The 56,029-nt window shown below is 73.0% G+C and carries 51 protein-coding genes and 1 pseudogene (2 of these 52 running past the window's edge); 34 read left to right on the top strand and 18 right to left on the bottom strand.

From position 1 onward, the window contains the following. Window positions 1-291, bottom strand: partial view of an 8-amino-7-oxononanoate synthase gene (locus ACIGQF_RS00285; RefSeq protein ID WP_399703385.1) — the 5' end (the start) only. Its footprint begins 897 nt before the window's first position; only the first 291 of its 1,188 coding nucleotides appear in the window; the start codon lies at window positions 289-291; its stop codon lies off the left edge, out of view. 144 nt (window positions 292-435) lie between these two features. Between ACIGQF_RS00285 and bioB the strand changes: the two genes are divergently transcribed. Genes bioB through bioD form a run of 3 tightly spaced genes read left to right on the top strand, consistent with a single transcriptional unit; the run spans window position 436 to window position 3,698 of the window. Further along, complete coding sequence (gene bioB, locus ACIGQF_RS00290) at window positions 436-1,692, top strand: biotin synthase BioB (RefSeq protein WP_399703388.1); 1,257 nt, start codon at window positions 436-438, stop codon at window positions 1,690-1,692. Next, the gene (locus ACIGQF_RS00295; RefSeq protein ID WP_399703390.1) at window positions 1,685-2,989 is read left to right on the top strand and encodes an adenosylmethionine--8-amino-7-oxononanoate transaminase; all 1,305 of its coding nucleotides are present in this window, start codon (window positions 1,685-1,687) and stop codon (window positions 2,987-2,989) included. The genes bioB and ACIGQF_RS00295 overlap by 8 nt, the downstream gene beginning before the upstream one ends. 16 nt (window positions 2,990-3,005) lie before the next feature. Continuing rightward, window positions 3,006-3,698, top strand: coding sequence for a dethiobiotin synthase (gene bioD / locus ACIGQF_RS00300; RefSeq protein ID WP_399703393.1), 693 nt, complete (start codon window positions 3,006-3,008; stop codon window positions 3,696-3,698). Window positions 3,699-3,756: 58 nt separating this feature from the next. On the opposite strand, the gene ACIGQF_RS00305 is transcribed toward bioD, so the two are convergent. After that, complete coding sequence (locus tag ACIGQF_RS00305) at window positions 3,757-4,995, bottom strand: MFS transporter (protein WP_399703396.1); 1,239 nt, start codon at window positions 4,993-4,995, stop codon at window positions 3,757-3,759. Window positions 4,996-5,229: 234 nt separating this feature from the next. Between ACIGQF_RS00305 and ACIGQF_RS00310 the strand changes: the two genes are divergently transcribed. Continuing rightward, window positions 5,230-5,904: a class I SAM-dependent methyltransferase gene (locus ACIGQF_RS00310; protein WP_399703398.1), complete on the top strand. Its 675-nt coding sequence runs from the start codon at window positions 5,230-5,232 to the stop codon at window positions 5,902-5,904. 36 nt (window positions 5,905-5,940) lie between these two features. On the opposite strand, the gene ACIGQF_RS00315 is transcribed toward ACIGQF_RS00310, so the two are convergent. Continuing rightward, window positions 5,941-6,099 carry a hypothetical protein gene (locus tag ACIGQF_RS00315; protein WP_361561504.1) on the bottom strand — a complete coding sequence of 53 codons (159 nt, stop codon included), beginning with the start codon at window positions 6,097-6,099 and terminating at the stop codon, window positions 5,941-5,943. 695 nt (window positions 6,100-6,794) lie between these two features. Next, window positions 6,795-7,730 (bottom strand): LysR family transcriptional regulator, encoded by a 936-nt coding sequence (locus tag ACIGQF_RS00320; RefSeq protein WP_399703401.1) that lies wholly within the window; start codon window positions 7,728-7,730, stop codon window positions 6,795-6,797. 159 nt (window positions 7,731-7,889) lie between these two features. On the opposite strand from ACIGQF_RS00320, the gene ACIGQF_RS00325 reads away from it, so the two are divergent. Then, the gene (locus ACIGQF_RS00325; RefSeq protein WP_399703404.1) at window positions 7,890-8,798 is read left to right on the top strand and encodes a LysR family transcriptional regulator; all 909 of its coding nucleotides are present in this window, start codon (window positions 7,890-7,892) and stop codon (window positions 8,796-8,798) included. 25 nt (window positions 8,799-8,823) lie between these two features. Here ACIGQF_RS00325 and ACIGQF_RS00330 read toward each other — a convergent pair whose 3' ends face one another. Beyond that, entirely contained in the window at window positions 8,824-9,426 is a 603-nt protein-coding gene (locus ACIGQF_RS00330; RefSeq protein WP_399703407.1) for a TetR/AcrR family transcriptional regulator, read from the bottom strand. A gap of 126 nt (window positions 9,427-9,552) precedes the next feature. On the opposite strand from ACIGQF_RS00330, the gene ACIGQF_RS00335 reads away from it, so the two are divergent. The 4 genes from ACIGQF_RS00335 (at window position 9,553) to ACIGQF_RS00350 (ending at window position 14,543) form a co-directional block, all read left to right on the top strand. Further along, a complete protein-coding gene (locus ACIGQF_RS00335; RefSeq protein ID WP_399703410.1) occupies window positions 9,553-9,948 on the top strand; it encodes a hypothetical protein in 396 nt (131 codons plus the stop codon). A gap of 72 nt (window positions 9,949-10,020) precedes the next feature. Next, entirely contained in the window at window positions 10,021-11,508 is a 1,488-nt protein-coding gene (locus ACIGQF_RS00340; RefSeq protein ID WP_399703413.1) for an aldehyde dehydrogenase, read from the top strand. Window positions 11,509-11,671: 163 nt separating this feature from the next. Beyond that, complete coding sequence (locus ACIGQF_RS00345) at window positions 11,672-13,015, top strand: aspartate aminotransferase family protein (protein WP_399703415.1); 1,344 nt, start codon at window positions 11,672-11,674, stop codon at window positions 13,013-13,015. A gap of 43 nt (window positions 13,016-13,058) precedes the next feature. Next, a complete protein-coding gene (locus ACIGQF_RS00350) occupies window positions 13,059-14,543 on the top strand; it encodes an APC family permease (protein ID WP_399703418.1) in 1,485 nt (494 codons plus the stop codon). Here ACIGQF_RS00350 and ACIGQF_RS00355 read toward each other — a convergent pair. Then, window positions 14,540-15,763 (bottom strand): patatin-like phospholipase family protein, encoded by a 1,224-nt coding sequence (locus ACIGQF_RS00355; RefSeq protein ID WP_399703421.1) that lies wholly within the window; start codon window positions 15,761-15,763, stop codon window positions 14,540-14,542. The genes ACIGQF_RS00350 and ACIGQF_RS00355 overlap by 4 nt on opposite strands. Before the next feature lie 202 nt (window positions 15,764-15,965). Between ACIGQF_RS00355 and phnA the strand changes: the two genes are divergently transcribed. The 4 genes and pseudogenes from phnA to ACIGQF_RS00375 all read left to right on the top strand — a co-directional run. Beyond that, window positions 15,966-17,222: a phosphonoacetate hydrolase gene (gene phnA / locus ACIGQF_RS00360; protein WP_399703423.1), complete on the top strand. Its 1,257-nt coding sequence runs from the start codon at window positions 15,966-15,968 to the stop codon at window positions 17,220-17,222. 114 nt (window positions 17,223-17,336) lie between these two features. Beyond that, the gene (locus ACIGQF_RS00365) at window positions 17,337-18,674 is read left to right on the top strand and encodes an MFS transporter (protein WP_399703425.1); all 1,338 of its coding nucleotides are present in this window, start codon (window positions 17,337-17,339) and stop codon (window positions 18,672-18,674) included. 67 nt (window positions 18,675-18,741) lie between these two features. Continuing rightward, window positions 18,742-19,899, top strand: a complete 1,158-nt coding sequence (locus ACIGQF_RS00370) for a TIGR03364 family FAD-dependent oxidoreductase (RefSeq protein ID WP_399703427.1) — start codon at window positions 18,742-18,744, stop codon at window positions 19,897-19,899. A 315-nt stretch (window positions 19,900-20,214) separates the two neighbouring features. Continuing rightward, window positions 20,215-20,547 (top strand): annotated as a pseudogene (locus tag ACIGQF_RS00375) (GNAT family N-acetyltransferase); the annotation flags it as partial. Window positions 20,548-20,584: 37 nt separating this feature from the next. Here ACIGQF_RS00375 and ACIGQF_RS00380 read toward each other — a convergent pair. After that, on the bottom strand, window positions 20,585-22,063 hold the full coding sequence (locus ACIGQF_RS00380) for an aldehyde dehydrogenase family protein (protein WP_399703430.1): 1,479 nt from the start codon (window positions 22,061-22,063) through the stop codon (window positions 20,585-20,587). A gap of 246 nt (window positions 22,064-22,309) precedes the next feature. On the opposite strand from ACIGQF_RS00380, the gene ACIGQF_RS00385 reads away from it, so the two are divergent. Further along, window positions 22,310-23,200, top strand: a complete 891-nt coding sequence (locus tag ACIGQF_RS00385) for an LLM class F420-dependent oxidoreductase (RefSeq protein WP_399703433.1) — start codon at window positions 22,310-22,312, stop codon at window positions 23,198-23,200. A 9-nt stretch (window positions 23,201-23,209) separates the two neighbouring features. On the opposite strand, the gene ACIGQF_RS00390 is transcribed toward ACIGQF_RS00385, so the two are convergent. Then, entirely contained in the window at window positions 23,210-25,297 is a 2,088-nt protein-coding gene (locus ACIGQF_RS00390; RefSeq protein WP_399703436.1) for an MMPL family transporter, read from the bottom strand. An 88-nt stretch (window positions 25,298-25,385) separates the two neighbouring features. Between ACIGQF_RS00390 and ACIGQF_RS00395 the strand changes: the two genes are divergently transcribed. The 10 genes from ACIGQF_RS00395 (at window position 25,386) to mug (ending at window position 34,880) form a co-directional block, all read left to right on the top strand. Further along, the gene (locus ACIGQF_RS00395; RefSeq protein ID WP_399703439.1) at window positions 25,386-25,865 is read left to right on the top strand and encodes a MarR family winged helix-turn-helix transcriptional regulator; all 480 of its coding nucleotides are present in this window, start codon (window positions 25,386-25,388) and stop codon (window positions 25,863-25,865) included. 84 nt (window positions 25,866-25,949) lie between these two features. Next, window positions 25,950-26,429, top strand: a complete 480-nt coding sequence (locus ACIGQF_RS00400; protein WP_399703442.1) for a GNAT family N-acetyltransferase — start codon at window positions 25,950-25,952, stop codon at window positions 26,427-26,429. A 68-nt stretch (window positions 26,430-26,497) separates the two neighbouring features. Next, window positions 26,498-27,439 carry a phenylalanine 4-monooxygenase gene (locus ACIGQF_RS00405; protein ID WP_399703444.1) on the top strand — a complete coding sequence of 314 codons (942 nt, stop codon included), beginning with the start codon at window positions 26,498-26,500 and terminating at the stop codon, window positions 27,437-27,439. A gap of 180 nt (window positions 27,440-27,619) precedes the next feature. Next, complete coding sequence (locus ACIGQF_RS00410; RefSeq protein ID WP_399703446.1) at window positions 27,620-28,969, top strand: hemolysin family protein; 1,350 nt, start codon at window positions 27,620-27,622, stop codon at window positions 28,967-28,969. Further along, window positions 28,966-29,988, top strand: a complete 1,023-nt coding sequence (locus ACIGQF_RS00415; RefSeq protein ID WP_399703448.1) for a hemolysin family protein — start codon at window positions 28,966-28,968, stop codon at window positions 29,986-29,988. Before ACIGQF_RS00410 ends, ACIGQF_RS00415 begins: the two co-directional genes overlap by 4 nt. Window positions 29,989-30,061: 73 nt before the next feature. After that, on the top strand, window positions 30,062-30,838 hold the full coding sequence (locus ACIGQF_RS00420; RefSeq protein ID WP_399703450.1) for an SGNH/GDSL hydrolase family protein: 777 nt from the start codon (window positions 30,062-30,064) through the stop codon (window positions 30,836-30,838). Window positions 30,839-30,927: 89 nt separating this feature from the next. Then, on the top strand, window positions 30,928-31,980 hold the full coding sequence (locus ACIGQF_RS00425) for an NAD(P)-dependent alcohol dehydrogenase (RefSeq protein WP_399703454.1): 1,053 nt from the start codon (window positions 30,928-30,930) through the stop codon (window positions 31,978-31,980). A 35-nt stretch (window positions 31,981-32,015) separates the two neighbouring features. Next, the gene (locus tag ACIGQF_RS00430) at window positions 32,016-32,813 is read left to right on the top strand and encodes a DeoR/GlpR family DNA-binding transcription regulator (RefSeq protein ID WP_399703457.1); all 798 of its coding nucleotides are present in this window, start codon (window positions 32,016-32,018) and stop codon (window positions 32,811-32,813) included. A gap of 59 nt (window positions 32,814-32,872) precedes the next feature. After that, window positions 32,873-34,306: an adenylosuccinate lyase gene (gene purB / locus ACIGQF_RS00435; RefSeq protein WP_399703459.1), complete on the top strand. Its 1,434-nt coding sequence runs from the start codon at window positions 32,873-32,875 to the stop codon at window positions 34,304-34,306. A gap of 22 nt (window positions 34,307-34,328) precedes the next feature. Continuing rightward, window positions 34,329-34,880: a G/U mismatch-specific DNA glycosylase gene (mug, locus tag ACIGQF_RS00440; protein ID WP_399703461.1), complete on the top strand. Its 552-nt coding sequence runs from the start codon at window positions 34,329-34,331 to the stop codon at window positions 34,878-34,880. On the opposite strand, the gene ACIGQF_RS00445 is transcribed toward mug, so the two are convergent. Further along, complete coding sequence (locus ACIGQF_RS00445; RefSeq protein WP_399703463.1) at window positions 34,811-35,311, bottom strand: hypothetical protein; 501 nt, start codon at window positions 35,309-35,311, stop codon at window positions 34,811-34,813. The genes mug and ACIGQF_RS00445 overlap by 70 nt on opposite strands. A gap of 126 nt (window positions 35,312-35,437) precedes the next feature. Here ACIGQF_RS00445 and ACIGQF_RS00450 point away from each other — a divergent pair, with 126 nt between their 5' ends. Then, window positions 35,438-36,595, top strand: coding sequence for an ROK family transcriptional regulator (locus ACIGQF_RS00450; protein WP_399703465.1), 1,158 nt, complete (start codon window positions 35,438-35,440; stop codon window positions 36,593-36,595). 69 nt (window positions 36,596-36,664) lie between these two features. On the opposite strand, the gene ACIGQF_RS00455 is transcribed toward ACIGQF_RS00450, so the two are convergent. Then, the gene (locus tag ACIGQF_RS00455) at window positions 36,665-37,417 is read right to left on the bottom strand and encodes a GntR family transcriptional regulator (RefSeq protein WP_399703468.1); all 753 of its coding nucleotides are present in this window, start codon (window positions 37,415-37,417) and stop codon (window positions 36,665-36,667) included. 250 nt (window positions 37,418-37,667) lie between these two features. Between ACIGQF_RS00455 and ACIGQF_RS00460 the strand changes: the two genes are divergently transcribed. Continuing rightward, the gene (locus ACIGQF_RS00460; protein ID WP_399703472.1) at window positions 37,668-38,378 is read left to right on the top strand and encodes an arylsulfatase; all 711 of its coding nucleotides are present in this window, start codon (window positions 37,668-37,670) and stop codon (window positions 38,376-38,378) included. A gap of 13 nt (window positions 38,379-38,391) precedes the next feature. On the opposite strand, the gene ACIGQF_RS00465 is transcribed toward ACIGQF_RS00460, so the two are convergent. Then, entirely contained in the window at window positions 38,392-39,282 is an 891-nt protein-coding gene (locus tag ACIGQF_RS00465) for an RNA polymerase sigma-70 factor (RefSeq protein WP_399703475.1), read from the bottom strand. 219 nt (window positions 39,283-39,501) lie between these two features. Here ACIGQF_RS00465 and ACIGQF_RS00470 point away from each other — a divergent pair, with 219 nt between their 5' ends. The 3 genes from ACIGQF_RS00470 (at window position 39,502) to ACIGQF_RS00480 (ending at window position 43,626) form a co-directional block, all read left to right on the top strand. Then, the gene (locus ACIGQF_RS00470) at window positions 39,502-40,353 is read left to right on the top strand and encodes an alpha/beta fold hydrolase (protein ID WP_399703477.1); all 852 of its coding nucleotides are present in this window, start codon (window positions 39,502-39,504) and stop codon (window positions 40,351-40,353) included. 303 nt (window positions 40,354-40,656) lie between these two features. Beyond that, on the top strand, window positions 40,657-42,234 hold the full coding sequence (locus ACIGQF_RS00475) for an alkaline phosphatase D family protein (RefSeq protein WP_399703480.1): 1,578 nt from the start codon (window positions 40,657-40,659) through the stop codon (window positions 42,232-42,234). 141 nt (window positions 42,235-42,375) lie between these two features. After that, window positions 42,376-43,626, top strand: coding sequence for a GNAT family N-acetyltransferase (locus tag ACIGQF_RS00480; RefSeq protein ID WP_399704733.1), 1,251 nt, complete (start codon window positions 42,376-42,378; stop codon window positions 43,624-43,626). Here ACIGQF_RS00480 and ACIGQF_RS00485 read toward each other — a convergent pair. Beyond that, complete coding sequence (locus tag ACIGQF_RS00485; protein WP_399703483.1) at window positions 43,544-44,809, bottom strand: trans-sulfuration enzyme family protein; 1,266 nt, start codon at window positions 44,807-44,809, stop codon at window positions 43,544-43,546. The two genes, ACIGQF_RS00480 and ACIGQF_RS00485, sit on opposite strands and share 83 nt — an antisense overlap. A 59-nt stretch (window positions 44,810-44,868) precedes the next feature. On the opposite strand from ACIGQF_RS00485, the gene ACIGQF_RS00490 reads away from it, so the two are divergent. Beyond that, the gene (locus ACIGQF_RS00490; protein ID WP_361561539.1) at window positions 44,869-45,366 is read left to right on the top strand and encodes an Lrp/AsnC family transcriptional regulator; all 498 of its coding nucleotides are present in this window, start codon (window positions 44,869-44,871) and stop codon (window positions 45,364-45,366) included. Between the two features lie 57 nt (window positions 45,367-45,423). On the opposite strand, the gene ACIGQF_RS00495 is transcribed toward ACIGQF_RS00490, so the two are convergent. Then, a complete protein-coding gene (locus tag ACIGQF_RS00495) occupies window positions 45,424-45,786 on the bottom strand; it encodes an STAS domain-containing protein (protein WP_399703485.1) in 363 nt (120 codons plus the stop codon). A gap of 200 nt (window positions 45,787-45,986) precedes the next feature. Next, complete coding sequence (locus tag ACIGQF_RS00500) at window positions 45,987-46,430, bottom strand: hypothetical protein (protein ID WP_399703487.1); 444 nt, start codon at window positions 46,428-46,430, stop codon at window positions 45,987-45,989. A 145-nt stretch (window positions 46,431-46,575) separates the two neighbouring features. Here ACIGQF_RS00500 and ACIGQF_RS00505 point away from each other — a divergent pair, with 145 nt between their 5' ends. Beyond that, window positions 46,576-47,406, top strand: coding sequence for a DeoR/GlpR family DNA-binding transcription regulator (locus ACIGQF_RS00505; protein ID WP_399703490.1), 831 nt, complete (start codon window positions 46,576-46,578; stop codon window positions 47,404-47,406). A gap of 40 nt (window positions 47,407-47,446) precedes the next feature. Continuing rightward, the gene (locus tag ACIGQF_RS00510; protein ID WP_399703493.1) at window positions 47,447-48,445 is read left to right on the top strand and encodes a zinc-dependent alcohol dehydrogenase family protein; all 999 of its coding nucleotides are present in this window, start codon (window positions 47,447-47,449) and stop codon (window positions 48,443-48,445) included. A gap of 25 nt (window positions 48,446-48,470) precedes the next feature. On the opposite strand, the gene otr(A) is transcribed toward ACIGQF_RS00510, so the two are convergent. Further along, complete coding sequence (gene otr(A) / locus ACIGQF_RS00515; protein WP_399703496.1) at window positions 48,471-50,420, bottom strand: tetracycline resistance ribosomal protection protein Otr(A); 1,950 nt, start codon at window positions 50,418-50,420, stop codon at window positions 48,471-48,473. Between the two features lie 292 nt (window positions 50,421-50,712). On the opposite strand from otr(A), the gene ACIGQF_RS00520 reads away from it, so the two are divergent. Next, window positions 50,713-52,734 (top strand): FAD-dependent oxidoreductase, encoded by a 2,022-nt coding sequence (locus tag ACIGQF_RS00520; RefSeq protein WP_399703498.1) that lies wholly within the window; start codon window positions 50,713-50,715, stop codon window positions 52,732-52,734. 87 nt (window positions 52,735-52,821) lie between these two features. Continuing rightward, window positions 52,822-53,391: a PadR family transcriptional regulator gene (locus ACIGQF_RS00525; RefSeq protein ID WP_399703501.1), complete on the top strand. Its 570-nt coding sequence runs from the start codon at window positions 52,822-52,824 to the stop codon at window positions 53,389-53,391. Between the two features lie 43 nt (window positions 53,392-53,434). Here the strand turns inward: ACIGQF_RS00525 and ACIGQF_RS00530 are convergent, their stop codons facing one another. The 3 genes in view from ACIGQF_RS00530 to ACIGQF_RS00540 are tightly spaced (at most 32 nt apart) and all read right to left on the bottom strand, a layout consistent with a single transcriptional unit that may run on beyond the window. After that, complete coding sequence (locus ACIGQF_RS00530) at window positions 53,435-54,634, bottom strand: acyl-CoA dehydrogenase family protein (protein WP_399703503.1); 1,200 nt, start codon at window positions 54,632-54,634, stop codon at window positions 53,435-53,437. Between the two features lie 32 nt (window positions 54,635-54,666). Then, window positions 54,667-55,857: a CaiB/BaiF CoA transferase family protein gene (locus tag ACIGQF_RS00535; protein ID WP_399703505.1), complete on the bottom strand. Its 1,191-nt coding sequence runs from the start codon at window positions 55,855-55,857 to the stop codon at window positions 54,667-54,669. Beyond that, a protein-coding gene (locus tag ACIGQF_RS00540) for an MmgE/PrpD family protein (RefSeq protein ID WP_399703508.1) crosses the window boundary here: on the bottom strand, window positions 55,857-56,029 show its 3' end. Its footprint extends 1,045 nt past the window's final position; 173 of the gene's 1,218 nt are visible here — the last part of the coding sequence; its start codon lies off the right edge, out of view; it ends in the stop codon at window positions 55,857-55,859. Before ACIGQF_RS00540 ends, ACIGQF_RS00535 begins: the two co-directional genes overlap by 1 nt.

Below are 56,029 nucleotides of genomic sequence, written 5' to 3' on the forward strand. Positions count from 1 at the left end.
TTCGGCCAGTTCGGCTTCGAGCCGGGCATGAAGTTCCGTGGTACCGGTGACCAGCCGGGAGCCGGTCGCGCCGGCGCCCCAGCGGTGCGCGGCGGCCGCGGCGGCCCGGGTGACCTCGGGGTGCCGGGCGAGGCCGAGGTAGTCGTTGCTCGCCAGATCCAGCAGGGCCGAGTCGGCCGGGCGGGGCTTCAGAGTCCGTACGAGCCCCGCTCTGCGGCGCTTCTCGCGCGCCTCGTCGATCCAGTCGAAGGGGTCGTCACCGGACGGGACGGCGGCGGGGTCGGCAGGCATCGGCATCCTCGGGTTTGTTGGCTGTCGATAGACGTTAGCGGTCGTTACGCCTGTCTACGGTGTGGCAATACACACACCCCCAACCTGCGGCGTTGTCGGAATCCTCCTTGGCCGGGGCCGGTGCCGTAAGCCAGGATCTTCGCCATGGACCTGCTGAACGCTCTGGTGGAGAAGGGACTGCGGCGCGAGTCGCCGTCCCGCGAAGAGGCACTCGCCGTACTGGCGACATCCGATGACGAGCTGCTCGACGTCGTGGCGGCGGCGGGCAAGGTCCGCCGCCAGTGGTTCGGGCGGCGGGTGAAGCTCAACTACCTGGTCAACCTGAAGTCGGGCCTGTGCCCGGAGGACTGCTCGTACTGCTCCCAGCGGCTGGGCTCGAAGGCCGAGATCCTCAAGTACACCTGGCTCAAGCCCGACGAGGCCTCCAAGGCGGCCGCCGCCGGCGTCGCGGGCGGCGCCAAGCGGGTGTGCCTCGTGGCGAGCGGTCGCGGGCCGACGGACAAGGACGTGGACCGGGTCTCGGAGACGATCTCGGCCATCAAGGAGCAGAACGAGGGTGTGGAGGTCTGCGCCTGTCTGGGCCTGCTCTCCGACGGCCAGGCGTCGCGCCTGCGGGACGCGGGCGCCGACGCGTACAACCACAACCTCAACACGTCCGAGGCGCAGTACGGACAGATCACCACAACCCATACGTACGCGGACCGGGTCTCGACCGTGCAGCAGGCCCAGGCGGCCGGCATGTCGGCGTGTTCCGGCCTGATCGCGGGCATGGGCGAGACCGACGAGGACCTGGTCGACGTGGTCTTCTCGCTGCGCGAGCTGGACCCGGACTCGGTACCGGTCAACTTCCTGATCCCCTTCGAGGGAACTCCGCTGGCCAAGGAGTGGCACCTCACCCCGCAGCGCGCCCTGCGCATCCTGGCCATGGTCCGCTTCGTCTGCCCGGACGTGGAGGTACGGCTGGCCGGCGGGCGCGAGGTGCACCTGCGGACGCTCCAGCCGCTGGCGCTGCACCTGGCCAACTCCATCTTCCTGGGCGACTACCTCACCAGTGAGGGCCAGGCAGGCAAGGACGACCTGGCGATGATCGAGGACGCCGGGTTCGAGGTCGAGGGCGCCGGCACCACCACGCTGCCCGCGCACCGCGCCGACGCGCTCGCCGCGGCCGGCTGCGGCAGCCACACCGAGGAGCCCGCCGCCGGCGGCTGCGGCGGACACGGTGGCGGCGGTGGCTGCGGGCCGTGCGGTGACGGCGACGCGGAGCCGGAGCCGGTGGCCACCGAGCCCGAGCCGGTACCCGCCGGCGCGGTCGCGGAGGCGCGGGACACCGACGGCGTCCGTACCGACCTGGTCTCGGTACGCCGCCGGGGCGCCGGCACCGACCTGCCGCCCAATGCCTGAGCCGATGAACGTGCGCGACCTGCTGGCCCTGGACCGGCAGCACGTGTGGCATCCGTACGGCCCGATGCCCGGCACGGACGATCCGCTGGTGATCGAGTCCGCCGCCGGGGTCCGGCTGCGCACCGCCGAACCGGTGCAGGGCCACACCGAGCTGGTCGACGGGATGTCGTCCTGGTGGTCGGCGATCCACGGCTACAACCACCCGGTACTGAACGAGGCCGCGCGCGGTCAGCTGGACCGGATGAGCCATGTGATGTTCGGCGGGCTCACCCACGAGCCCGCCGTCCGGCTCGCGAAGCGGCTCGCCGACATCGCGCCGGGCGACCTGGAGCACGTCTTCCTGTGCGACTCCGGGTCCGTCTCGGTCGAGGTGGCCGCCAAGATGTGCCTGCAGTACTGGCGTTCGCTGGGCCGTCCGGCCAAGCAGCGGCTGCTGACCTGGCGCGGCGGCTACCACGGTGACACCTGGCAGCCGATGTCGGTGTGCGACCCGGACGGCGGGATGCACGACCTGTGGTCCGGGGTACTGCCCCGGCAGGTCTTCGCCGACGAGCCGCCGGCCGGCTTCGACGCGCCCCTGGACGAGGCGTACGCCGACCACCTGCGGGAGCTGATCGGCGCGCACGCCGACGAACTGGCCGCGGTGATCGTCGAGCCGGTCGTGCAGGGCGCGGGCGGCATGCGCTTCCACTCCCCCGCCTACCTGCGGGTGCTGCGGGAGGCGTGCGACGCGCACGACGTGCTGCTGGTCTTCGACGAGATCGCCACCGGCTTCGGCCGGACCGGCGAACTCTTCGCCGCCGGACACGCGGACGTCGCGCCGGACGTGATGTGCGTCGGCAAGGCGCTGACCGGCGGCTATCTGACGATGGCGGCAACCCTGTGCACACCGAGGGTGGCCGACGGGATCTCCCGCGGCGAGGTGCCGGTGCTCGCGCACGGGCCTACGTTCATGGCCAACCCGCTGGCCGCCGCGGTCGCCAACGCCTCGCTGGACGTCCTGCTCACGCAGGACTGGCGCCAGGAGATCAAGCGGATCGAGGCCGGGCTGCGCGACGGACTGGAACAGGCCAGGATAATCCCGGGCGTTCGGGACGTACGGGTACTGGGCGCCATCGGCGTCGTCCAGCTCGACCATCCCGTCGACATGACGGCCGCCTCCCGGGCCGCGGTCGGCGAGGGCGTCTGGCTGCGCCCCTTCCGCGACATGATCTACACGATGCCGCCGTACATCACCGGCGACGAGGACATCGCCCGTATCTGTGCCGCGGTGTGCGCTGCCGCGCGCGAGGGCTGAGAGGAACACGGTTCACATGTCGGTGCTGTTCATCACGGGCACGGGCACGGAGATCGGCAAGACGGTCACCACCGCCGCGATCGCCGCCGCCGAGTCGGCCCGCGGCCGGTCGGTCGCGGTGCTCAAGCCCGCCCAGACCGGGGTCGCGCCGGGCGAGCCGGGCGACGTGGCCGAAGTCGCGCGACTGGCGGGCTCCGGCGTCACCACCGCCGAACTCGCCCGTTATCCCGAACCGCTGGCGCCCGATACGGCGGCCCGACGGGCCGGGATGCCGACGCTGCGGCCGTACGAGATCGCCGAGGCCGCGGCCAAGCTGGCCACCGAGCACGACCTCGTGCTGGTCGAGGGCGCGGGCGGGCTGCTGGTCCGCTTCGACGAGGCGGGCGCGACGCTCGCCGACGCGGCGCGGGCAGCCGGTGCGCCGATGCTGGTCGTGGCCCAGGCGGGCCTGGGCACGCTCAACTCCACAGCGCTGACGGCCCTCGCACTGCGCACGATGGACATCGCGTGCGCGGGCGTGGTCGTCGGCAGCTGGCCCGCTGAGCCGGATCTGGCCTCGCGGTGCAACCTGGAGGACCTGCCGCGGTCGGCGGGGGCGCCGTTGCTCGGCCTTGTGCCGGCCGGGTCCGGCGCGTTGCCGCCTGCCCGGTTCCGGGCGGAGGCGGCGTCATGGCTGGCGCCGCGGCTCGGGGGGACCTGGCAGGGCTAGCGGTACGACGAAGGGGGCACCGGCTGCGAGCCGGTGCCCCCTTCGTCGCGGGCGCGGATCACTCCAGTTCCGCCCCCTTCCGCTCCGGAATCAGCAGCATCGCCGCCATGTCCAGGACGTAGATGACGGCGAGCAGGCCGATGGCCTTCTGGAAACCGTAGGTGGTGGCGACCAGGGCGACCACGAGCGGGGCCAGGCCGCCGATGCCGCGGCCGACGTTGAAGAGGACGTTCTGCGCGGTGGCACGGGCGTGCGTCGGGTACAGCTCGGCGATGAGCGCGCCGTAGCCGCCGGTCATGCCGTTGACGAACGCGCCCATGACCGCGCCGCCTATGAGGAGCGCGGTGGGCGTGGACAGCGTGGCGTACGCGAGGACCGTGACGACCGAACCGGCCTGGAATATCCAGAAGGTGGGGCGGCGGCCGATGCGGTCGGCGAGGTGCCCGAAGGCGAGGATGCCGCAGGCCATGCCGACGACCGTCACCGCGGTCCAGGCGCCGGACTTGGTGAGGCTGTAGCCGAACTGCTGCGAGAGGTAGCTCGGCAGCCAGGTCATGATGCCGTAGTAGCCGAAGTTCTGTACCGAGGTCAGGACGAGGACGCCGAGGGTGGCGCGGCGCGCGGCCGGGGTGGCGACCAGGGAGCGCAGCGGCGCGGTGGCCGGGCGTTCGGCGGTCTTCGCCTCGGTGAAGGCGGCGGGCTCGTGCATGGTGCGGCGGAAGAGGAAGGCCGCGACGGCGGGCAGCACGCCGAGCGCGAAGAGGGCGCGCCAGCCCCAGGCTTCGATGACGGGGGCGGAGACCAGGGCGGCGGCGAGGACGCCGGTCTGCCAGCCGAGGCCGACGTACGAGGTGCCGCGGGCGCGCTTGCGGCTGGGGAAGGCCTCGGCGGCGAGCGCCATGCCGATGCCGAACTCGCCGCCGATGCCCATGCCCGCGACGAAGCGGGCGAGGGAGAGCTGGGTGAAGTCCTGGGCGAGCGCGGTGAGCCCGGTGAAGACGGCGAAGAGGATGATCGACCAGGTCAGGACGCGGATGCGGCCGAGACGGTCGGAGAGCACGCCGAAGAGGAGGCCGCCCGCGACGCAGCCGATGAGGGTGATCGTGGTGAGCGAGCCCGCCTGGGCGGGGCCCAAGTGCAGTCCGGCGGTGATCGCGGAGAGGGCGAAGCTGAGGATGAGGAGGTCGAAACCCTCCAGGCCGTAGCCGACGGCGGAGGCGAGTACCGCTTTGCGGGCGTAGGCGTCGGTGCGGGTGGCGGTCGGTTCCGTGGCCACGTCCGCGGGTGGGTTCGGCATGCGTCCTGGTCCTGCTCTTCCGTCCGTACGGGTTGGTGCTGGGCGTACGTCGGAGTGGGCAGGCGTGCGGCAAGGGGGACTCGGCCGCGGGCCCGCGCCGACGCGGCCGAGACGCCATTCTAGGCCGGGACCTTTGATGTCAGGTACACGCGGTAGTGACGGGCGACGGACGGGCGCCCCGGCGGCACAATCGGAATCGGGAGCCGTTGTCGTGTCGTACGGGAAGGGCGAGGCATGTCGCTGCGCAACAGAGGACACCGGACCGCTGTGCACCATCCGCTCTTCGCCCGCGCCTATGCGCGGCTCGGGCCGCTCGCCGATGTGCACGGCGGGGTGCGGCCACTCCGTCGCGAGCTGCTGGCGGGGCTGTCGGGGCGGGTCATCGAGATCGGCGCGGGCGGCGGGCTGAACTTCGCGCACTATCCGGGGACCGTCTCGGAGGTGGTGGCGATCGAGCCGGAGGCGACGCTGCGGCGGGCGGCGCGTACCGAGGCCGCGCGTGCCGAGGTGCCGGTGGACGTGGTGCCGGCGGTCGCCGAGGCGCTGCCGGTCAAGAGCGAGGCGTTCGACGCCGCGGTGGTGGCGCTGGTGTTGTGTTCCGTGCGGGACGTGGAGCGTGCACTGGCGGAGCTGCGGCGGGTGCTGCGGCCCGGTGCGGAGCTGCGGTTCTTCGAGCACGTACGGGCCGAGGGGCGCGGGCTGCGCGCGGTGCAGCGGGCTGTGGACCGTACGGTGTGGCCGCTGCTGAACGGCGGCTGTCACACGTCGCGGGACTCGCTGGCGGCGCTGCGGGACGCCGGTTTCACCGTGGAGCGGCACCGGCGGCTGCGCGTACCGCCGGGCGGTGTGACGCTGCCGTCGTCGCCGGCCGTGCTGGGTACGGCGCGGCGTCCGGAGACGGTGGCGTAGGGCCGTCTCCGGACGCCGGCCGCGTCCGCGGGACGGTCAGCGGGCCTCACCGGCCGCGCCGACGCGTCGTGCGGCGGGGGTACGTACGGTCGTGCACGCCACCTGCGCCCGCGAGGGCTTGGTGCCGCGCTGTACGGCGAGCGCGTCGGCGGCGCGGACCCGCGCCGCCGAGCCCCGCTGGAAGACCAGCACCACTGCCGGCCCTCCCCCTGCCCGCACATCCGCTCTAACGGACTGGACTTGCCGCCACTGGCCCTGAATGAGTACCAGGTCGCCCTGCCTCACCTGCAGCGCCCTCACCGCACCATCACAGCCCACACTTCTCTTCCCACCCCATCCGTGTGCGGCAGTCCGTTCAGTGCGCCCCCTCCCCCGGGAGCGTCCTTCGGTCCTGCCTGATTCGGTCCGGTTACTGTGGCGGCTCGTTCGCTTTCGCGCACACTCCGATCCGGTCACGTTGCCGACCCTTGGGTATACGCGCGTTGCGGGCGTCCGGGCGTTTGCTGAGCCGGTAGGGACGACCGGGTGGACCGCATTCAAGTGGCACTGGGTGCCATATACCGTCCGAGCAGGGCATGCGCTCCGCCCTGCCAGGCAAAAGTGCAATATTGCATTCGTCAGGACGGGTGCATGGATGCACCTTCGCGCGGGCGCACGCCGCCTTGATGGCAGTGCGTGCCACCCTGATCACGCCCCGCTACGAGCCGGTCGCCGCCCCGCTGACCTCGGCCGCTGAAATGGTTCGGCGGAATCACCTCGAACCGCCCTCGGCGCCGCACTTGGGCTGATCACGGGCCTGTCCGGGTGCAAACGGCCACCCGGACGGAAGGCACGGGGTGACGGCCGGATCAGGGCGGTACGTGGCGTACGACACTGCCCTTGACGAGCCGTTACTCGTCCGTACCTGCGGCTTCCGCGGCCGACAGTTCCCCCGGCCAGTGACGCAGTTCACGCAGCAGCGTGAGAAAGGCGCGCTCCGCTGGGGACAGCAGCCGGTCCCTGCGGTGCACCAGGCTGACCGGCCGGGGCAGCGGCGCGGGCTCGACGGGCAGTACGGCCAGCCGTCCGGCCCGTACGTCCTCCCCCACCGCGTGTTCGGAGATCAGGGCGAGGCCCAGGCCGGCGGCCACGCACTGCTTCACCGCCTCGGGCCCCCATATGTCGGCGCGCGGCACGTCCTCCAGCGCCCAGTCGGCCAGCACCTGTTCCTGGAGGCTGCGGGTCTGCGAGCCCGGTTCGCGGAGCAGGAACCGGGCACCGGCCAGCTCTGCGGGCGTCACCTCGGCCGCGCCCGCGAGCCGGTGGCCGGGGGCCGCGACCAGCACCAGCCGCTCGTCCAGCACGGTCTCCACGACGAGCCGGTCGCCGTACGGACTGCCGGCCACCACCGCGATGCCGATGCCGCCGCCGAGCAGCTGTTCCTGCACCGCCTCGCCGTTGCCGACGAAGATGTCGCACTCGATGGCGGGGTGCCGCTCCCGGTACCGGGCCAGCAGCGCGGGCAGCAGGTAGGTGCCGACGGTGGTGGAGCCGCCGACCAGCAGCCGGCCGGTGGCCAGCCCGCTGACCTGCTGCACGGCGGCCACCGCCTCCTCCGCCAGCAGGAAGACCCGCTTGCCGTACTCGGCGAGGACCTCGCCCTCGGCGGTCGGCCGGGCCCGGGTCCCCGAGCGGTCCACCAGGGTGACGCGCAGCGACTGTTCGAGCCTGCGTACCTGGTTGGAGACGGAGGGCTGGCTCATGTAGAGCTTCTGGGCCGCGGCGGAGAAGCCCTGGTGCTCGACGACCTGCATGAAGATCCAGAGCCGGTGGAGGTTGAGTTCCATGACACCCCCGAGGGCTTGCGACATCCGAAGATCACCTGGCGGCGGGCAGCCTAGCCTTCCGGCCGTCCGCCGGACAGGGCCACGACGTCCCGGTCGGCGGAGAAAACCCGTGCTCCGGCATCCGATGAATTGATGCAGCGGGGGTGCAAGGATCACGCCATGCCCAAGGACGCCAACTTCACCCTCGTACAGCTCCGCTATTTCCTGGCCGCAGCGGAGCTCGGCAGCATGACGGCCGCCGCGCAGCGCGTCAGTGTGTCGCAGTCGGCGGTCTCCACCGCGGTGACGCATCTGGAGCGGGAGCTGGGCGTGCAGCTGCTGATCCGGCACCACGCCAGGGGGCTGTCGCTGACCCGGGCCGGCGAGCGGTTCCTGCACGAGCTGCGGGGCTTCCTCACGCACGCCGAGGAGCTGACGGAGACGGCCCGCAGCATGGGGACGGAGCTGGTGGGCGAGCTGGCGGTGGGCTGTTTCCAGACCCTGGCGCCGTTCTCCCTGCCGCGGCTGCTGCGGGAGTTCGGGGAGGCGCACCCGGCGGTGCGGGTGCAGGTCACGGAGGGCGACATCCGGGCGGTGCAGCAGGATCTGCGCGGCGGCAGATGCGAGCTGGCGCTCCTGTACGACCTGGGGCTCGACCCGGACATCGAGCGGGAGGTGCTGGCGGAGGCGCCGCCGTACGCGCTGGTGCCGCCGGACCATGCGCTGGCGGGCGCGGAGGCGGTGCGACTGTCGGACCTGGCGGCGGAGCCGATGATCCTGCTCGATCTGCCGCTGAGCCGGGACTACTTCCGTTCGCTGTTCCTCAAGACGGGGGTCGAACCGAAGGTGCGGCACCGCAGTACGAGTTACGAGACGGTGCGCGCGATGGTGGCGGCGGGGCACGGGTTCGCGCTGCTGAACCAGCGGCCGGTGCACGACGCGACGTACGACGGCGGGCGGGCGGTGGCACTGCGGCTGACCGATCCGCTGCCGGCCCTGCCGGTGGTCCTGGCGCGGCTCTCTGGGGTCCGGCCGACCGCCCGCGCCCAGGCCTTCGCGGCGGTCTGCCGGACGGCGCTGGGCGCCTGAGCCGCACCTCCCCGGCCGCGGCGGCTCACAGCCGCGCGCACCCCGTGACCGTACGGGCGAAGCGGAGGACCGCGTCGCACGCCGCGGCGTGGTCCACCGCCGGGTTGCGGCTGAAGATGTGCAGGCCGTACCCGTCCTCCAGCGCGACCAGGTCGCGTGCCACCTCGGCCGCTGTCGCGGTGAGCGTGAACTCCCCCGCTGCCGCGCCCAGTTCGAGCACGGTGGTGTAGAGCGCGACCTCGCGCGCGTACAGCGACGCCATCAGGGTGGCGTGCGGCCGGCTGCGGTCGGCGAGGCCGTGCAGTTCGTACAGCAGTTTGTGCACCCCGTCGTCGCTGTCGCGCGGCAGGCCGCTCCCGGCCGCCGCGCGCAGGCGCGCCACCGGGTCGGCGATCGCGTCCGTGCCGGCGTGCCGGTGGGCGAGATAGCGCTCCACGGCGGCCTGGTGGACCTCGAAGACCAGGTCGTCCAGTTCCGGGTAGTAGTAGAGCACCGAGCCGGCGGAGACCTCCGCTTCGGCCGCGATGTCCTTGATGCGCAGCCCTGCCAGGCCGCGCCCCGCGATCGCCCGGCCCGCCGCCTCGATGAGTGCCTCGCGCCGCGCGCCTTGGTTCTTGGTCCTTGCCACGGTGTGGATTCCCCGTTTCTCAGTTCAACGAAAAGCACCGTTCTCCGCTCGATCCATTGACATCCTAGCGCTCCATAGTTTGAATCTCGGTTCAAAGAATCCCTCTCCCCCTCCCAAGGAGGCGGCGTGGCACGCGCAGCGAGGACCACGGTGGAGCGGCACACCATCGACGTCATCCCCGACGGCGAACGCCATGGCCGCACCCTCGTGGTCGGCCTCGCGGTGGGCGGCGACGATCCGGTGGCCGCGCAGTCGCAGCTGCCGGGCAGCCCGCTCGCGCAGATCGCCCTGTGGTCCCTCGCCGCGGTCACCATGCTCACCAACTCCATGAACCTCTACGGCGCGACGCTGTGCGTGGTCACCGCCGTCCAGACCTCCGCCCACCGCCGGCTGCCCGGCCCGACCGTCCACGCACTCCTCTCGCCCGCCCTCTGCGCGGCCCGGCGCCGCCTTCGCAGGGCCGCGGCCCGCACCGCGCCGGGCGCAACACCGGCCGCTCCCCCGTACACCGCCGCCCCCTGACGACCCGCATCCACCGGCGACCGGCACCCACCCACGACGGCCGGCACCCCACCGATCTGGAGTTCCACCACCATGACCGCACCCACGTACCAGGACTGGCAGCAGCGGGCCGCCGCACTTCGCCCCGAGACCCGGGCGTTCCTCGGCGGCGCGCACACCGACGCCGCTGACGGCCGTACCTTCACCGACATCGACCCGGCCACCGGCAAGGCGGTCGCCGACGTCGCCCGGTGCGGCGCGGCCGACGTCGACGCTGCCGTACGCGCCGCGCGGACCGCCTTCGAGGACGGCCGCTGGTCCCGGGCCGCGCCCGCCGAGCGCAAGCGCCGGCTGCTGCGGCTCGCCGAGCTGATCACCGAGCACGGCCAGGAACTCGCGCTGCTGGACACCCTCGACATGGGCAAGCCCATCACCGAGACGCTGACCGTCGACGTACCGGGCGCTGCGGGCTGCTTCGCCTGGCACGCGGAGGCGATCGACAAGCTCTACGACGAGGTGGCGCCGACCGCGCCGGGCAGCCTCGCGGTGGTGCGCCGGGTGCCGCTCGGCGTGATCGGGGCCGTCGTGCCCTGGAACTTCCCGCTCGACATGGCCGCCTGGAAGCTGGCACCCGCGCTCGCCGCCGGCAACAGCGTGGTGCTCAAGCCCGCCGAGCAGTCGCCGCTCTCCGCACTGCTGCTGGCCCGGCTCGCGACGGAGGCCGGCATCCCCGACGGCGTACTGAACGTCGTGCCCGGCTACGGCGAGGAGGCGGGCCAGGCGCTCGGCCGCCACCCCGACGTGGACGTGCTGGCCTTCACCGGGTCGACGGCCGTCGGCAAGCTGTTCCTCTCGTACGCGGCCGAGTCCAATCTCAAGCAGGTCTGGCCCGAGTGCGGCGGCAAGAGCCCCAATGTCGTCTTCGCCGACGCCGACCTGGAAGCCGCCGCCGAGAAGGCCGCGTGGGGCTTCCTCTACAACTCCGGACAGGTGTGCTCCGCCAACACCCGCCTGCTGGTGGAGAGTTCGATCGCCGAGGAGTTCACCGACCGGGTCGTGGCGCACGTCCGGCAGTGGCACCCCGGCGACCCGCTCGACCCCGCCACCGCGCTCGGCCCGCTGGTGGACGAGGCACAGGCCAGCCGCGTACTGGCCGCCGTGTCGACCGCCCGGGCCGCGGGCGCGCGGGTGGCCTGCGGCGGCACCTGCCCGGACCGCGACGGCGCGTACGTCGACCCCACCGTGGTCACCGGCCTGGCGCCGGACGCACCGCTCGCCCGCGAGGAGCTGTTCGGCCCGGTGCTGGCCGTGCTGCCGTTCGCGGACGAGGCGGCGGCGGTGCGGCTCGCCAACGATTCGCCGTACGGGCTGGCCGCCTCCCTGTGGACCCGGGACATCGCGCGTGCCCACCGCGTGAGCGACGCACTGCACGCCGGGACGGTGTCGGTGAACACCGTGGACGCGCTCGATCCGGTGACGCCGTTCGGCGGTTTCAAACAGTCCGGCTTCGGCCGGGACCTCTCGCTGCACTCCTTCGAGAAGTACACGGGGCTGAAGACGACATGGATCCAGTACGCATGACGCATCGTCAGGACGAGGGGCGCCCGCGAAGGTACCGGCGGACCACCGCCGCCTGGTCGGAGCGCTCCATGAGGCCGCCACCGGGCTCGGCCGCACCCCGCGCGTCATCGGCGAACAACCACGACCACGACCACCGAGCCTGCCCGAACCTGAAAGGAACACCATGAATCACGCCGAACTCGCCGCCGCCGACCGCGCCCGGATCATCCACCCCTATCTCCCGTCCTCCGTCGAGGAGCGGGTGGTGATGACCGAGGGTTCCGGCTGCCGGCTCACCGACGCCGAGGGGCGCTCGTACCTGGACGCCACCGGCGGACTCTGGCTCGCGCAGATCGGGCACGGCCGCGAGGAGGTGGCGCAAGCCGCCGCCGCACAGATGAAGAAGCTGGAGTACTTCACCAGCTTCTGGGAGTTCTCCAACGACCGGGCGATCGAGCTGGCCACCCGGCTGACCTCGCTGGCGCCCGAGGGCCTGGGCCATGTCTACTTCACCTCCGGCGGCTCGGAGGGCAACGAGGCCGCGATCAAGATGGCCCGCTACTACCACCACCGGCGCGGCGAGTCCTCGCGCACCTGGATCCTGGCGCGCGACAAGGCGTACCACGGCATCGGTTACGGCGGCGGCTCGGCGACCGGCTTCCCGCTGTACCACGAGGGCTTCGCGCCGATGATGCCGCACGTCAGCCACCTCACGCCGCCGTGGCCTTACCGCACCGAGCTGTACGGCGGCGAGGACCCCTGCGACTTCCTCGTCCGGGAGCTGGAGGAGCGGATCGCGGAGATCGGGCCCGGCAACATCGCGGCGATGATCGGCGAGCCGATCATGGGCGTGGGCGGCATGCTGGTGCCGCCGGCCGACTACTGGCCGCGGGTGCGGGAGGTGCTGGACCGGCACGGCATCCTGCTGATCTTCGACGAGGTCGTGACGGCGTACGGGCGGGTCGGCGAGTGGTTCGCCGCGCAGCACTTCGGCGTCACCCCGGACATCATCGTCACCGCCAAGGGCATCACCTCCGGGTACACGCCGCTGGGCGCGCTGCTGGTCGGGGACCACGTGGCCGAGCAGCTGCTGCGCGAGCACGGCTTCCCGATGGGCTACACCTACAACGGTCACCCGGTCGCCGCCGCGGTGGCACTGGCCAACCTCGACATCATCCACCGCGAGGGGCTGCTGGCCCGCGCGGTGGCGACCGGTGGCGCGCTGCACAACGAACTCCAGGCGCAGCTCGGCGACTTGCCGGTGGTCGGCGAGGTGCGGTCGGTGGGCATGATGCTCGCCGTCGAACTGGTCGCGGACCGGACGACCCGCGAGCCGCTGCCGGTGCGGCCGGAGCGGATGCCGCACGATGTGATCCGGCGCGAGACCGGCGTGATCGTACGGGACTCCGCGCACAGCATCGTGCTGTCGCCGCCGCTGGTCATGACCGAGGCGGAGGTGAAGGAGACCGTCACCGCGATGCGCTCGGTCCTCGAACGCACCCTGCCGACCGGAGAGATCCGGGACTGATCCGTTCATCCGCAACCGGCCACGACTGGAAGGGCGCACTGCCGTGTCCGTACCACCCACCAGATCCGCACCCGCACCACCGCCGCCACCATCGCCGGAGACCGTTCCCCATCTGCACCGCAGCCTGCGCCGGTTCGACATCCTGGCGATGGGCGTGGCGGCCGTCATCTCCTTCGACGTACTGGGGCAGCTCGCCACCGGCGGCGGTGAGGCCGTCACCTGGATCGCCGTGATCGCGGTGGGCTTCCTGCTGCCGTACGCGCTGGTCTTCGCCGAGACCGGGGCCGCCTTCCCGCAGGAGGGCGGGCCGTACGTCTGGGTGAAGCTGGCGTTCGGTCGCGCGGCGGCGGCGCTGACCACGATGTTCTACTGGGTCACCAATCCGGTGTGGCTCGGCGGTTCGCTGGTGTTCGTCGCCGCCGAGGCGTGGGACGGCTTCGTCTTCCCGCTCGGCTCCGGGACGGTGGCCGACTACACGTTCAAGCTGCTGTTCATCTGGGCGGCGATCCTCACCGCGATCGTGTCGCTGCGCCGCGGCAAGTGGATCACCACGGCGGGCGCCGCGGCGAAGGTGCTCGCGCTCGCCGTGTTCTCCTGCACGGCGGTGGCGTACGGCGCGGAGCACGGCTTCCACGGCCTGGACCACGCCTCGTTCGCCCCCTCGGGAGCCGGCTTCCTGGCCCTGGTGCCGGTGCTGCTCTTCGCGTACGTCGGGTTCGAGGCGCCGAACGCTGCGGGGGACGAGATGCACGACCCGCAGCGGGACGTGCCGGTCTCCATCGGCTTCTCCGGGCTGATCGCCGCGTGCTGCTACCTGCTGCCGGTGCTGGCGATCCTGTCGGCGGCACCGGCCGGGCAGGTGACCGGCATCGGCGGGTTCATGGACGCGGCCCGGCTGGTCTTCGCGGTGTACGGGAGCTGGAGCGGGCCGCTGCTGACCACGGCCGCCGTGGCGTTCGTCTTCGCGCTGCTCACCCAGGGCAGCGCGTGGATGATCGTCAGCGACCGGATGCAGGCGATGACGGCCGCCGACGGCGGGTTCTTCAGCCGCGGGCTGGGCGCGTTCCATGCGCGGCTGGGCACCCCCGTGCGGATGAACCTGCTCTCCGGGATCACCGCGACGCTCTTCATGGTCGCCGCGATGAACCTGGCGGCCGGGGACGCCGCCGCGGTGTTCGGCGTCGTGCTGACGGTCGCCATCACCACGCTGCTGCTGTCGTACCTGGTGATCGTGCCGGCGCTGGTCCGGCTGCGGCTCCGGCGCCCCGAGGTGCCGCGCCCGTACCAGGTGCCGTTCGGCACCCGCGGCTTCGTCGTCTGCGCGGGGGTCGTCTACGCCTGGATCCTGCTGGGGTCCTGGGTGGCCCTGTTCCCCGGCACGCTGGAGCGCCTCTTCGGCCTCGGCTACGCCTTCCAGGACACCTGGGGGGTCTCCCGGACGACGTTCGAGGCCTTCACCCTCGGGACGGTCGTCCTGCTGCTGTCCGTCGGCGCCCTCGGGCTCCGGCGCCGGCGGCGCGCGGACTAGCCGGCGTCGCTCCGCCACAGAGCGTCCGGGTCGTCACCCACGCCGTCGAGGACGAGCTGGGCGTCCCGCTGCCCCAGCGCGATGGCCTCGTCGATGAACTCCGGCTCGAAGAGGAGGTAACCGAGCAGTTCACCCCGGCTGTGCCCCGGCCCGAGGAGCAGGGACAGCAGGGCCAGGTCGAGGTCGGCGAGCCGGCGGGTGCCGCGGAAGTACGTGTCGAGGACGTACGCCGCGCGCTCGCCGAGCCGGTCTCCCTGGCCGGGCGGCGGGCCGCCGAAGAGGTACTCGACGACCTCGTACGGCCGGCCGCCCGGGCTGCGGCCCCGCCCGCCGGACCGCAGCAGTTCGTCGACCTTGCCGAGCGTCCGGGTGTCCTCGATCATCCGGTCGGACAGCACGCCGTTCAGGACCTGCGCGACGACGTCCGCGACGGCCGGCGCGGGCGCGCTCCGGCCGTGGGTGCGGGGCAGATGGCGCAACGGCGTGGTGGCGACGATCACCACGCGGCGTACGCCGAGCGAGATCGCCGGTTTGATGGGTGCGTTGAGCCGTACCCCGCCGTCCATGTACCAGCCGTCGGCCTCCGCGATGTACACGGGCGGGAACGCCACCGGGATCGCGGCGGACGCCAGTACGTGTTCCTCGGTGAGCACGGTCCGGGTGTAGTCCACCGCCCGGTCGGCGTCGCTCTCGGGCAGCGTCGCGGCCCGCGGCCCCTCCACGAAGATCTCCGTGCGGCCGCTGCGGCAGTCCGTGGTGGCCACCGCGACGGCCTGCACCGCGCCGCTGCGCATGTTGGCATGCAGCCGGTGCCAGTCCGGCTTCGCGCGCAGGGTCTCCCGCAGCGGGCGGGTGTCCAGCAGGCCCGACACCGGTGGCGCGGACGGGTCGAAGAGCGTGGTGAGGTACTGCCACAGGAGGGCCGGCACCGCGGGCAGGAACGCCGCGAACACCTGGTCCTTCGTCAGTCCCCGCCAGGCCCGCAGCGCTTCGTCGGCGGCCTGCTGGGCAGGCAGATGGGCCAGCGAGGCGAAGAGCACCGCGTTCAGCGCGCCGGCGCTGGTGCCGACGAACACATCGGGCCGCTGCCGGAATTCCGCGAGCGTCGGCAGCAGCGTCGCCAGCATTCCCGCCTCGTACGCGCCCCGGGCACCGCCGCCCGCCAGGACGGCCCCCACCGCGGCGGCCTCCGGCGGATTTCCCGGATCCCGGTCGGTCATCACCACTCCCCCTCGTGCGGACGGCCGGCAGACCGATCGCACACCGGCGCGGTGCGCCGCGCAACGGCGGAACCGGCCATGCGTTCCGGGCTATGGGCGGTATAGGAATTCCGGTGGTTCTGCCCCGGGGCGCGGCGGTGTTCCCTGGTGGGCGGGGCGGCACGACCGGCCGCCGACGTCGACCTCAGAGGTGGAACCGCACATGAAGGAAGCTGGTGCCGAGCGGCTGACCGTCAACGGCCGCGGCTACGGCCGGCCCGCCCGGCCCGTCGTCGTGGTGTGCATCGACGGCAGCGAGGACGCCTATCACGAGCGGGCCATCGCCGACGGCCGGATGCCGTTCCTGGAGCGGATGCTGCGGGACGGCAGCGATCTGCGCGCGGACTGCACGATGCCGTCCTTCACCAACCCCAACAACCTGTCCATCGCGACCGGGGTGCCGCCGTCGGTGCACGGGATCTGCGGCAACTACTTCTACGACCCCGCGGCCGACGCCGAGGTCATGATGAACGACCCGGAACTGCTCCGCGCGCCCACGCTGTTCGCGGAGTTCTCCAAGACCGGCGCCAGGGTCGCGGTGATCACCGCGAAGGACAAGCTGCGCCGGCTGCTGGGCAAGGGGCTGGAGAACGGCATCTGCTTCTCGGCGGAGAAGGCCGACCGGGTCACCCAGCAGGACAACGGCATCGAGAAGGTGCTGGAGCGGGTGGGCATGGAGCTGCCGTCCGTCTACAGCGCCGAGCTGAGCGAGCTGGTGATGGCCGCGGGCACGGACGTGCTGGAGCGGGACCGTCCGGAGCTGATGTACCTGTCGCTGACGGACTACATCCAGCACAAGCACGCGCCCGGCTCCCCCGTGGCCAACGACTTCTACGCCATGCTGGACGGTTACTTCGCGCGGATCGACGCGCTCGGCGCCGTCCTGGTCGTCACCGCCGACCACGGCATGAACGCCAAGAGCGACGGCACCGGGGACGCGCAGGTGGTCTTCCTCCAGGACGAGCTGGACGCGCGGCTGGGCGCCGGCGCGGCACGTGTCGTGCTGCCGATCACCGACCCGTACACCGTGCACCACGGCGCGCTCGGCTCGTACGCCACGGTGCACCTGCCGCCGGACGCCGACGCGGACGCGCTCCGTGCCGAGCTGGCCGCGCTGGACGGGGTGGCCGAGGTGATGGGGCGGGAGCGGGCCTGCGTCCGCTTCGAACTGCCGGCCGATCGGATCGGCGAGCTGGTGGTCATCTCCGAACGCAACACGGTGCTGGGCACCACGCCCGCGCGGCACGACATCTCCGGCTTCACCGAACCGCTGCGCTCGCACGGCGGGCTCACCGAGCAGCGGGTGCCGTTCCTGGTGAACGCGCCGGTCGGACCGCTCCCGCAGGGCCACCGGCTGCGCAACTTCGACAGCTACTGGGTGGGCACGTCGGTGGCGGCGGGAGCGCCGCTCACCGGCTGACCCACCGGCACGCCACCCCCTCACACGGACGCACCACCCGGCCCCGGCGCGCCGCCGAGGCGCGCGCCGGGGCCCCGTCATGCCCGATTCCAGGCCGAGGGACAGGACACCGCCATGGCCGACCTCGCACCGCAGTCCGTACCGACATCACCGCCCGGGCCCGCGCTCGCCACGCGGGAAGCGCTGCGGCGGACGGCACGCTGGCGCCGGCAGATCTTCGCGGTCACCTGGATCGCGTACGCGGGCTTCTACTTCGTCCGCCAGGCGTTCTCCGTCGCCAAGCTGGGCATCCTGGACGACCCCCTGGTCAACGGGGTGCTCACCGAGCAGGTGCTGGGCGTGCTGGACGCGGTGTACCTCGCGGCGTACGCGGCCGGGCAGTTCCTGTGGGGCATGTGGGCGGACCGGTTCGGGCCGCGGGTGGTGGTGGCGGGCGGCATGGCCGGCGCGGTCGTCGCCGCGTGCGCGATGGGCCTGAGCAGCGCGGTACTGATGTTCGGCGGCGCGATGGTCCTCCAGGGGCTGGCGCAGTCGGCGGGCTGGGCACCGCTGTGCAAGAACATGGGCAGCTTCTTCCCGGTGCGGGAGCGCGGCCGGGTGCTCGGCGTCTGGAGCAGCAACTACGCCTTCGGCGGGCTGGCCGCGCCGCCGTTCCTCGGCTGGTGGGCGTACGAGGTGTTCGGCACCTGGCACGCGGCCTTCTTCGCGGGCGCGGTCACCCTCGCCGTCGTCCTTGCGGTGTTCCTGATCTTCCAGCGCAACACCCCGCAGGACGTGGGGCTGCCCGACCCGAACCGTACGGAGGAGGAGCCCGCCGCTGCCGGGAAGGCGGCACCGCCCCGGCGGCGCGCGCTGAGCCTGTACAAGGAGGCGTTGGGCGACCGCATGGTGCTGACGCTGGGCGCGGCGTACTTCCTGCTCAAGCCGGCCCGGTACGCGATCCTGCTGTGGGGCCCGGTGATCGTCAGCCGGCAGCTGCCGGAGGTCGGCAAGGCGGGCGCCACGCTCGTCCCGGTGGCGTTCGGCATCGCGGGCGTGCTCGCACCGGTCCTCATCGGCTGGGTCTCCGACACCGTCTTCCGGTCCCGCCGGGTGCCGCCGTGCGTCCTGGCGCTGCTCCTGCTGACCGTCGCGCTGGCGCTGTTCATGCCGCTGACGGCGACCGGCAGCGCGGTGGTGATGATCGCGGTGCTGGCGGTGATCGGCCTGGCCGTGTACGCGGCCGATGCGATGATCAGCTGCGTCGCGGCGGTCGACTTCGGCAGTGCCGGCGGCGCGGGCACGGCCGCCGGGCTGGTCAACGGCTGCGGCTCGGTCGGCGCGATACTCGGCGGCCTGCTGCCCGGCTTCCTCTCCGGCACCACCCTGTTCTACGGATTCGCCGCGGCCGCGCTGCTCGCCGGCCTGCTGATGCTGCCGCAGTGGAACCGGCTGCCGGCCGCGGCGTCCTGAGCCACGCTGTCCGCAGCTCCATCCCGAGGTCCATCCGCAGTGCACCACCACTGAGAGGGGCTCACCCATGGCGTCCCGTACCCCGCACCGCACCGAGCACCGTGCCGACACCGCCGTCGTCGGCGGCGGCATCGTCGGCCTCGCGCACGCCCTCGCGGCGGCCAAGCGCGGCGACCGCGTCGTCCTCTTCGAGCGCGACGACCACTCCGTAGGCGCCTCCATCCGCAACTTCGGCATGATCTGGGCGATCGGACAGCAGCGCGGCGCGATCTACGAGCGTGCCCTGCGCAGCCGGGAGATCTGGCTGGAGGTCGCGGCCAAGACCGGCCTGTGGGCCGTGCCGGCCGGCTCGATGCACCTGGCGCACCGTCCCGACGAGGTCGCGGTGCTGGAGGAGTTCGTGGCCACCACGCCCGCGGCCCGGGAGCGCGGTACGGAGCTGCTCTCCGCGCGGGAGACGGCGGCCCGCAGTCACGCCGCGCACCCGGACGGGCTGCTGGGCGCCATGTGGAGCCCGACGGAGCTGAACGTCGACCCGCGGCACGCAATACCGGCGGTCGCCGCGCATCTGGCGGACGAGTACGGCGTGGACGTGCGGTTCGGCGCGACGGTCCGCGGCATCGACATGCCGACCGTCTCGACGACGGCGGGCGACTGGCAGGTGGACCGGGTCTTCGTGTGCAGCGGGAACGACTTCGAGACGCTGTACCCGGAGGTCTTCGCGGACAGCGGGCTGGTCCGCTGCAAGCTGCAGATGCTGCGGACGGGGGTGCAGCCGGGCGGGTGGCAGCTGGGGCCGATGCTGTGCGGCGGGCTGACGCTGCTGCACTACGCGGCATTCGAGGGGCTGGCGGCGCGGGACGCGCTGGACCGGCGGATGCGGGCCGAGCTGCCGTTCCACCGGCACAACGGCATTCACGTACTGCTGTCGCAGACGGCGGACGGGCGGCTGACGATCGGCGACAGCCACGCGTACGCGACGACGCACGACCCGTTCGAGAGCGAGGAGATCAACGCGGCGATCATGGACTACCTGGCGGGCTTCGCGCGGCTCCCGGACACCACGGTCACCGAGCGCTGGTCGGGTTTCTACCCGTCCCTCCGGGACGGCCGTACGGAACTGGTGACCGACCCGGAGCCCGGGGTGACGGTGGTCAACGGGGTCGGCGGCGCCGGGATGACGCTGTCCTTCGGGCTCGCCGAGGAGATCGTGGCGGCGCGCTGAGCCACGGGCCGGCGCCGCGCGCACGGCACGCGACCGCACGGGCGACGTGCGGTCGCGTCGTGTGAGACAGGTCACCGATTCGCGGTGGAATGCCTGGCCCGCCCGGATTGCTGTCATAGGTGCGACTGGCGGTGGAACTGTGTCCCCGGGCCTCACCTATTGCCCGTGGGGAAGATCGTTCGGCTGAAGCCCCACGGAGCCTTTCGCCGAGAGGCGACCGCCACCGGCAGCCGCGCCAGACCGCCCCGACCGGCCTCCCCCGACCGGTCGGGGCTCTTCGTTGTGTGCGCCCGGCGGTCAAAAACCAGGAGCCGGTCCGTCCGCCGGTTCTTCGACCGGGCGGCCCCGCAGGCCCTTGCCGCCGATTGCCCGGCCCGCTATCTGGTCGGCTACGCGGCGGGCCTCCCGGTCGCCGCGGCCGAGGTCTTCCCTCACGCGGGCGTGGCCGGGGTCTACAACATCTCCACCCTGGCCACCCACCGCCGCCGCGGCTACGGCGGCGCCCTCACCCTCGCCGCCCTCCACGCGGCCCGCGACCGGGGCCACCGCATCGCGGTCCTCCAGGCCTCGGCGGAGGGCGAACCGGTCTACCGCCGGCTGGGCTTCCGCCCCTGCGGCCGATTCACCGAGTACGCCGTCACCCCGTGACCGCACACCGCCCGGGTGCGCCCGGTCCCGGCACGACTCAGTAGCTGATGCACGCCGAGTGCCACTCCGTGTAGAAGTCCCACACCTGCGGGGAGCACTCCGGCGGGCCGTACTGGGAGGCCTTCGCGCCGACGTGCGGCAGGTGGGCGTACGCGCCCACGCCCGGGCGGTTGACGTGCAGCATGCCCGCCTCGAAGCGTTCGATGGCCTCGAAGGCGCGGGACTGCGAGGCGGTGAAGATGGTGCCGGACATGCCGTACTTCACGGAGTTGGAGATCCGCATCGCATCGTCAAAACCGTCGGCGTCGACCACGGCCAGCACCGGGCCGAAGACCTCCTCCTGGGCCAGCTCGCTGTCCCAGGGCACGTCGCGGATGACGGTGGGCCGGACGTAGCAGCCGTCCGGCAGCCCGTCGCCGGTGGCACGGCCGCCGCCGCACAGCACCTTGCCGCCGTCGCGCTGCGCCCCTGCTATGGCCGCCAGCGCGGCTTCCATACGGGCCGGGTTGACCACGGGGCAGATCTGCGCGGCGGGGTCGCTGCCGGGGCCGACCTTCATGTCCGCGACCCGGGCCACCAGCCGGTCGAGAAAGGCGTCCCGTACCCGTACGTCGACGACCGCCCGGCTGGTGGCGCTGCACCGCTGCCCGGCCTGCCCGAAGGCGCCGTGCACAACAGCGTCGACCGCCCCGTCCAGGTCCGCGTCGTCCAGCACGATCACCGCGTTCTTGCCGCCCAGTTCGAGCTGCGTACGGAGCAGCCGGTGGGCGCCGCCGGCGTGGATGGCGGTGCCGACGGGCAGCGAGCCGGTGAAGCTGATGCCGGCCACGGAGGGATTGGCGACCAGCGCCTCGCCCGCCGCGACGTCGCCCTGGACGAGGTTGAGTACGCCGTCGGGCAGCCCCGCCTCGTGGAAGACCTCGGTCAGCAGGGCCGCGGTGAGCGGGGTGAGCGGCGAGGGCTTGAAGACGGCCGTGCAGCCGGAGAGCAGGGCCGGCGCGACCTTCCACATGGGGATGGCCAGCGGGAAGTTCCAGGGCGAGACCAGGCCGACGACGCCGATGGGGCGCCGGAAGGTGTACGCGAACGTACGGTCCTCCTCGGCGGGTGCGGTGACGCCGCCGAGGAGCCGGGCCTGGCCCGCGGTGAAGTCCAGCACGGCGCGGGCCCTGGCCACCTCGCCCTGTGCCTCGCGCAGCAGTTTGCCCTGCTCGCGGGTGATGGCACGGGCGAATTCCGCGGCCCGGTCGGTGAGTCCGCGGCCGGCCTCGGTGAGGATCGCGGCGCGGCGGATGGGGCCCAGCTCGCGCCAGGCGGGCAGGGCCGCCGACGCGGCGTCCACCGCGCGGTCCACGTCGACGCCGCCGGACTCGGCGAACTCGCCGATCCGGTCGGTCAGGTCGGCCGGGTCGAGGTTGGTCCTGGTCCGGCCGGACTCGGCCGGGCTCCACCGGCCGTCGATGAAATTCAGCAGGTGGTGCGCTGCCACGGGCTCCCCGGCGGAAAGGTGTGCCATGCCCCGTCCCTTCGCTGGACATCTGCGGAGACTGCTGTGACGTGCTCGGTCACAGCCAATCGCCAGGCTGTCCCAGCGAAGGTGCGGGCACCATCCGGGAATTGTGAATGGCCCCGATAGCGCTGCCCTATCTGGCACTGTGACGGCGGGCGCGCCTGGCACCTCCACGCGGCCGGCACCGGCCGGCAGGCGTACGCGACCCGCGGCACCACAGGACGGCGACAACAGAAGACACCAGGAGGCCCGATGACCCGCCCGTTCCGCTTCGGCGTCAACACGCTCGCGATCGCCTCCGCCGACGAGTGGCGGAAGAAGTGCCGGCAGGCCGAGTCGATCGGCTACGACGTCCTGCTCGTCCCCGACCATCTCGGCATGCCCGCGCCGTTCCCCGCGCTGGTGGCGGCGGCCGAGGCCACCGAACGGCCGCGGGTGGGCACCTTCGTGCTGAACACCGGCTTCTGGAACCCGGCGCTGCTGGCCCGCGAGGTGGCGACCACCGACGCGCTCACCGGCGGCCGTCTCGAACTCGGCCTGGGCACCGGGTACGTGAAGGGCGAACACGAGTCGGCCGGGCTCCCCTGGGGCAGTCCGGGACAGCGGGTGGACCATCTGGCCCGCACGATCGAGGAGCTGGACCGGCTGCTGGCCGATCCGGAGCACGTACCGCACGCCGTGCAGACGCCGCGGCCGCCGCTGCTGATCGGCGGCAACGGCCCGCGGATGATGCGGCTGACGGCGCGGCACGCGGAGATCGCGGCGTTCCAGGGCGGCCGGCAGGCGCCGGGCAAGCCGGAGGGCACGCTGGAGCTGGCCACCGCCGAAGAGCTGGACGCGACGGTCGCCGGCTACCGGGAGGCGGCGGCCGGCCGCGCCGTCCCGGCCGAGCTGAACATGCTGATCCAGCGCGTGGTGATCACCAACGACCGCCGGGCGACGGCCCGCGAGTTCGCCGCGTACTTCGAGAACCTGGACGAGGACCAGGTGCTGGACGCGCCGACGCTGCTGTTCGGCACGGTCCGGCAGCTGGCCGACCAGCTCCGGGAGCGCCGCGAGCGGTACGGCTTCTCCTACATCACGGTCCTGGACGCGGCCCTGGAGACGTTCGCGCCGGTCGTCGAGGAGCTGCGGGGCACCTGAGGCCCGGCCTCACCGGGTGGCGCCGGCCGGGGCGTCGCGGCGCAGCCGGCCGGGCCACCACACCGCGGGACCGATGTCCCGTACGAGCGCGGGGACGAGGAGGGAGCGTACGACGACGGTGTCGAGGAGCACGCCGAAGGCCACGATGAAGGCGATCTGGGCGAGGAACGCCAGCGGGATGACGACGAGCGCCGCGAAGGTCGCCGCCAGCACCACCCCGGCGGACGTGATGACGCCGCCGGTGCTCACCAGGCCGCGCAGCATGCCCTGCCGGGTGCCGTGCAGCAGGGTCTCCTCGCGTACCCGGGACATCAGGAAGATGTTGTAGTCCACGCCCAGCGCCACCAGGAAGACGAACCCGTACAGCGGGACCGAGGCGTCCGTGCCGCTGAAGCCGAAGACGTGCTGGAAGACCAGGCCGGAGATGCCCAGCGTGGCCAGGTAGTTCAGCCCGACCGTGGCGACCAGGAGCAGCGGCAGCAGCAGTGAGCGCAGCAGGAAGACCAGGATGGCCAGGATGACGGCGAGAACGACGGGGATGATCAGCGCCCGGTCCTCCTCGGCGGTGCGCTGGGTGTCGTACTGCTGGGCGGTGTAGCCGCCCACCAGGGAGCCGGGGTCGACGGTGTGCAGCCGGTCGCGCAGGGCGCCGACGGTCCGCTTGGCGGCGTCGCTGTCGGGTGTGTCGGCGAGCGTGGCGTCGATCCGTACGCGGCCGTCCACGACCAGGGGCGCGCCGCCGGGCCGGCCGGAGGCGCCGACGGCACTCGCGCCGTCGACCCCGGGGGTGGCGGCGGCAGCCTTCACGACCTGGTCGCGCCGGTCGGCCGAGGCGATGACGACGACCGGCTGTCCGGAGCCGCCGGGGAAGTGTGCGCTCAGTGTCCGCTGGGCGCTCACGGACGGCGCGTCGTTGATGAACAGCTCCTCCATCGGCACGCCACGGGAGTCGAGCGCCGGGAAGAAGGCCGCCGCCGCGGCGAGCACCGCGCAGGTGGTGATCCACAGCCGGCGGGGCCGGGTGTCCACCCAGGTCGCGACGCGCTGCCACAGGCCGTGTCCGGCCGTCCCCTCGGCGTGCGGCTTGGCGGGCCAGAGGGCTGCCCGGCCCAGGAGGGCGAGTACGGCGGGCAGGAAGGTCAGTGCGGACAGCACGGCGCACACGATGCCGATGGCACCGACGGGGCCCAGCGCGCGGTTGTTGGTCAGATCGCTGAGCAGCAGCGCCAGCAGTCCGAGCGCGACGGTGGCGGCGCTGGCGCCGATGGCGGCCGCGGAGCGGACCACCGCGGCCCGGGCGGCGGCGAAGCGGTTGCCGCGCCGGGCCAGTTCCTCGCGGAACCGTGCCGTCAGGAGCAGCGCGTAGTCGGTGGCCGCGCCGATCACCAGGATCGAGAGGATGCCCTGCACCTGGCCGTCGACGCGCACCACGTCGTGATCGGCCAGGACGTAGACGACGGCGCAGGCGACGCCGAGGGCGAAGACCGCGCTGACGATGATGACCAGCGGCAGCAGGACGCTCCGGTAGACCAGCAGCAGGATCACCAGCACGGCGGCCAGGGCGACGCCGAGCAGGATCCCGTCGATGCCCGCGAAGGCGTCGGAGAGGTCCGTCCGGCTCGCGGCGGGCCCGGCCAGCTGCACCTCGGTGCCGTCGACCTGCTCGGCGGTCTTGGTGACGTCCTGGAGGGCTTCGGAGAGCCGGTCGCCCAGGTCGGGGCGGAGCTGCACGATGCCTTCGAGCGCGCGCCGGTCCTTGGAGACGAGCGCGGGCGAGGGCCGTTCCGTCACTCCCTCGGCCTTCGCGAGGCCCTGCAGCGCGCGGGTGGCCGCCGCCTGCTGGGCGTCGGTGAACCGCCCGTCGTCGTCCCGGGTCCACACCACGATGGCGGGCAGCGTCTCGCTCTGGTCGAAGTCCTGCTGCGCGTCGATGACCCGGGTGGACTCCGCGCTCTGCGGGAGGAATGCCGCCTGGTCATTGGTGGCGACCTCGCCCAGCTTGCCGGCGTAGGACCCGAAGACTCCTCCCAGGGCCAGCCATACGAGTACGAGGACCAGCGGGACCGCCCAACGGGACGGTCGGCGTGCAGTGTTCATTCACTGTCCAAACGGAGAGGGCGCGGTACGCGGAGAACTGCCTCGACCATAAAGTATCTCAATGGTTGAGGCATCCTATCCTTGATACATGCACTCTCCCCGCCGGGAGCCCTCGGCCCCTCCCGCCACCGACCTGCAGGCCTTCGCGGTCCTGCTGCGCCGGATGAACAGCGAGTTCAACCGCATCGCCCACGACTTCGCGCAGGATCACCATCTGCACACCACCGACATCCAGGCCCTGTCCGCGATCATGGACGCGGAGGCCGAGGACGGGCAGCCCATGACACCCGGCCGGCTGCGCGAACGGCTCAACCTCACCTCGGGCGCCGTCACCGCCTGCCTGGACCGACTGGAACGCGCGGGGCACATCACCCGCATCCGCGATGCCGGCGACCGCCGCGTGGTCCATCTGCACTACAACGACAGCGCCCGCCAACTGGCCCGGCGCTACTTCCACCCCCTCGCCCGCAGCACGGACGCCGCCCGGAGCCAGTTCGACGACGAGCAGCTCGCGACCGTCACCGCCTTCCTCCAGGCCCTCAACCACGAGCTGGCTCAGGAGCGTTGACGCGCGGGACAGCGGGCCCCCACGGCCGTCTTGACTGGTGAAACCGGGTGGCCCGGGGCCATCGGCCGGTGATGGGATGCCAGCATGAGTGATCTTCGTATCCGTGCCGCACTGCCCGCAGAGATCGACGCCGTGCTGGCCTTCTGGAAGCTGGCCGCCGAGGGAACGAGCATCAGCGATGACCGGAACGGCGTGGCCCGGCTGGTCGTGCGCGACCCGGAGGCGCTGCTGCTCGCCGAGCGGGACGGCGAACTGGTCGGCACGGTGATCGCGGGCTTCGACGGCTGGCGCTGCCATCTGTACCGACTGGCGGTCCACCCCGAGCGGCGCCGGCAGGGCATCGGCCGGGCGCTGCTTGCGGCGGCCGAGGAGCGGTTCGCGGCGCTGGGCGGGCGGCGCGCCGACGCGATGGTGCTCGACCGCAACGACCTGGCGCACCAGGCGTGGCAGGCGTCCGGGTACGCGCCGGAGCCGCAGTGGAGCCGCTGGGTGCGGCACCTGGACGGCCCGAAGGCCGCCGACGGCGCGCCGAGCGCCGGGGCGCGGAGCGAGGTCGAGGCGTAGGGCGGACGGAGCGGGATGCGCGGCGCGTCGGCCGCTCCGGGCCGCCGATCCGGCCGACGATGCTGTTCATGATCGATCTGATGGCACGGACGCCGGTGTCCCACGACGGCCGGCTGGGCAGGGCCGAGGAGCACCCGGGCCACGCCGACCGCCCGTACGTCCGGCGGCGGGACCGCATCGCGGCCCTCGCGACGGGGCACCGGGTCGGCGCGCCCTCCCCGCTCGTGGAGTACACCGCGGAGGAGCACGCGACCTGGCGCACCGTGCTCGCCGCGCTGGCCGACGCCCAGCGGGGGCGGGTGTGCCGCGCGGTGGCCGCGGCCCGGGAACGGGCGCCCGTGCCGGCGGACCACATCCCCCAGCACGCGGAGGTCGGCGACCGGCTGCACGAGCTGACCGGCTTCCGCTTCACCCTGGCCGGGGGCATCGTGCCCAATGCCCGCTTCCTCGGTTCGATGGCCGACGGCTACTTCCACGCCGTGCAGTACGTACGGCATCCGGCGATGCCCCTGTACACCTTCGAGCCCGACGTCCTGCACGACATGCTCGGCCACGGCACCCATCTGTGCGATCCGTGGTTCGCCGAGCTGTACCGCACGGTGGGCCGGGCCGCGGCCCGGGTCACGTCCGACGACGCGCTGGACCTGATCAGCCGGGTGTACTGGTACACGCTGGAGTACGGCGTCGTCCACGAGGGCGGCCGGCCGAAGGCGTACGGCGCCGCGCTGCTGTCGTCGTACGGCGAGCTGCGGCGATTCGACCGTGCCGACATCCGGGCCTGGGACCTCGCCGACATCGCGGCCCGCCCGTACCAGGTCGCCGGATACCAGCCGGTCCTGTACACCGTGGAGTCACTCGACCATCTCGCCGAGACGCTGCACGGCTTCCTCGACGACTTCGACGAGTCCACCCGCGACCGCCTGGGGCTGCCACCCTTGGCGCAGCGGGGGTTCATGGGGCGTCCCGCGCCGGAACGCGCCGCCGCCCCCGCCGCCCCGCCGAACAAATGATCAACCGAGTTTTTTGCCGGTCCTTTACTATGGATACTCTCCTGGCTGTCGGATACACGGAATCCGCGGCCCCATCCCCGAAGAAAGGTGTGAGCGTCCGGCCATGGGCGACCCTCCTAGTTGCAGTCGACACCGCGCGAGCCTCCCGACCCTGTCCGACCATGGGATGGAGGTGACCCGATGACCGAGCTGCTCCTGCTGGCCGTGGCGCTTCTGCTGACCCTGGCCTGCGGCGTCTTCGTGGCGGCCGAGTTCTCGCTGACGACCGTCGAGCGCAGCGATCTGGAACGCGCCGCCGAGCGCGGTGAGCGCGGCGCGGACAGCGCTCTGAAGGCCGTACGCGGCCTGACCTTCCAGCTCTCCGGTGCCCAGCTGGGCATCACGGTGACCGGCCTGATCATCGGCATGCTGGCCAAGTCCTCGATCGCCGCGCTGCTCACCGGCCCCCTGGAAGCCATGGGGCTGCCGCGCTCGGCGGGCGAGAGCATCGCGCTGGTCCTCGGTACGGCCATCTCCACGGTCGTACTGATGGTCATCGGTGAGCTGGTCCCGAAGAACTGGGCGATCTCCAGCCCGCTGCCCGTCGCCAAGCGGGTGGCCACGCTCCAGCGGGGCTTCAGCGCCGCCTTCAAACCGCTGATCGGCCACCTCAACAACACCGCCAACCGTGTGGTGCGCCGGATGGGCCTGGAGCCGGCCGAGGAGCTGGCGTCCGCGCGCGGGCCGCAGGAGCTGATGGCGCTCGCGCGGCACTCCGCCAGGGAGGGCGCGCTGGAGCCGGACACGGCCGAGCTGTTCGTCCGCACGCTGAACCTCGCCGACCTGACGGCGGAGAACGTCATGACCCCGCGGGTGCAGGTCACAGCGCTGGACGTGCAGTGCACGGCCGAGGACGTGGCCAACGCGACCCGCGCCACCGGCCTGTCCCGCTTCCCGGTCTACCGCGGCAGCCTGGACAGCATCGTCGGCGTCGCGCACATCAAGGACGTGCTCGCGATACCGGCCGCGCGGCGGCCCCGGCACGCCGTCGCGGAGATGCTCCGCGAGCCGCTGCTGGTGCCGGAGACGCTGCCGGTCAACGAGCTGCTGGACCGGCTGTCCGGCAAGCGCACGATGGCCGTGGTGATCGACGAGTACGGCGGCACGGCCGGCGTCGCGACGCTGGAGGACATCGTCGAGGAGGTCGTCGGCGAGGTCGTCGACGAGCACGACCCGCAGGAGACCCCCGACCTGGCACCGGCCGGCGTGGACGAGGACGGCCGCACGCTCTACGACGCGGACGGCGCGGCCCGCGCCGACCAGCTGGAGCGGATCGGCCTGCGGATGCCGGAGGGCCCGTACGAGACGCTGGCGGGGCTGATCGCCACGGAGCTGGGCCGCATCCCCGGCCAGGGCGACGGGCTGACCGTCGCCGGGTGGCGGATGGACGTCGTGGACGCGTCCGGCCACCGCGCGGCGCGCGTGCTGCTGCACGCCCCCGCCGCCGGTGACGAGGACACCGCCCCGGCGCACGAGGAGGCCGCCCGATGACCGCACTGCAGCTCTTCATCGGCCTGCTCACGCTGGTCGTCAACGCCTTCTTCGTCGGCGCCGAGTTCGCGCTGATCTCGGTGCGCCGCAGCCAGATCGAGCCGTACGCCGAGCAGGGCGACCGCCGGGCGCGCAGCGTCCTGTGGGGCCTGCAGCACGTCTCGGCGCTGATGGCCGCGGCCCAGCTGGGCATCACGCTGTGCACGCTGGTCCTGGGCGCGGTCGCCGAGCCGGCCATCGCCCACCTGCTGGAGCCGCTGTTCCACGTCACCGGCGTGCCGGAGGCCCTGGTCCACCCGGTCTCCTTCGTCATCGCGCTGGCCCTGGCGACGTATCTGCACATGCTCTTCGGCGAGATGGTGCCGAAGAACATCGCGCTGGCCGAGCCGGTGCGCAGCGCGCTGGCGCTGGGTCCGCCGCTGGTGGCGATGGCGCGGGCGCTGCGCCCGGTGATCTTCACGGTCAACTCGTTCGCGAACGGGCTGCTGAAGCTGATGCGGGTGGAGGCCAAGGACGAGGTCGCCGCGACCTTCTCCGACGCCCAGCTGGCCAAGATGGTGGAGGACTCCTCCGACGCCGGACTGCTGGACGACCGGGGCGCCGAGCGGCTGCGGGACGCGCTGGAGCTGGGCCGCCGCCCGGTCCGCGACGTGGTCCTGCCGCTGGAGAAGGTGGTCTACGCCCGGCTGGGCGTCACGCCCGAGAGCCTGGAGGACCTGGCTGCCCAGTCGGGCTTCTCCCGCTTCCCCGTCGTCGACGACTCCCGCCGCATCCTCGGCTACCTGCACGTGAAGGACGCGCTGGACGCGATGCCGCGCGACCTGCCGTTCCAGGTCTCCTCGATGCGACCGATCGCCCGGGTGCGCGCCGCGACGCCGCTGGACGACGTGCTGACCGCGATGCGCGGCTCGCGCACCCACCTCGCCGCCGTGAGCGGCGACGACGGGCGGCTGGCCGGGCTGGTCACGATGGAGGACGTGCTGCGGGAGCTGGTGCTCCAGCAGCGCCCGGCGGGCTGACGGCGACACCTGAGGGCCTGATGGCACCTCCCGGCGCGGGCGGTCCTGTACTGCGTATAGGATCGCTCGCGCCATGGAGATCAGTGCTCAATACACCAGCTTTGTCGCGGTCGGGGATTCCTTCACCGAGGGAATGTCGGACGCGCTGCCGGACGGCTCGTACCGCGGCTGGGCGGACCTGCTCGCCGCCCGCCTCGCGGCCCGTACGCCGGACTTCCGGTACGCGAACCTCGCCGTGCGCGGCAAGCTCATCGGGCAGATCGCCCGCGAGCAGGCGCCCGCGGCCGCGGAGATGGACGCGGACCTGGTCACGCTGGTGGGCGGCCTGAACGACGTACTGCGCCCGAAGTGCGACGTGGCCCGGGTGTGCGCGCTCCTGGAGGAGGCCGCCGCACTGCTGGCGCCCCGGTGCAAGCAGCTGGTGCTGATGCGCAGCCCGGGCCGGCAGGGCCCGGTACTGGAACGCTTCCGGCCACGCATGGAGACGCTCTTCGACCACATCGACGAGGTCGCCGGGCGGCACGGCGCGATCGTCGTGGACCTCTACGGCTCCGCCGCCCTCGGCGATCAGCGGATGTGGGCGGACGACCGGCTGCATCTGACCGCCGAGGGCCACGAGCGGGTGGCCGAGGCGGTGTGGCAGGCGCTCGGGCTGCCGCCGGAGGCGGAGTGGGACGCGCCGCTGCCGCCGCCGGTCCCGCCGGGCTGGGTGGCCCGCCGCACCTCGGACGCCCGCTTCGCCCGCACCCATCTGCTGCCGTGGATAGGCCGCCGGCTCACGGGCCGGTCGAGCGGCGACGGCCGCCCGCCGAAGCGGCCGGAGCTCCTTCCGTACGGAGACGACGACTGACTTAACGCAAACTGCGTTAACAACGGCGGTCATTTCTGCTAAGAATGCTGTCGTCCCTGTTGGCGTCCCCTGGGAGCCGTGACCGGAGCATGACCGCCACCGCTCAGTACGACATCCCCGACACCATGCGCGCCGCCGTGCTCGTCGCACCGAAGCAGCTGGAGATCCAGGAGCGCCCCGTCCCCCGGCCGGGCCCCGGGCAGGTGCTCGTCCGCGTCGAGGCGGTCGGCGTGTGCGGCTCCGACGTGCACTACTACGAGCACGGGCGGATCGGCGACTTCGTCGTCCGCTCCCCCATGGTCCTCGGCCACGAGCCGGGCGGCACCGTCGTCGCCCTCGGGCCCGGCGCCCGGCGGCACACCCCCGGGCAGCCCGTCTCGATCGAGCCCGGCGTGCCCTGCGGCCGCTGCGCCCAGTGCCGGCACGGCCGGTACAACCTCTGCCCGGACGTGACGTTCTACGCCACACCGCCGGTGGACGGGGCGCTGTGCGAGTACGTGGCCGTCGACGAGGACTTCGCGCACCCGGTGCCCGAGTCGCTCGGCGCCGAGGGCGCGGCGCTGCTCGAACCGCTCTCCGTCGGCGTCTGGGCCTCCCGCAAGGGCCGGATCGGGCCCGGCTCGCGGGTGCTGGTGACGGGCGCCGGGCCCATCGGGCTGGTCGCGCTCCAGACGGCGCGGGCCTTCGGGGCGAGCGAGGTGGTGGTCACCGACGTCGCGTCGGAGCGCCTCACCGTCGCCCGCGAGCTGGGCGCCACGGCCACCGTCGACGCGCGCACCACCCGGCTCGCCGACACCGGGTACGCACCGGACGTCCTGCTGGAGTGCTCGGGCGCGCCTGCCGCCGCCGAGGAGGGGCTGCGGGCACTCGGCCGGGCCGGGCGCGCGGTGCTGGTCGGCATGGGCGGCGACACGATCCCGCTGCCGCTCTCGCACGTGCAGAATCACGAGATCGAGGTCACCGGCACGTTCCGGTACGCCAACACCTGGCCGACGGCCATCGCGCTGGCCGCCGCCGGCGAGGTGAACCTGTCCCGGCTGGTCACCCACCGGTACGGCTTGCGGGACAGCGTCGCGGCCCTCACAGCGGGCGCCGCCGACCCGACGGCGATCAAGGCCGTGGTGCGCCCGCAGCCGGAGTGACGGCACACCGGCCCGGACGAGGGGAGGAGCCACAGGTGCCCGCCAACGCACGGCTGTCACAGGCGGCCGTCGAGGACCGCCGGCAGGACGTCCTGCGGTACGTCGCCGAGCGGGGCGAGATCCGCATCGACGCCCTCGCGGCGCGCTTCGGCCTCAGCCTGATGACCATGCACCGCGATCTGGACGACCTCGCGGGGCGCGGTCTGCTGCGCAAGGAACGCGGGCGCGCGGTCGCCTTCCCGGCGCTGACCATGGAGACCGCCACCCGCTTCCGGGAGGGCACCAACCGCGAGGTGAAAGAGGCGCTGTGCGCCGCCGCCGCGGAGCGGATCCGGCCCGGCAGCACGCTGCTGATCGACGACTCCACCACCCTGTACCCGCTGGCCGACGCGCTCGCGGGGGTCGAGGGCGTCCGGGTCGTCACCAACTCGGTGGGGCTGGCGCAGCGGGTGTCGTCGGCCGCCGCCGCGGCCGTCACACTGCTCGGCGGGGAGTACCGGGGCGACTTCCACTCCTGCACCGGACCGGAGGTGACGCGGGCGCTGTCCCGGATCCGCGCGGACCTGGCGCTGATGTCCGCGACGGCGGTGCACGACGGCCGGCTCTACCACCCGCTGCCGGAGTTCGTCGAGGTCAAGGAGGCGATGCTGGCGGCCGCCGGGAACAGCCTGCTGCTCGCCGACCACACCAAGTTCGGCAGGACCGCGACGTACTGCTACGGGGACGCCACCCAGTACGAGGCGGTGCTCACCGACACCGGCACGGAAGAGGCGGAGACCGCGGCCGTGCGGGGACTGGGCGTGGCGGTCACGACCGTGCCCGTGCGGTTGTAGCAAGCCACAATCCGGACCGTGGCACTGGCCTGCGCAAACGAACAGTAGAATCGGCTCACGTGACTGCAAAGCCCCGCATCCCCAATGTCCTGGCCGGCCGCTACGCCTCCACGGAGCTGGCCGTCCTGTGGTCCCCCGAGTACAAGGTCAAGCTGGAGCGGAAGCTGTGGCTCGCCGTGCTCCGCGCGCAGAAGGACCTCGGCGTTGAGGTGCCCGAGCAGGCCCTCGCCGACTACGAGCGAGTCCTGGACAACGTCGACCTGGCCTCCATCGCCGAGCGCGAGAAGGTCACCCGGCACGACGTGAAGGCCCGGATCGAGGAGTTCAACGCCCTCGCCGGCCACGAGCAGGTCCACAAGGGCATGACCTCCCGCGACCTGACCGAGAACGTCGAGCAGCTCCAGGTCCGCCTCTCGCTGGAACTGATGCGGGACCGCAGCGTCGCCGTCCTCGCCCGCCTCGGCAAGCTGGCCGGCGAGCACGCCGAGCTGGTCATGGCCGGCCGCTCGCACAACGTCGCCGCCCAGGCCACCACCCTCGGCAAGCGCTTCGCCACCGCCGCCGACGAGCTGCTCGTCGCCTACGGCCGCCTGGAGGACCTCCTCTCGCGCTACCCGCTGCGCGGCATCAAGGGCCCCGTGGGCACCGCGCAGGACATGCTCGACCTGCTCGGCGGCGACGCCGGCAAGCTCGCCGAGCTGGAGCAGCGCATCGCCGGCCACCTCGGCTTCGCGCGGAACTTCACCTCCGTCGGCCAGGTCTACCCCCGCTCGCTCGACTACGACGTGGTCACCTCCCTGGTGCAGCTGGCCGCCGCGCCGTCCTCGCTCGCCAAGACCATCCGTCTGATGGCCGGCAACGAGCTGGTCACCGAGGGCTTCAAGCCCGGCCAGGTCGGCTCCTCGGCGATGCCGCACAAGATGAACACCCGCTCCTGCGAGCGCGTCAACGGCCTGATGGTCATCCTGCGGGGCTACGCCTCGATGGCCGGTGAGCTCTCCGGCGACCAGTGGAACGAGGGCGACGTGTCCTGCTCCGTGGTCCGCCGCGTCGCGCTGCCGGACGCGTTCTTCGCGCTGGACGGCCTGCTGGAGACCTTCCTGACCGTCCTGGACGAGTTCGGCGCCTTCCCCGCCGTCATCGCCCGCGAGCTGGACCGCTACCTCCCCTTCCTCGCCACCACGAAGGTCCTCATGGGCGCCGTGCGGGCCGGCGTGGGCCGCGAGGTCGCGCACGAGGCGATCAAGGAGAACGCCGTGGCCGCCGCGCTCGCCATGCGGGAGCAGGGCGCCGAGCGCAACGAGCTGCTCGACAAGCTCGCCGCCGACGAGCGGATCCCGCTGGACCGCGACCAGCTGGCCGAGTCGATGGCCGACAAGCTGTCCTTCACCGGCGCCGCCGCCGACCAGGTGGCGGCCGTGGTCGCGCGCATCGAGGAGATCGCGAAGCAGCACCCCGAGGCCGCGGCCTACACGCCCGGTTCCATCCTCTGACCCTCCGGACGATCGGAGCGCCGTGCCGCGGTACACCCCCGAAGAACTGGAAGCCGCTCGTGACCGCCTCGTCCCGGACGTGGCCGCGCCCGGACTCCGGGTCCTCTTCTGCGGTATCAACCCGGGCCTGATGTCGGCCGTCACCGGCCACCATTTCGCCCGGCCCGGCAACCGCTTCTGGCCGACGCTGCACGCCGCCGGGTTCACCCCCCGGCGGCTGCGGCCCGACGAGGAGCAGGAGCTGCTGCGGTACGGCGTCGGCATCACCAACGTCGTCCAGCGGGCCACGGCCCGCGCGGACGAGCTGGCGCCGGAGGAATTCGAGGAGGGCGGCCGCCAACTGGAGGAGAAGGTGCGCCGGCTGCGGCCGGCCTGGCTGGCGGTCGCCGGCGTCACCGCCTACCGCGCGGCCTTCGGCGACAAGCACGCCAAGGTCGGGCCGCAGGAGCGGACCATCGGCGGCGCCCGCATCTGGGTACTGCCCAACCCCAGTGGTCTGAACGCTCACTGGAACCCCACCACGCTGGCGGAGGAGTACGGCCGGCTCCGCGCGGCGGCGTTCGCCGAGGAATGACCGCCCCGGCGGGGCAGCGGCGGACCCGCGCCGCTGTCCGGCCACACCGCCACGACCAGCTCGTACGGCAGGAACTCGGCGGCCCTTCCCACACCGGTCGCCACCCGGCATTCCCCCGCCGCCCACACATGGGCCGTCCCGGTCAGCGCGGCCAGGTCCGCCAGCGGCTGCGGCACCGGTAAGCCCATCGCCGACCGCTCCAGATGGGGCGTCAGGTCCAGCACCCCGGACGGCCCCCAGCGCGCGGACAACACCCCGTCCAGCGCTTCCCGCTCCGCTGCGAACTCCTCGGCCACGACCGGCGCGTCCGCCGGGTCGGCCTCCCAGAACTCCTCGCTCACACGGAGCCGGAGAACGCGGCCGGCCTCGCCCGGCGCGGCGAGCGCGGCGTCGATCGCGGACAGGTGACAGGAAATCTGTTGCCTCGTCATGTCAACAGTAAAGACCCCGCCTCTGACAATCGGCCGTCACAGGCCGTGACCAGCGGCTTCAAGGCTCGCCGCAGGCCGTCCGACGGGCTACGATCCCGCAAACACCTGAGGCGAGGGAGGCAGAAGTTGGGGCGGCTCACCGGCGGGGACCCCTCTCTGCTGCGACGGATCAACTCCGCCGTGGTGCTGCACGCGCTGCGTGCCGCCGACTCCGCGACCCTGACCCAGCTGGTGGAGGTCACCGGCCTGTCCCGGCCCACCGTCGAGGGGGTCGTGGAGGGGCTGATCGAGTCGGGGCTGGTCGTCGAGGTGCCGGCCGACGAGGGCGTGGCGCGACGGCAGGGCAGGCCCGCGCGCCGGTTCCGCTTCCGCGCCGAGGCCGGGCACCTGCTGGGTATCGAGATCGGCCCGCACCGGGTCTCGGCGCTGCTGTCCGATCTGTGCGGGCGGGTACTGGGCTCGGTCCAGCACGACGTCGACGAGGTCACCTCCGCCGACCGGCGGCTGGCCTGCGTCCGGGACACCGTCGCCGACCTGCTGCTGCAGGCCGGCGTGGCACGCGATTCGCTGCGCGCGGTGGGCGTCGCCGGCCCCGGCATCGTGGAGGCGGACGGCCGGGTACGGCTGGGTACCGCACTGCCGGGGTGGACCGGACTGCCGCTGGGCGAACGGCTGCGCAAATGGTTCCGCTGCCCCGTCCTGGTCGAGAACGACGCCAACGCGGCGGCCGTGGCCGAGCACTGGAAGGGCGCGGCGGCGGGCTCGGACGACGTGGTGTTCGTGCTGGCCGGGCTGAGTCCGGGCGCGGGATCGCTGATCGGCGGGCGGCTGCACCGCGGTTTCGGCGGGGCGGCCGGCGAGATCGGCGCCCTGCACCTGCTCGGGCGGGAGGCGACACCCGAGACGCTGCTGTCGACGACCGGCGAACCGCTGCATCCGCTGGACGAGGCGCAGGTCGCGCAGGTCTTCACGCTCGCACGCGAGGGCGACGCACAGGCCCGGGACGCGGTGCAGCGCTTCCTCCAGCGGCTGGTCCACGACGTCGCGGCGCTGGTCCTCGCCCTCGATCCGGAACTGGTCGTCATCGGCGGCTGGGCGGCCGGTCTGGACGGCGTGCTCGGCCCGCTCCGTGAGGAGCTGTCCCGCTACTGCCTCCGCCCGCCCCATGTCGCCCTGTCCACCCTCGGCGAGGCCGTGGTGGCGACGGGCGCGCTGCGCCTGGCCCTCGATCACGTGGAGGAGCAGCTCTTCGCGGTGGACGGCACGGTCACGGCCCGGCGCTGACCGGACGCCGGGCGCCCGGAGGCGCCGAGCGGACCGGTCGCGGGCCGGGCCGGAGCGGCTGACGGCCGGTCAGCCGGCGAGTACGGCGAGGGTGTCGTGGTCGCCGAAGGTGAGGCGGCAGGTGTCCGCGCGGTAGGTGGAGACCGCGACGGCGGTGGTACGGCCGCCGGTCACGTACCGCGTGGTGACGACCAGGACGGGCGCGCCGGGCAGCCGGTCCAGCTGCTTGGCGTCCTCGGCGCGGGCCGAGCCCAGTTCCACCGCGCGCTCCTCGCCGTCCAGTTCGAGCCGCTGCAGCTCCTGCAGGACGGCACGCGCGCGGGCGACCGGCCCGGAGGCGGCGTCCGCCGCGATGCCCGGGACGGACTCGGCCGGTACGTAGAGCAGTTCGGCCGCGACCGGCTGGCCGTGGTCGACCCGCGTGCGCCGCACGACGTGCACGGTGTCCGCCGCGCCCGCGCCCAGCGCCTCGGCGACGGCCGGCGAGACCGAACCGCCGTCCACCACGGCGGCGTCCTCCGGCTGCCAGGCGTCGCCGGGCGCGCCGGGCCAGCTGTGGCCGGAACGGTCCACGGGCACGCCCATGCGGGGCGGGGCGACCGTGGTACCCACGCCGCGACGGCGCTGCAGCCGGCCTTCCAGTTCGAGCTGTTCGAGCGCCTGCCGGAGCGTGGCGCGCGCGACCCCGAAGCGCGCCGCGAGGTCCCGCTCGTTCGGCAGGATCTCGCCGACCGCGAACTCCGAGTCGAGCGCGTCACTGAGCACGGTCTTGAGGTGCCAGTACTTCGGTTCCTGCACCGTGTCGAGCTGCGTGGTCCCCACCCTGTCCTCCGCATTCGCCGGTTTCCCCGGTCCGTCTCCGGGGGTGTCCCGGGTGGCCCCGGGGTTTTGAGTACTTCTTTATTAAAGGTTGTTGAAGTATGGCTGTGACGATATGGGCGGCCCCACCCTTGGTCAAGACCAATCGGCGTTCCGATGCCGTAGCGTGACCGACTCAACACGGTTGGAGACGGTGGCCGGGGCCCGCCCTGCCTGATGGCATGGCGTCCGTTCCGGCGGGTACGGTCCCGGCATGCTTGCCGTGCTCCACACCTCTCCGGCCCATGTCCCCGTGTTCGACGCGCTGCGCGACGCCGAGGCACCCGCGCTGAAGCTGCGTCACCTCGTGCACCCCGAGCTGCTCGACCGGGCGCGCGAGGCCGGCCCCGAAGCGGTCGCCGACGACGTGCGCGGGGCCCTCGCGGCGGCCGTGGCCGAGGGCGCGACGGCCGCGTTGTGCACGTGCTCCACGATCGGCGGCGTCGCCGAGGCCGCGGCCGCGGAGTTCGACGTACCGGTGCTGCGTGCCGACCGGCCGATGGCGGAGGCCGCGGTGGCGGGCGGTGAGCGGATCACCGTACTGGCGACGGTGGCGAGCACCCTGGAACCGACGGTCGCGCTCATCGAGGAGGAGGCGGAGCGCGCCGGGCGGCGGGTCGTGGTCCGTACGCATCTGGTGCCGGACGCCTTCGCGCTCTTCGAGGCGGACGACCACGAGGGCTATCTCACCGCGGTGGCCGAGGCCGTACGGGAGGCGGACACCGACGGCAGCGCGGTGACCGTGGACGAGGCCGTGGACGGCGCGGAGGACGCCGGGACGCCCAGGAGCGCGCACGTCATCGTGCTCGCGCAGGCGTCGATGGCGCCGGCGGCGGAGCGCGCCGACGTGCGTACCGAGGTGCTGACCAGCCCGCGCAGCGGCCTGCGTGCCGCGGCACGGGCGGCGGGCGTCGTGCCGCGGTAGGCGACGGCGGGCGTCAGGCCGCGGCGGGGCCCTCCCCCACCCCGGCCAGCTTGTCCGGGTTGCGGACGACGTAGATCGTCTGGATGCGGCCGTCGACCACATCGATCTGGAAGACCGTGTCGACGCGGTCCCCGACCCGCCCGACGAGCGCGAACCCGCCGTTGAGCGCGGCGAAGTCGAACCGCAGGTCCGCCGGCTGGTTCTTGGCGATGGACACCATGAAGCGGCCGACCTTGTCGGAGGTCTCGATGACCCGCAGCGGCGCCTTGGCCTTGCCGCCGCTGTCGCCGACCAGCCGTACGTCCTCGGCGAGCAGCCCGATCAGCCCCTGCAGGTCATCACCGGCAGCGGCGGCGAGGAACCGTTCGGTCAGGTCGCGCTGCCGCTCGGGGTTCACCTCGAAGCGCGGCTTGCGCTCCTCCACGTGGCGCCGGGCGCGCCCCGCCAGTTGGCGCACGGCGGCCTCGCCGCGCTCCAGTACCGCGGCGATCTCCGGGTACGGGTAGCCGAACGCCTCGCGCAGCACGAAGACGGCACGCTCCAGCGGCGAGAGGGATTCCATGACGACGAGCACGGCGAGCGTGACGGACTCGGTGAAGACGGCCCGGTCGGCGCCGTCCGGTACAACACCGCCGAAGTCGGTCGCGACGGGCTCGGGCAGCCACGGTCCCACGTACGTCTCGTGCCGGGCCTGCGCCTGGCGGAGCCGGTCGATGGCGAGCCGGGTGGTGACGCGTACGAGGTAGGCGCGCGGTTCGCGCACCGTGTCGTGGTCGGCGGCCGACCAGCGCAGCCACGCCTCCTGCACGACGTCCTCGGCGTCGGCCACCCGGCCGAGCATGCGGTAGGCGACGCCCTGCAGGAAGGGGCGGTGTTCTTCGAAGACATCGGTCGCGGCATCCATGAGCACGCCCTCATCCCACCGGGACGGCCACGCGTTGTCCAGCCTGCGGCGTACAGTCGCGCGCCTGCGGGAGGAGCCGGTCCCCTGCGGACGGTGTACGCCGCGGAATTCGGGTCCGCCTGCTACCGCCCGGTAATGATTGCTGACATGGTGTCTATCGAGCCGCCCCCACGCGCGGCCCCTCCCCTCAACGGCTTCCCCTCCCCCGAAGGAGCCCCCATGACGACCGCCACGGCCTCCGCCCTGCACGTCTCCCCCGACGGCCGCCCGCCGTTCACGGTCGCGTACGAGCGCAAGGGCGCCGGCGAGCCGGTCGTGCTGCTGCACGGCATCGGCCACCACTACCAGGCCTGGGAGCCGGTGTTCAGCGTCCTGGCCGCCTCGCACGACGTGATCGCGCTCGATCTGCCGGGCTTCGGCGCCTCGCCCGCGCTCCCCGACGGCGTACCGTACGGGATGACGTCGGTGGTCCCGCTGCTCACGGACGCCTTCGCCGCACTGGGCATCGAACGGCCGCACGTGGTGGGCAACTCGCTCGGCGGGCTGCTCGCACTGGAGCTGGGCCTGACCGGCGCCGCGCGATCGGTGACGGCGCTGTCCCCGGCGGGCTTCTGGACGGAGGCCGAACGCCGGTACGCCTTCGGGGTGCTGATGGGCATGCGGGCCGGCGCGAAGGCGCTGCCCCAGCCCGCGGTCGAGGCGCTGGCCCGCTCTGCGGTCGGCCGTGCCGCACTGACCAGCTCCATCTACGCCCGCCCCGGTCGCCGGTCGGCAGCCGCCGTGGCGGCCGAGACGCGGGCCCTGCGGGAGGCGCCCGGCTTCTCCGCCACGCTCGCGGCGGGGCGCGGCCCCGGTGTGCTCTTCCGGCACGACCTCCCGGACATCCCCGTGACCATCGGCTGGGGAAGCCGCGACCGGCTGCTGCTTCCCCGCCAGGGCGTACGGGCCAAGCGCGTGATCCCCGGCGCCCGCCTCGTACGCCTCCCCGGCTGCGGCCACGTCCCCATGAACGACGACCCGGCGCTGGTCGCCCGCGTCATCCTGGACACGGTGGCGCCGGCAGCGGCGTAGCAACGGCGCGAGCGGGCGAGCGCGGCGGGCGGGTACGGCGGGCGGGTACGGCGGGCGCTCGCCTACGGGGCGAATCGAACGCATCCGCACCCCCACCGGGGGATTACCCGTACGGCGGGGCAGGCAAGCCCGAACCGCCGCGGCCCCCTTCCTGGCCATCCTCGCCCCCGCTTGCGACCATGGCCCGGTTCCGCGTTCCGCGCCCGCGGCATCCGGTTGTTCACCGGGTGTTGGGTTGCGGGGCACCGGACAGCGATAGGAACCGGACGTCAGCGAGGACGAGCGGACCACGGGAGGACGCACATGGCGCAGGGAGCAGCGGGCAGAGCCTTCGGGCGGCGCGAGGTGCTGCACGGGGCGGCGGCCGCGTCCGCGGCGTTCGCCCTGCCGGCGATCGGCTGCGCGGCCCCCGCCCAGGCGCGCGGCGGCCGGCCGAGCGCCGAGTGGGGCGTACAGGTCGGCGACGTGACGACGGGCTCCGGGCTGGTGTGGGTGCGCTCCGACCGGCCCGCGCGGATGACCGTGGAGACCGCCGCGACCGAGTCCTTCCGGCACGCGCGCACCTGGCGCGGCCCGGTGGTCGGCGCGGGCACGGACTTCACCGGCGTGACGTCGCTGCGCGGCCTGCCGCCCGGCGAGCAGATCCACTACCGGGTCACGCTGGCCGATCCCGACGACCCGCGGCGCGCGGGCGAGCCGGTGACGGGCACGTTCCGTACCGCGCCGGAGAAGCGCGGCGAGCGGGTGCGCTTCCACTGGTCCGGGGACCTCGCCGGGCAGGGCTGGGGCATCAACTCGGACCGCGGCGGTTACCGGATCTACGAGGAGATGCGGCGCCGCGACCCGGATTTCTTCCTGTGCAGCGGCGACAACATCTACGCCGACGGCCCGATCACGGACAGCGTGACGCTGCCGGACGGGCGGGTCTGGCGGAACATCACGACCGAGGAGAAGTCCAAGGTCGCCGAGACGCTGGCGGAGTTCCGCGGCGCCTTCCGGTACAACCTCCTGGACGAGAACCTGCGGCGGTTCAACGCGCAGGTGCCCACGATCACGCAGTGGGACGACCACGAGGTGCACAACAACTGGTATCCGGGGCAGATCCTGGACGACGACCGGTACACGGTGAAGGACGCCGACGTGCTGTCGGCGCGCTCGCTGCGGGCGTTCAGCGAGTACTTCCCCATCCGTACGCTGCGCCCGGACCGGCGCGGGCGGGTGTACCGGGTGGTCAACCACGGACCGCTGCTGGACGTGTTCGTGCTGGACATGCGGACGTACCGGAACGCCAACTCCGACGGGCGGCAGACGGAGGACGCGCAGGGCATCCTGGGCGCCGAGCAGCTGCGGTGGCTGAAGCGGGAGCTGTCGCGGTCCCGGGCCGTGTGGAAGGTGATCGCTTCCGACATGCCGCTGGGCCTGGTCGTGCCGGACGGCAAGACCCGCTTCGAGGCCGTGGCGCAGGGCGATCCGGGGCAGCCGCTGGGGCGGGAGCTGCAGCTCGCGGAGTTGCTGCGGCACATCAAGCACCAGCGGATCACAGGCACGCTGTGGCTGACGACGGACGTGCACTACACCTCGGCGCAGCACTACGACCCGTCGCGGGCGGCGTTCAAGGACTTCGAGCCCTTCTGGGAGTTCGTCTCCGGGCCGCTGAACGCGGGCGGGTTCCAGGCGCTGAAGCTGGACGGTACGTTCGGGCCCGAGCAGCGGTTCCTGAAGGCACCGAACCGGGCGAACACCTCGCCGGCCGAGACACCGCAGTACTTCGGTGAGATCGACATCGACGGCGGGAGCGGCGAACTCACGGTGCGGCTGCGGCAGGACAGCGGAGAGGTGCTGTTCAGCCAGACCTTGCAACCGGGGCGAGTCGGACAGTAGGGGCGTCCGACCCGAAGGCGAACACAGAGGCAATTGCGTCCTTTACCTGGCGGACACAAGGCGTTTGTGATCATGCAACACCGGTCGGTGATGCTGGAGTGCATGACTGAGAAAACCGAGCACTGCACTGCCCGCCGTTCGATGTGGCGGCGGGCCGCCGACCGTCTCGCCACCGGCCTGCCCCTCGGGTGGCCAGGACGCCAAGAACCGGCGCCGCCGCCGGGTGATACCGGCGCCGCGGCGTCGTCGGCACCCGTCCTCACCGAGGGCGCGGCGCTCCCCGACACGACGCTGTGGCGCATGCGCACGACCGTACGGGACGAGCCGGGCAGCCTGGCCGCGCTGTGCCAGGCACTGGCCGTGCACCGGGTGGACATTCTGAGCCTGCAGACCCACCCGCTGTCCGAGGGCACGGTGGACGAGTTCCTGCTGCGAGTGCCGGGCACGCCGGACCGGACGGCGCTGACCGGCGCCGTGGCCGCGGCGGGCGGCCGGGACACCTGGCTGGAACGCGCCGATGCGCATGATCTCGTCGACGCGCCGGCCCGTATGCTGTCCCTGGCCACCCGTACGGCCCTGGACTCCGCAGAACTCCCTTTGGCGTTGCGGCAGTTGCTCGGCCGCTGCACCATCCACTCGGTACCCGCGCGCACGCTGAAGGGCGAGCCGTTGGCCGAACGGGTGCCGGACGAAGGCGTTCTTGAGGACCACACCATGAAGTTCCGCGACCCGTCCGGGGGGTCTATCACCATCGAGCGGCCGCAGCTGCCTTTCACCCCGACCGAGTTCGCCCGCGTCCGGGCGCTGGTGGAGCTGGACGCCCGGCTCGGCCAGCGCGTGCCGGAGCGCCGGGACACCCTCACCCTCCCTGAGGGCAGTCCCATCACGGTGCGCCGCGCCGACACCTCCGACCTGGCCGCGGCCCGTGAGATGCACGACCGCTGCTCCTCGCGCACGCTGTCGCTGCGGTACCACGGACCGGTGCACGACGCCGACCGCTACCTCGACCACCTGCTGAGCCCGCGGCACGGCCGCACGCTCGCCGTGGAGGCCGCGTCCGGGCGGCTGGTGGCGCTGGGCCACCTGCTGTGGGACGGCGACGAGACCGAGGTGGCACTGCTGGTGGAGGACGCCTGGCAGCGCCGCGGCATCGGCGCCGAACTGCTGGAGCGGCTGGTCGGGATGGCGGCCGAGACGGGTTCCGAGAGCGTGTACGCCATCACGCAGGCGTCCAACACCGGGATGGTGGCGGCCATGCGCGGCCTCGGGCTGCCGCTGGACTACCAGATCGAGGAGGGCACGCTGGTGATCACGGCCCGGCCTGCGGGGCTGCGGCACCGGCCGCAGCCGGCTCCCGCCGTTCCCGCCGGACGGGAGACGGCCGGCCGCTGAGCGCCGCGTCGAGGTCCCGCCACAGGTCCTCCACGTCCTCCAGGCCCACCGACATCCGCAGCAGCCGCTCGGAGATGCCGCCGGTCGCGCGGTCGGCGGCGTCGACGATGCGGTGGCTGATCGAGGCCGGGTGCTGGAGGAGCGTGTCGACGCTGCCGAGACTGACCGCCGGGGTGATCAGACGCACCCCGGCGGTCACCTCGTGCGGGTCCCCGCACACCTCGAACGCGACCATCGCACCGCCGAGCCGCGGGTAGTGCACCCGGGAGACCCGGGGGTGCGCGGCGAGCCGCCGGGCCAGCTCCGCCGCGGTGGCCGACGCGGCCCGCACCCGTACGGGGAGCGTGGCCAGCCCGCGCAGCAGCAGGTAACCGGCGAGCGGGTGCAGTACGCCGCCGGTCGCGAAGCGCACTTGGCGCAGCCGCCGCGCGAACTCCTCGTCGCAGGCCACCACGCCGCCCAGCACGTCGCCGTGACCGCCGAGGTACTTGGTCGCGCTGTGCAGGACCAGCCGGGCACCCGCGTCGGCGGGGCGCTGCAGCACGGGAGTGGCGAAGGTGTTGTCGACGAGCAGCGGTACGGAGCCGCAGGCGTGAGCGGCGGCCGCGAGGTCGGTCTCGGCGAGCGTGGGGTTGGCCGGGCTCTCGACCATGACCAGGCCGGTGTCGGCCCGGATCGCGTCGCCGATCCCGGCCGGGTCGGTCCAGGTGACGTCCGTACCCAGCAGGCCGCCGGTCAGCAGGTGGTCGCTGCAGCCGTACAGGGGTCGTACGGCGACGACGTGCCGGAGGCCCTCGGCGTGCCGGGCGAGGAGACAGGCGGTCAGGGCCGCCATCCCGCTGGCGAAGGCGACGGCGGACTCGGTGCCTTCGAGGCGGGCGAGCGCGGCTTCGAAGCGGGCGACGGTGGGGTTGCCGAGCCGGCCGTAGACGGGCGGGCCCGCCAACTCGGCGCCGGTGGCGGCGAACGCGTCGAGGCGGGCCGCCTCGGCCCGGCTGTCCGCCGAGGGGTAGGTGGTGGACAGATCCAGCGGTGCCGCGTGCAGTCCCTGGGCCGCGAGGTCCTCGCGGCCGGCGTGCACGGCCTCGGTGGCCAGGGCACGCGGCGGCGCGGTGTCGAGGGCGGTGCGGGGGACGGTGACGGCGGGGGTGGCGCGGTCCGGGCGCGCGGGTGAGCGAGTCATGCCACGATGCTGGTCAGGCGGGCTGACCGGATGGTCAACTTCCGTGTTACGTTCGGGACATGGCCGACTCTGTGCGTCTCGATCCGGTGGACCTGGAGATTTTACGCCTGCTGCAGAACGACGCCCGGACCACATATCGCGAGCTGGCCGCGGCGGTCGGCGTCGCGCCGTCGACCTGCCTGGACCGGGTGACCCGACTGCGGCGCAGCGGCGTGATCCTCGGGCACGAACTGCGCCTGGACCCCGCGAAACTGGGCCGCGGGCTGCAGGCGCTGCTGTCGGTGCAGGTGCGTCCGCACCGCCGGGAGCTGGTCGGCCCGTTCGTGGAGCGGATCCGCTCGCTGCCCGAGGCGCTCTCCCTCTTCCATCTCACCGGGCCCGAGGACTATCTCGTCCATGTCGCCGTGCGGGACGCGGCCGACCTCCAGCGGCTGGTCCTGGACGAGTTCACCGCCCGGCGCGAGGTGGCCCGGGTCGAGACGCGGCTGGTCTTCCAGCGCTGGACGTGCGGCCCGCTGCTGCCGCCGGCGGACGCGGTCGGCGAGAAGACGCGCTAGGGGCCTCCGAACGGGCTCCATGGAGAGCCGTCGGAAAGCCCCGGGCCTGAGAGCCGGCTACATCACCGATCCGGGCGGCGCGATGACCAGCCTGAGGTGCAGGCCGGCGGCCCTGAGGCCGGAGTGGACGGGGAGGCTCGGGCGGACCAGGGTCAGGCTGCCCCTCATGGAGCGCAGCGCGCTCTGCACCCCGAGGAGGGTGTAGAGGCCGGCGTTGTCGCAGGACGTGACGCCGGCGAGGTCCAGCCGGAGATGCCGGGAGCCGCTCGCCATGACCGCCGCGGTGGCGTCGCACAGATCGCTGACGCTCTCGCCGTCCAGCACGCCCACCACGGCCAGCTTGGCCAGGGTGGGCGAGCCGTCGGGGACCGGCCACCGTTCGATGCGTACGCGCCTGTCGGTCCGGGTCTTCACATGCATCCCGGCCGCCTCCCTTCAGCCGACCCTCACCGGTCTCGCCGGCTCAAGGCCATAGTGACGCGGAAACGGGCGCCACGCGGCCCGGCGATCGAAACCGATCGAAGAATTCCGTCACAGACCGTGACCGTGGCACCGGCATGTGCCGCGGCCACGGGCACACGGCGTAGGCATGACGCGCGGCGGGCCGGAACCCGGGCCCACTACCGTCGCGGCTCCTCGCCGAGCGCGTCGCCAGTGGCCTCGATGAGCAGCCTGGCCTCGTCCTCTCGCTCGTCGTACCGGCCGGGGTGGGCGGACACCTGGACGTTCTGGGCGAGCTGACCGGGGGTCAGGTCCGGGTCTTCCTCGTTCTCCTCGATGGCCCGCTCGAAGAACCGGTGCGACGCGTGATTGACGTTCATGCACTCCTCGGCCGTGCCCCAGTCCATGCTGGGGCGCTGCTGGAACACGCCGACCGAGTCGAGGTGACCGTGGTCGAGGTTCTCCATCCCCGATTCGACGAGCCCGGCCTCGAAGGCGGCGAGCACGACCTTGTCCGGGGCGTCCAGCTCCCGCCCCACGAGGTAGACCACTTCGGCGACTTCCGGATCGGGGCGCCCCCTGGCGGGGCCGGGCGGCGGTCCTTGCGGGGCCGGCTGCGGCACGTTGCCCTCCTGCCGTTGCTCCGGTGGCGTCCGTTTCAGCGTCGGGCACACGCGGGCGCCGGGGCAAGACCGCGGCCTCTTGCCAAAACATCACAGGAAGTGTGTGATGTTGCGCGGCGGTCGCGTACGCGTCGGAGGAGGGCACATGGTGCGGCAGAGTCGTGGGTCCGAGGCCGACGTCGAGCGTCGCCGCCGCCGGGTACTCCGGCAGGTCATCGACGAGGGCTCCGTACGGATCACCGCGCTCGCCGAAACCTTGCAGGTCAGCACCATGACCGTGCACCGTGATCTGGCCAATCTGGAGTCCCGGCGGCTGCTGGAGAAGCGCCGCGGCAGGGCCGTCGCGCTGCCCACCGTCACGGTGGAGACCGCGACCCGCTTCCGGGAGGACCAGCAGGCCGGGGCGAAGGAGGCGTTCGCCGAACTGCTGGTGCGGGAGGTCAGCGCCGGCGACACGGTGCTGATGGACTGCGGCTCCACCCTCTTCCCGCTCGCCCGCCGGCTCGGCCGCATCGAGGGGCTGACGGTACTCACCAACTCCCTGCGTGTCGCCGCGCTGATCGGCGCCGCGGGGGCGCCCGGTGCGGAGGTCGTCGTGCTCGGCGGCCGCTACCGCCCCGACTTCGAGGCCTGCGCGGGCCCGGAGACCCTGCGCCACCTCGCCCGGGTCCGCGCCACGGTCGCCTTCTCCTCCCCCACCGCGGTCGACCGCGGCCGGCTGTTCCATCCGGTGCGGGAGTGGGCCGAGCTGAAGGCGGCACTGCGAGAGGCCGCCGAGCGCAGCGTGCTGGCGGTGGACCACACCAAGTTCGGCCGGACCGCCACCCACGGGTACGGTGACGCGTCCGGGTACGACCTGATGATCACCGACACCGCGACGCCGGAGGACCAGACCGCCGCCATCGAACGGCTGGGCGTACGGGTCCACGCCGTCCCGCCGGCCGCCCCCACCGGAGCCGGCACCGACACCGACTGACCGCCAGCCGCAACGCCCCCTTTTTGAAAGGCAGTTCACCATGCGTGCCGTCGTCATCCAGACCCCCGGTTCCTACTCCGTCGAGACCGTCGCCGATCCCGCGCCGGGGCCGGGCGAGGTCGTCGTCGAGGTGGCCGCCGTCGGCATCTGCGGTACCGATCTGCACATCGTGCAGGGGGAGTTCGCGCCGACGCCGTATCCGATCATTCCCGGGCACGAGTTCACCGGGGCGGTCGTGGCGTTGGGTGCCGAGGTGAGCGGGGTGCGCGAGGGCGACCGGGTCGCGGTCGATCCCTCACTGTTCTGCGGCTCCTGTCACTTCTGCAGCATCGGCCGGGGCAACCTCTGCGAGCGATGGGGCGCGATCGGCGACACGGTGGACGGCGCGATGGCGCAGTACGTCAAGGTGCCGGCGGCCAACTGCTACCGGCTGCCGGAGAGCGTGGACCTCGCGCAGGGCACCCTGATCGAGCCGCTGTCCTGCGCGGTGCACGGCTTCGACGTGCTGCCGCGCGATCTGGGCGCGCACTACCTCATCTACGGCGCGGGGACGATGGGCCTGATGATGCTGCAGCTCGCGCGGCGGGCCGGGGCCGCCTCGGTATCGGTCATCGACATCAACACCGAGCGCCTGAAGGTCGCCGAGCAGCTGGGCGCGGACGCGGTGGCGACCGGTGCGGACGCGCTGGACCGGCCGCAGGGCTGGGAGATCGTCATCGACTGCACGGGGGTGGTGCCGGTGATCGAGGACGCCATCACGCGGGTCCGGCGGGGCGGTACGTTCCAGCAGTTCGGTGTGGCGCCCTCGGACGCCATGGCGAGGATCTCGCCGTTCCGCATCTACAACGACGAGATCACCGTGGTCGGTTCGATGGCCGTGGTGCACAGCTTCGGGCGGGCCGTGGAGCTGATGGGCAAGGGCGCGCTGGACGCCGACACGATGATCACCCACTCCTACGGCCTGGGCGACTTCGGCCGGGCCCTGGAGACCTTCCAGCAGGGCACCGGCCGCAAGATCCAGCTCCGTCCGGCGTCCTGAGCGGCGCCGGCGCCCGCGCACGACGCTACGCGCCTCCCTTCCGCGGACGGTCCCCGCAGGCGCGTGACCACCAGGTGCCCTCGCCGTGCGAGAGGCCCGGCAGGCGCCGTTCGACGGTGTGCAGGTGGCGGGCCGGGAGGGTGCCCTTGATCAGCCAGCCGGCGTCCGCTTCGGCCGCCGTCTCGGCGATGTCCGCGCCGAGGCCGGCGAGGCAGGCGGTGACGGCGGGCAGCGCGTCGGCCGGCACGTCGGCCTCGAAGGCGTGGTACGGCTCGTACACCCGGGTGCCGGCCCGTTCCAGGGCGCGGGCCAGCACCAGCGGGGTCAGACCGCGGAAGTCGGCGGCCGTGCTGAGCGGGCCGACGAAGCCGGAGCGGACGAGGGTGACGGTGCAGTCGGTGACGGCCCAGCCGTGCGGGCCGCGGCGCAGCGCCGCGTGCACGCTCTCCTCGACGGCGGTGTGGAAGGCCCGCGGCAGCGCGCCGAGTTCGGTCTCGTAGCGGAAGACGGCGCCGGTGCCGTCGGCGGCCGGGTCGACGCGGAGTCCGACGGTGGCCCAGTGGCCGCTGGGGGCCGGGGCCCGGTGGCCCAGTTCCTCGACGGCCTCGCCGGTGCCGGCCGGGCGTTCGCGGCACACCACCCGGCTCGGGGTGAAGGTGGCGTCGATGCCGTACTCGTCCGCGAGCGCGGCCGCGATGATCTCCTTCTGCATCTCGCCGTGGAGCAGGACGGAGGTGGTGCCGTCCGGTTCGGCGCAGGCGTGGATGAGCGGGTCCTCCTCGGCCAGGCGCCGGAGCGCCGCGTGCAGCCGGGCCGCGGCGCCGGGGCCCGGCTCGCGGGGCCGGACGACGGTGCGGAGGGTGGGGGCCGGGAAGTGCGGCCGGTGTGCGTCGTCGTCCGGGGTGCCGAGCCGGTCGCCGACCCGGATGCCGGCCACGCCGCTGATCCTCGCGATGTTGCCGGGAGTCAGCCGGTGGCAGGTCCCGTCCGCCGCGCCGACGACTTCCAGTGCGGTGATCCGGCCGGTGTACGTGTGCGGGGTGCCGTCCGGCTCGCGGCGGTGGAGGGTGACCCGCTGCCGCGCCGCCAGTTCGCCGGAGTACAGCCGTACGTAGGCGGTCCTCGCTCCGGCGGCGGTGTGGTCGGCGGCGAAGACGGTGCCGCGCGGGTCCGGTGACCGCGCCGGGTCCGGGACGGCGGCGGGCGGCAGCAGCCCGGTGATGCCGTCGAGGAGCGCGGCGACACCCTGGCCGCTGAGCGCCGAGCCGAAGTACACGGGGTGCGCGAGCCCGCGGGCCGTGCGGTCGGCGAGGGCGGTGCGCAGCTCGGCGGGGGTGGGGTACGGGCCGTCCACGACCCGGGCCAGCAGCGCGTCGTCGGTCTCGGCGAGCGTCTCGGCCACCCGGGTGCGGAAGTCCGGGTCGTCGAGGGAGTACGGCACCGTGCGGGCGGTGCGCGTGCCGAGGCCCTGCACCGCCGTCATGGGGACGAGGTGCGGCGCGAGCTTCCGGCGGGCGTCGGCGAGCAGGCCGTCGTGGCGGGCGCCGGCCCGGTCGGTCTTGTTGACGAAGAGGAGGGTGGGCAGCCGCATCTCACGCAGGGTGCGCATCAGGAGGCGGGTGTGCGCCTGGACACCCTCGACGGCGGAGAGCACCAGGACGGCGCCGTCGAGCACCGCGAGGGCGCGTTCCACCTCGGCCACGAAGTCGGCGTGGCCGGGGGTGTCGATGATGTTGACCCGGGTGGTGCCGAGGGTGAAGGAGACGACGGCGGAGCGGACGGTGATGCCGCGCTGCCGTTCGACGGTACCGGTGTCGGTGCGGGTGGTGCCGGCGTCGACGCTGCCGAGCCGGTCGATGGTGCCGGTGTCGTGCAGCAGCCGCTCGGTGAGGCTGGTCTTACCGGCGTCGACGTGGGCCAGGATGCCGATGTTCAGGGTGCGCCGGATGGCGCTGGGGGTGTGCGGAGTGCGCATGGGTGCCGAAGTCCTCGATGACCGTCCGATGGGGGCGCTGGGTCGTGTCGAGGTATCGGCGCATCGCGTCTTCCTGTCCGTGGGTGGCCGGGGCCGCTCGGTCGAGTGGCGGGCTCATCATGCCGGTGCCGGTGCGCGGCGCGGCAACCGGTTTTTTCCGGCCGCCGGCGCTGGTGCGAGCCGTCGTCGCCGGGCGGGGTGACCGACGCCTCATTATGCAACATGTTGCATAACCGGCTCCGCTCGTCTACAAACGAAGCTCGTCGGCACTGTGCGCGCGAGGAGACTTCGGATGAGCCCGTACCCCCACCTGCTGAGCCCGCTGGACCTGGGATTCACCACCCTGCCCAACCGAGTCCTGATGGGCTCGATGCACGTCGGCCTGGAGGAGGCGCCGGGCGGGTTCGCGCGCATGGCGGCCTTCTACGCAGAGCGGGCCCGCGGCGGCGTCGGCCTCATCGTCACCGGCGGCGTCTCGCCCAACGAAGCCGGCCGCACCATGGACGGCGGCGCCAAGCTCACCACCGAGGCGGAGGCCGCGCAGCACGCCCAGGTGACCGAGGCGGTGCACCGCGAGGGCGGCAGGATCGCGATGCAGATCCTGCACACCGGGCGGTACGCGTTCAGCGAGAACCTGGTGGCGCCCAGCGCGCTCCAGGCGCCCATCAACCCCTTCACCCCGCGCGCCCTCACCGACGACGAGGTCGAGCAGACCATCGAGGACTACGTACGGGCCGCCGAGCTGGCGCGGCAGGCCGGTTACGACGGCGTGGAGATCATGGGCTCGGAGGGCTACCTCATCAACGAGTTCATCGCGGCGCCCACCAACCACCGCACCGACCGGTGGGGCGGCTCCTACGAGAACCGGATCCGCTTCCCCGTCGAGATCGTGCGGCGGACCCGCGAGCGGGTCGGCCCCGACTTCATCCTGATCTACCGGCTGTCGATGCTCGACCTGGTGCCCGGCGGCTCCACGTACGACGAGGTCGTCCAGCTGGCCAAGGAGGTCGAGGCGGCCGGCGCCACGATCATCAACACCGGTATCGGCTGGCACGAGGCTCGCATCCCCACCATCGCCACGTCCGTCCCGCGCGGCGCCTTCTCCTGGGTGACGCAGAAGGTCATGGGCGCGGTGTCCGTCCCGCTGGTCACCACCAACCGCATCAACACCCCCGAGGTCGCGGAGCAGTTGCTCGCCGAGGGCCGGGCCGACATGGTCTCGATGGCCCGCCCGTTCCTCGCCGACCCGGACTTCGTCGCCAAGGCCAGGGACGACCGCGCCGACGCCATCAACACCTGCATCGGCTGCAACCAGGCCTGCCTGGACCACATCTTCTCCGGCCAGATCACCTCCTGCCTGGTCAACCCGCGCGCCTGCCACGAGACCGAGCTGAGCCTCTCCCCCACCCGCCGCCGCAAGGAGCTGGCCGTGGTCGGCGCGGGCCCGGCGGGCCTGGCCTTCGCGGTGTCGGCGGCCGAGCGCGGCCACGGCGTGACGCTGTTCGATGCCGCCGACGAGATCGGCGGGCAGCTCAACGTCGCCCGCCGCATCCCGGGCAAGGAGGAGTTCAACGAGACGCTGCGGTACTTCCGTACGCGGCTCGAAGAGCTGAAGGTCGACGTGCGGCTGGGCACGGCCGTGACCGCCGAGGGCCTGGGCGCGGGCGGGTACGACGAGATCGTGGTCGCGGCCGGCGTCACGCCCCGCACCCCGGACATCCCCGGCATCGACCACCCCAGCGTGGTCAGCTACCTCGACGTGCTCGGCGGCCGGGTCGAGGCCGGGAAGACCGTCGCGGTGGTCGGCGCAGGCGGCATCGGCTTCGACGTGGCGGAGTTCCTGACCGACGGGGGCGAGGGGGCGAGCCTGGACCCGGCCGTCTTCTTCGGCCAGTGGGGCGTGGACACCGCGTACGGCGAGCGCGGCGGGCTCAAGGCCCCGGTGCGGACGGCCGCGCCCCGCGCCGTCCACCTGCTCCAGCGCAAGTCCAGCAAGGTCGGCAAGGGGCTGGGCAAGACCACCGGCTGGATCCACCGCACGGAGCTGCGCCACCGCGGCGTCACGATGACGGCGGGCGCCACGTACGACCGCATCGACGACGAGGGGCTGCACCTGACCGTCGACGGCGAGCAGACCGTCCTCGCGGCCGACACGATCGTGCTCTGCGCCGGCCAGGAGCCGCGCCGCGAGCTGTACGACGCGCTGGTGGCGGCCGGGCACACCGCGCACGTCATCGGCGGCGCCGACGTGGCCGCCGAGCTGGACGCCAAGCGCGCCATTCTGCAGGGCACGCGGCTGGCGGCCGACATCTGACCGCGCCCTAGGATGCGGGGTACCGGTGGTGGCGCACGCCGCCGGTACCCGCACCGCACCGGCACCACCGCCCCCTGGAAGGCCGCCATGTCCCTCCCGCACGCGATCCTCACGGCCCTGCTCGAGAAGCCGTCGTCGGGGCTGGAGCTGACGCGGCGGTTCGACCGGTCCATCCGCTACTTCTGGTCCGCCACCCATCAGCAGATCTACCGCGACCTGCGGAAGCTGGAGGAGGCCGGACTGATCCACGCCCTGCCGCAGGCGCAGCCCTCGCGCGGCCAGAAGCGGGAGTACGAAGTGCTGCCGGCGGGGCGCGAGGCACTCACCGCGTGGGTGGCCGAGCGGCAGGAACCGCGGGCCATGCGCGACCCGCTGCTGCTGCGGCTGCGGGCCGCCGCGGTCGTCGGCGCGGCCGGCCTCACCGCGGAGTTCGAGCGCCATCTGGCTCTGCACGAGCGGCAGTTGGCTGAGTATCACGAGATCGAGGCGCGCGACTTCCCGCCGACGAAGACGGCGGAGCCGGACCGGCTCCAGCATCTCGTCCTGCGGGCCGGCATCGCCCAGGAGACCTTCTGGGTGCAGTGGCTGACCGAGTCGCTCACGGAGCTGCGCGCGATCGAGGCCGGGCGGGGCCCCGGGGACGGCGGTTCCGCCTGACCGCGGGGCCGGCCACCGGCCGGCCCCCGTCCGGCACCTCCCGTCAGTCCAGTCCGCCCCGCTTGACGAGCTGGGCGGCGATGACGTTGCGCTGGATCTCGTTGGTGCCCTCCCCGACGATCATCAGCGGTGCGTCGCGGAAGTAGCGCTCGACGTCGTACTCCGTGGAGTAGCCGTAACCGCCGTGGATGCGGACCGCGTTGAGGGCGATCTCCATGGCGGTCTCGGAGGCGAAGAGCTTGGCCATGCCGGCTTCCATGTCCACCCGGCGCCCGGCGTCCGCCTCCCGGGCGGCGTGCAGGGTCAGCTGGCGGGCCGCGGTGAGCTTGGTGGCCATGTCGGCCAGGTAGTTGCCGACCGACTGGTGCTGCCAGATCGGCTTGCCGAAGGACTCGCGTTCCTGGGCGTAGGCCAGGGAGTCCTCCAGTGCGGCCCGGCCCACCCCCAGCGCGCGGGCCGCGACCTGGAGGCGGCCGGTCTCCAGCCCCTTCATCATCTGTCCAAAACCCTTGCCCTCCGCGCCGCCGAGCACGGCGTCCGGGGCCGCCCGGTAGTTCTCGAAGGACAGCTCGCAGCTCTCCACGCCCTTGTAGCCCAGCTTGGGCAGGTCCCGGGAGACGGTGAGGCCTGGGCCGTGCTCGACCAGGAGGATGGAGATGCCCTTGTGGGCGGGGGTGGCGTCGGGGTCGGTCTTGCAGAGCAGGGCGATCAGCTGGGAGCGGCGGGAATTGGTGATCCAGGTCTTGGACCCGTTGACCACGTACCCTCCCCCACGCTCGGCTTCGCTCGCGTGGGAGGTGCCCTCACCGCCCTTGCGGGCCGTGGTGCGCATGGCCTGGAGGTCGGAGCCGCCGCCCGGCTCGGTCAGCGCCATGGTGGCGCGGATCTCGCCGGTGGCCATCCTCGGCAGGTAGCGGCGCTTCTGTTCCTCGGTGCCGAAGTACAGCAGCAGCTTGGCCACCACGGTGTGGCCGCCCATCGCGCCGGCCAGGCTCATCCAGCCCCGCGCCAGTTCCTCGGTGACCAGCACGTAGCAGGGCGTGGAGACCGGCGTGCCGCCGTACTCCTCGGGCACGGCGAGCCCGTAGATGCCCAGCTCCTTCATCTTCTCGATCTGGGCCTCGGGGTAGGTGTTGGTGTGCTCCAGCTCCTGCACGACCGGCTTGACGTCCTTGTTCACGAAGTCGTGCACGGTCTCGACCACGAAGCGCTCGTCGTCGGTGAGGCTGTCCAGGGTGCTCATGCGGGGTCCTTCGGTGAGTACGGGGCGGGGCGTCAGACGACCGCGTCGGCGCGGAGCGCGGCGAGTTCGGCGGGCGTGCGGCCGAGTGCGGTGAGGATCGCTTCGGTGTGTTCGCCGACGGCCGGTACGGGGTCCATGCGGGCGGTGAGCCCGGCGAGGTCGGCGGGCGGCAGGAGGGCCTGCACGGTGGCGCCGGGCACGGCGACCTCGCGCCAGCGGTCCCGGCCTTCGAGGACGGGGTGGTCCAGGAATTCGGCGACGGAATTCACCCCGGCGTTGGCGATGCCCAGCTCGTCCAGCACCTTCATGACGTCCGCTGCGGCGGAGCGGGTGAAGCGCTCGGCGATGACGGTGTCCAGCTCGTCGCGGTGGGTGACGCGGTCCGAGCCGGTGGCGAACCGCGGGTCGTCGGTCAGCTCGGGGCGCCCGAGGAAGCCCGCGCACAGCGCGGCCCATTCGCGTTCGTTCTGGATGGAGAAGAGCACGTCCTTGCCGTCGGCGGCGGTGTAGGCGCCGTACGGGGCGATGGTGGCGTGCCGGGTGCCGACGCGCGGCGGCTGGCTGCCGCTGTGCCGGGTGTAGTACGCGGGCTGGCTCATCCACTCCGAGAGCGCTTCGAAGAGGGAGACCTCCACGGCGCGGGCGACGCCGGTGGTGGCGCGGGTGAACAGGGCGGCGAGGATGCCGCTGTAGGCGTACATGCCGGCGGAGATGTCGGCGACGGAGACCCCGACGCGGGCGGCCTCGTCGGCGCTGCCGGTGAGGGAGACCAGGCCGGTCTGGCACTGGACGAGCAGGTCGTACGCCTTGCGGTCGGCCCACGGCCCGCTGGTGCCGTACCCGGAGACGGTGCAGGGGATCAGCTTCGGGTAGCGGGCGGCGAGCGCGTCGGGGCCGAGGCCCAGGCGGGTGGCCGCGCCCGGCGCGAGGTTCTGCACGAAAACATCGGCCTCGGCGAGGAGTTCGTGCAGGATCTCCCGGCCGCGCTCGTCCTTGAGGTCGAGGGTGAGGGATTCCTTGGAGCGGTTGAGCCAGACGAAGTAGCTGGAGTGGCCGTGGACGGTGGTGTCGTAGCGGCGGGCGAAGTCGCCGTCGCCGGGGCGTTCGATCTTGATGACGCGGGCGCCGAGGTCGGCGAGCTGGCGGGTGGCGAAGGGGGCGGCCACGGCCTGCTCGATGCTGACGACGGTGATGCCTTCGAGGGGGCGCTGCTGGTGTTCCATCAGGACTCCTGCGCGGTGGGTTCGGTGGCGGCCGGGAACGCCGTACGCATCAGCTCCGCCGCACGCTCCCAGGTGAGGCCGGCGAGCAGGTCCGGTACGCCGGGGCCGCAGGCGGCGAACTTGTCGCGCAGTTCGCCGGCCGAGGGCGGGCGCTGCGGGGAGCCGGGCGGCA

It is taken from the genome of Streptomyces sp. NPDC053560 (genome assembly GCF_044544605.1).
In the GTDB taxonomy this organism is placed as follows: Bacteria; Actinomycetota; Actinomycetes; order Streptomycetales; family Streptomycetaceae; genus Streptomyces.

Bases quoted from the DNA above. Each gene is read 5' to 3' on its own strand.
- ACIGQF_RS00395 (WP_399703439.1), top strand. From the start codon at position 25,386: ATGCACTCTCCCCGCCGGGAGCCCTCGGCCCCTCCCGCCACCGACCTG.
- ACIGQF_RS00535 (WP_399703505.1), bottom strand. From the start codon at position 55,857: ATGGAACACCAGCAGCGCCCCCTCGAAGGCATCACCGTCGTCAGCATC.
- ACIGQF_RS00410 (WP_399703446.1), top strand. From the start codon at position 27,620: ATGACCGAGCTGCTCCTGCTGGCCGTGGCGCTTCTGCTGACCCTGGCC.
- ACIGQF_RS00385 (WP_399703433.1), top strand. From the start codon at position 22,310: ATGACCCGCCCGTTCCGCTTCGGCGTCAACACGCTCGCGATCGCCTCC.
- ACIGQF_RS00530 (WP_399703503.1), bottom strand. From the start codon at position 54,634: ATGAGCACCCTGGACAGCCTCACCGACGACGAGCGCTTCGTGGTCGAG.
- ACIGQF_RS00520 (WP_399703498.1), top strand. From the start codon at position 50,713: ATGAGCCCGTACCCCCACCTGCTGAGCCCGCTGGACCTGGGATTCACC.
- ACIGQF_RS00525 (WP_399703501.1), top strand. From the start codon at position 52,822: ATGTCCCTCCCGCACGCGATCCTCACGGCCCTGCTCGAGAAGCCGTCG.
- ACIGQF_RS00425 (WP_399703454.1), top strand. From the start codon at position 30,928: ATGACCGCCACCGCTCAGTACGACATCCCCGACACCATGCGCGCCGCC.
- ACIGQF_RS00465 (WP_399703475.1), bottom strand. From the start codon at position 39,282: ATGGATGCCGCGACCGATGTCTTCGAAGAACACCGCCCCTTCCTGCAG.
- ACIGQF_RS00340 (WP_399703413.1), top strand. From the start codon at position 10,021: ATGACCGCACCCACGTACCAGGACTGGCAGCAGCGGGCCGCCGCACTT.
- bioD (WP_399703393.1), top strand. From the start codon at position 3,006: ATGTCGGTGCTGTTCATCACGGGCACGGGCACGGAGATCGGCAAGACG.
- ACIGQF_RS00390 (WP_399703436.1), bottom strand. From the start codon at position 25,297: ATGAACACTGCACGCCGACCGTCCCGTTGGGCGGTCCCGCTGGTCCTC.
- ACIGQF_RS00475 (WP_399703480.1), top strand. From the start codon at position 40,657: ATGGCGCAGGGAGCAGCGGGCAGAGCCTTCGGGCGGCGCGAGGTGCTG.
- ACIGQF_RS00485 (WP_399703483.1), bottom strand. From the start codon at position 44,809: ATGACTCGCTCACCCGCGCGCCCGGACCGCGCCACCCCCGCCGTCACC.
- ACIGQF_RS00400 (WP_399703442.1), top strand. From the start codon at position 25,950: ATGAGTGATCTTCGTATCCGTGCCGCACTGCCCGCAGAGATCGACGCC.
- ACIGQF_RS00445 (WP_399703463.1), bottom strand. From the start codon at position 35,311: ATGACGAGGCAACAGATTTCCTGTCACCTGTCCGCGATCGACGCCGCG.
- ACIGQF_RS00505 (WP_399703490.1), top strand. From the start codon at position 46,576: ATGGTGCGGCAGAGTCGTGGGTCCGAGGCCGACGTCGAGCGTCGCCGC.
- ACIGQF_RS00370 (WP_399703427.1), top strand. From the start codon at position 18,742: ATGGCGTCCCGTACCCCGCACCGCACCGAGCACCGTGCCGACACCGCC.
- ACIGQF_RS00305 (WP_399703396.1), bottom strand. From the start codon at position 4,995: ATGCCGAACCCACCCGCGGACGTGGCCACGGAACCGACCGCCACCCGC.
- bioB (WP_399703388.1), top strand. From the start codon at position 436: ATGGACCTGCTGAACGCTCTGGTGGAGAAGGGACTGCGGCGCGAGTCG.
- ACIGQF_RS00365 (WP_399703425.1), top strand. From the start codon at position 17,337: ATGGCCGACCTCGCACCGCAGTCCGTACCGACATCACCGCCCGGGCCC.
- ACIGQF_RS00470 (WP_399703477.1), top strand. From the start codon at position 39,502: ATGACGACCGCCACGGCCTCCGCCCTGCACGTCTCCCCCGACGGCCGC.
- ACIGQF_RS00490 (WP_361561539.1), top strand. From the start codon at position 44,869: ATGGCCGACTCTGTGCGTCTCGATCCGGTGGACCTGGAGATTTTACGC.
- ACIGQF_RS00415 (WP_399703448.1), top strand. From the start codon at position 28,966: ATGACCGCACTGCAGCTCTTCATCGGCCTGCTCACGCTGGTCGTCAAC.
- phnA (WP_399703423.1), top strand. From the start codon at position 15,966: ATGAAGGAAGCTGGTGCCGAGCGGCTGACCGTCAACGGCCGCGGCTAC.
- ACIGQF_RS00495 (WP_399703485.1), bottom strand. From the start codon at position 45,786: ATGCATGTGAAGACCCGGACCGACAGGCGCGTACGCATCGAACGGTGG.
- ACIGQF_RS00510 (WP_399703493.1), top strand. From the start codon at position 47,447: ATGCGTGCCGTCGTCATCCAGACCCCCGGTTCCTACTCCGTCGAGACC.
- ACIGQF_RS00310 (WP_399703398.1), top strand. From the start codon at position 5,230: ATGTCGCTGCGCAACAGAGGACACCGGACCGCTGTGCACCATCCGCTC.
- ACIGQF_RS00480 (WP_399704733.1), top strand. From the start codon at position 42,376: ATGTGGCGGCGGGCCGCCGACCGTCTCGCCACCGGCCTGCCCCTCGGG.
- ACIGQF_RS00345 (WP_399703415.1), top strand. From the start codon at position 11,672: ATGAATCACGCCGAACTCGCCGCCGCCGACCGCGCCCGGATCATCCAC.
- ACIGQF_RS00320 (WP_399703401.1), bottom strand. From the start codon at position 7,730: ATGGAACTCAACCTCCACCGGCTCTGGATCTTCATGCAGGTCGTCGAG.
- ACIGQF_RS00325 (WP_399703404.1), top strand. From the start codon at position 7,890: ATGCCCAAGGACGCCAACTTCACCCTCGTACAGCTCCGCTATTTCCTG.
- ACIGQF_RS00380 (WP_399703430.1), bottom strand. From the start codon at position 22,063: ATGGCACACCTTTCCGCCGGGGAGCCCGTGGCAGCGCACCACCTGCTG.
- ACIGQF_RS00420 (WP_399703450.1), top strand. From the start codon at position 30,062: ATGGAGATCAGTGCTCAATACACCAGCTTTGTCGCGGTCGGGGATTCC.
- ACIGQF_RS00405 (WP_399703444.1), top strand. From the start codon at position 26,498: ATGATCGATCTGATGGCACGGACGCCGGTGTCCCACGACGGCCGGCTG.
- ACIGQF_RS00295 (WP_399703390.1), top strand. From the start codon at position 1,685: ATGCCTGAGCCGATGAACGTGCGCGACCTGCTGGCCCTGGACCGGCAG.
- ACIGQF_RS00460 (WP_399703472.1), top strand. From the start codon at position 37,668: ATGCTTGCCGTGCTCCACACCTCTCCGGCCCATGTCCCCGTGTTCGAC.
- ACIGQF_RS00355 (WP_399703421.1), bottom strand. From the start codon at position 15,763: ATGACCGACCGGGATCCGGGAAATCCGCCGGAGGCCGCCGCGGTGGGG.